This window comes from Microcoleus sp. Pol7_A1 (assembly GCF_036701085.1).
GTDB lineage: Bacteria > Cyanobacteriota > Cyanobacteriia > Cyanobacteriales > Microcoleaceae > Microcoleus > Microcoleus asticus.
Genome location: NZ_JAUBQD010000028.1, coordinates 1 through 57,671, shown reverse-complemented (window position 1 = coordinate 57,671; position 57,671 = coordinate 1). Strand labels below are relative to the sequence as shown.

The following is a 57,671-nucleotide window of genomic DNA, read 5'->3' as shown; positions in this document are numbered from 1 at the left end:
AATCTGATTGCGCTCGCCAAATTTTCACTCTTTATACAGCCTCACCCTTTCAATCATCCGTTTGATGAGCAACAATCAGGCGATCGATTTCTTCGTGGTGGCGATCGTAATAACGCCAAGCATTCTCTCTTCTCGAAATCTGGCACAACAAGCACTAGCTGACAGTGAAGCCGAAGGATTTGGACTATGAAAAGATTGCTGAGAGCCAGGAAGTGCGAGGGATAAACTTTGAATTACTGTTGTGCTGCATTAATCTGGTTAATCATGTTGATGCTATCAAAACTTTTCAGCAAGCACTCAAGAACGATTAAAATAAGTAAGGGTTTTCAACTCACATTGAGTATCAAGCCACATAAAAAATACGCCCCCGACAATAGGTGGGGTTGTGTGTTTTACTATAAAAATTTTGATGCGGATAAAAGGACTTGAACCTTCACTCCTTTCGGAACCAGAACCTAAATCTGGCGCGTCTGCCAATTTCGCCATATCCGCATTTTGAGATTTAAATACTATAGCACACAACCGAGCGAGCGGTCAATCGATTTTAGATTTTAGATTTTAGATTTTAGATAAAATAAAGCGACCTACTGATAAATCCGCAGGCTTATGACCAAATTGCTCGATCGCTCAACATCGAGAAACCCGGTCATTTTTGGACACCGGGTTCAATCATGAGTTATCGCCACAGCAATTTTCCGTATTTTTCACTTGTCACTTACTTTTGGCCCAGCGCTTTCCAGGTTGTTTCGTCCACCATGCCGTTAGCCGTCAAACCCTTAAATTTCTGAAAGTTCTTGACAGCCGAAGTAGTGCGAGCGCCAAAAATGCCGTCGATAGGGCCCGGATCGTAACCCTGTATTTCCAAACGCACCTGTAGCGTCTTCACCTTGGAACCGACAGCGCCTTTATTTAGAAGAGTTGGAGGATTGCCGGGAACAGCAGCATTGCTCAGAATTGGAGCATTGCTCTGCACAGTTTCAGGAGCTGCCGCCGGATCTGCTGCTAAAGCTGTCCAAGTTTCCTTGTCCACAATGCCGTCTGAGTTCAAACCCTTAGACTGCTGAAATGCACGGACCGCCGATGTGGTCCGAGAACCATAGGAACCGTCGATCGTCCCTACCTTGAAACTGTGTACCTGCAAGCGCTGCTGTATGGCCGCAACTTCTGGCCCGTCAGCTCCCGCCGAGATTGTTTTTTCCTTTCTCACTGGCGGCTGCTCGCCCGCGTAAAAAGGCTTATTAAACATATCTGCTTGGGAATTTTCCTCGGGCGATGCTGACGCACCCGGATCGGCGGGAGCCGTAAAGTCTCTGCGGTACTGTTCCTGCACCAAGGGTTGGGAGTCGAAAGCAGCAGTTGCCTTTCGGGTCAAGGCGGGAGCGAGCAGAGCGAGCAAGCTGAAAATCGTAACAGTAGTCACACGCATAAATTTCATCCTGTTAGTGAGGTTTGACAAGGTTTCCCTGTTTTCTAGTTTCTAAATCTAATTGTATTACCCGGACTGCTTTATGAGACATATAGCAGAAGCAAGAAGGAAGAATCCCCTTCGACTTCGCGATCGGGTAACTAGAAGTCCGAAGAAAGGGGCAATCGACCGCATTGGTTTGAACCCTTAAGAAGCTCCTAAGCGTTTGGCGCGGTTGCTATATCTGCCCCGGCCTCTAGAAGAGAAGTTCGGCAATGGAGACACCAGCACTCAGAAGTTGCGAGTTGGAAGTTACGTGTTAGAAGTAGGGGCCGGTTCGCACTATTCCTAATAAACCCGGTTGATTCCGAAATGTTTCGTTACCGAAGCCAATATTGTCGTATAAACCACGTCTTTTAGCCTCAGTCTTAGGGTACAAAACCTGCAGTTATTCACAAATCTTTACAGGCGGATTTTGTACAAAGTTGCTCTATGACAGGCTAAGTTTTTTCCTTCAACCCCCCCGTAATATCAATTCCGCTTGTATCGGAATTATTAAACGGCTCTTGAGGCAGAGGATAAGGAGAAACGGAAGAGAGACATGAATAATTCCGATGCCAACATATTTGATATAAAAAGCAAAACTCGCCACTTATCGGTTTGCGTGTTCGGCCAATAAAGCCTTGGCTCTCGGCTTGTAAATTAGATAAAACAGCGATTCTATGTAGCGGAGCATATCTTCGCGGTTTTCCTTGGACGAGTAGTTCCAGAAACCGTAAGTCCGGGCCAGAGTCAGCAGCCTGGTAGTGTGAATTTTCCAGGTATACGTGCTGTAAACTCGGTCAATTCCTCGCGTGGAAATTTCATACCAATAGTTGGGATTGTGTTCGCATTTCGATAAAAAATCTAGAAGTTTTTGGGCGGTTTCCGGGTGGTTAGTCGGGTTGATATAAAACCCATTTACGCCATCTTGAATAATTTCCAGCGGGCCACCAAACTGTGTCCCGAAAGTGGGAATGCCGGTAATCATTGCTTCGAGAATTGTCAAGCCAAAAGCTTCAAATAATGCTGGCTGAACAAATATACCTTGGGTGTCGGCGATTACCCGGTAGATTTCGCCGGACAGGCTTTTGGAAAGCCTCACTCCCAGCCAACGAATTTTACCGTGAAGGTTGTATTGGTCGATAATTGCGTAGAGCTTTTTAATTTCTTCTGCTTCTTCGTAGTCTTCGGTTTCTTCGACCCGCAGCTTGCCAGCTACTAGAATTAAGTTGCATTTTTCTTGCAATTTCTGGCTTTTTCCAAACAATTCTGCTAAGCCTGTCAGGTTTTTAATGCGATCGAGCCGGGCCATCGAAAATAAAGGGCGCTTTTGCGGGTCGTCGAGTTTTCCAAAGACCTGTTCCGGGTCTTCTAGAGTAAACAGCAGTTCGTTGAGCCGATCGCGATCGCCTTGCACCCGGTCTTCTATCCGCGTGTAGGGAAAGTAGACGCTTTCGTTGACTCCCGGCGGCACAACGTTGAATTTAGGGCTGAACAGTTCAATCCCGTTCACAACGTGGTACAAATCCGGCATGGTGAAACAATTATAAGATTCGTACTGACCTACACTATCGGGTTGACCGACAATCTCTTGATAGGTGCTGCTGACAATACAATTAGCTGCATTCATAGCAATTATATCGGCAGTAAATTGCAGCGAAAAATGGTACTTTTCCTCGGATTCTTGCCAGTAGAGATTGCTAAACGAATATTTAGATTTTTCCAGCGCATGGGCAATATTGCACTGAGTAGTTTTGAGTTTGCGAGACAGCAAAAATGCTACCAAGTTGCCGTCAGAATAGTTGCCGACAATTAAATCTGGCTTGCCCTGAAACTCAGCCAGCAATTCCTTTTCTGCATCGATCGCGTAAGTTTCCAAATAAGGCCAAATCTCGAATCTAGAAATCCAATTTTGAGTCAGTTTGGGATTGAACTCCCGGAAGGGAACCCGCAAAATCCAAGTATTTTCTGTGCCGTGAACTTTTTCCAAACGTTCGTTGCAGCGCCTGCCGTCGCTGTTAGGAATTAACCGGGTGAGAATAATTACTTTAGGTTTGACTCCTAAACTATCGAGACCGGCAAGATGAATGTCTTCTTGCAGTTGTTTCTCTAAACTCTTGGCTTGATCGAGGACATAAACTACCTGACCTCCCGTATCCGGTCGCCCCAAAACTCCTTCTTGGCCGAACCAGCCGTGAGGAGAAACTAGGACGATTTTGAAAATCATCGGGATGCGAGAAATAAATGCTTCTAGGGTTTGTGGATCGGGGGCATCAATTAATTCGTCAAGAATTCCTAGGGTTTCATTCACGCGGGCTGCGGTATTTCCCCAACCTGCCTCGAAACCCATCAATTGCAGAACCAGTCGAAATCTTTCATAGGGTTCTTCTTCAGAAAGATCGCTGACAAAGGTGAGGGCTTTTTTGATTTGTTCTGAAAGTTGTTCTTGGGATTTTATGCGATCGTTAATTAGTAATTGTATGCCGTTGTAGCGGTGAATTCCCAAGAAATTAAATAGAGTGTCCTGCGATTGTGTGGGGTCTTGAAACAGTTTGCTGGACAGGTATCGGTTGAGGAATTGCACTCCTTTGCCGATGTTTTTGGGGTCGCGAATTGTGGGGGAATTATCGTAAAAAGGGCCGAAATCTAGTTCGAGAATGTCGCCTTCTTGGGGGTGAAAGTGGTTGACGAAGCGATCGCGCACGTCGAGCAATTCTTGCACTGTCATCTGCTCAACAGTCAAGTCATCTGCAACTCGCAGTATTTCCATTGTAGCAATTTTTGGTCGCAGCAAGACGCAAAGACTGCCATCTTCGAGAATAATTTCCTGAACGTAGTAAATCAGTTTCCTTAAAAGAGAAGATTGATGGAACTGTTCGGGCTTTTCGTATTTGGTGCAGTAGGCGGCAAAAGCGTTAACTATGTCGTTTCGCAGTAAATATTTGTTTCCCAAAGCGCGTAAATCGCTGACAAACTGACGCAAGTCAGTTTTTTCGTCGCTGGCGATAACAGCCTGAAAGAGTTCAGACATACATACTCCCTTATTTATGATTTTTGATTTTATCTGTAAAAAAGGGCGATACTGTTTGAGTATCGCCCTTTTTTTTTTTTCTACTACTTTTTTTGTCATTTTAAAGTTGGCAATCTGAACTTGCTATCCCTCAAATGACATAAAATTCCCCGTATTTGTGGCGAATGTAACGGACAAAGGGATCGATACTTAAAGGTGAACCGGTAACGCGATCGATCAATTCGACGGCGGTGTATTTGCGGCCGTGCTGGTAGATGTTTTGTTTTAGCCAGTCGTGGAGTACGGTAAAATTGCCCTGTTCTATTTCTACGGGAATTTCAGGATTGATTTTTACTGCTGTTTCGTAGAATTGGGCGCTCATCAAGTTGCCGAGGGTGTAACCTTGGAACATTCCGCCGATCGTACCAACATACCAGTGAACATCTTGCATGGCGCCTTCGCTGTCGGTGGTCGGGACCACTCCCAGGTCGTTTTGATAGCGTTCGTTCCAAGCTTCGGGGAGGTCTCGCACTGCTAATTTTCCTTCTACCATTGCCAATTCTAGATCGAAGCGGATGGCGACGTGGAGGTTGTAGGTTACTTCGTCGGCGTCGGTGCGGATGAGCGATCGCGAGACTTTGTTAATTGCCCGGTAAAATGCGTCAGTGGATACCTGTCCCAACTGTCGCAAAAATACGCCTTGGAGTTGCGGGTAGAAACATTCCCAAAAACCGCGGCTGCGCCCGACCAAATTTTCCCAAAGTCGCGACTGACTTTCGTGCAAGCCGGAGGAAATGCCGCCTGCCAGAAGCGTGCCTTCAAATTCCGGGGAATTTCCGAGTTCGTAAAGAGCGTGTCCGGCTTCGTGGATGCTGCTGAAGAGTGCTTGATCCAGGTGATCTTCGTAGACGCGGGTGGTGATGCGCACGTCGTCTATGGAGAAGTTGGTCATGAATGGATGCAGGGTTGTGTCTTGGCGTCCCCGCTGGAAGTCGTACCCCATGCGTTCTACGATTGTGCGGGTGAATTCTAATTGCTGGGATTCGGGGAAGTGTTGGTGCAAGCAGGAGTCGTCGGCAGGAGGTTGGGAGGTTATGGCTTCGACTATCGGCACTAATTCTTGACGCAATTGGGCGAAAAGCGGGCGCAGCAGGGATACTTTCATGCCGTAGTCGCTACGATCGATCAAAGGATCGGCGATGTGTTCGTATCCGGGGAAAAACTCGGCGTACTGCCTGCTTAATTCTAGGGTTTTTTCGAGATACGGCTCGACGGCTGCGAAGTTGTTGGCTGCTCTGGCCGCGGCCCAAGCTTCGTAGCAGTCGGCTTGGTGGCGGCAGAGTGCTGACATGAAGGTTGCGGGGATTCTGGCGGCGCGATCGTAGTCTCTGCGGGCGATGCGGATCAGGCTGGCTGCGGTGGAGTCGTAGGGGAGGGTTTGTTCGTAGAAACGCAAGTCTTCTAGGAGTTCACCAATTTTGGGATCTGTAAATTTTTCGTGGGATATTTGTTTGAGAGTAGCCAACTGGCGGCCTCTGGCAGTTGCACCTTTGGCGGGCATATAAGTTGATTGATCCCAATGCAGCAACGACGAGGCTGATTCGATGTCCGTAACTTCTCTGAGGTGGGCTGCCAGTTGAGCGAATTTTGCTTGAGTTTTGTCTAGGGTTTGCATGATTGGGGTTTATGGTGCTGTTTTGCCTACAAAGGTTGCAGTGCGGCATCCGTATCCATCAATCATCGCTACCCTGAAATCAAGCTAAAAACCGCACTTCTTCCCGTATTGTACGCAATTTAGAGTCATTTTTGCACAGTTTCCGGTATTTATGGGGATTGAGTTCGATCGCCTCGGATAAGTTTTCGATCGCCAGCCGGATACTGGTGGCTACAAGTTCGGGGCTGTTTGTGAGTTCGCCTGCTGCTTTTTCCAGGGCGTAAACGCAAGCTTTTTGATAGTAAAGGTTTGGATCGTCGGGGTTGAGTGCGATGACTTTATCGTAGGAGGCGATCGCTTCGGTAAATCGTTGAATTGTTTTGAGGGCGACGGCGCGGTTGTACCAGGCTTCGGTGTTGTCTGGCTGCAACTCTACCGTTTTGTCCCACGAGGCCACTGCTTCTTCAAAGCGTTGTAACTTGGCGAAGGCTAAGCCGCGGTTGTACCAGGTTTCGCTGTCGTTTGGCTTGAGTGCGAGGGCTTTGTTCCAGGATGCGATCGCCGCTTCAAATTGTCCCATTTGTGCGATCGCCGTGCCGCGTTTGTTCCAGGCTTCGGCGGAATTCGGCCGCAGTTGCAGGGTTTTGTCGTAGGAGGCGACGGCTTCCGGGTAGAGTTTTTCATCAGCTAGGGCTATGCCGCGGTTGTACCAGGCTTGATGCAAGTCTGGTTTGAGTTCGATCGCTTTGTCGTAGGATGCGATCGCCGCTGTATTTTGGTCGCATTTTCTGAGGGTAAATGCTTTGTTGTACCAAGCTTCGCAGTAGTCTGGTTTGATGGCGATGGCTTTGTCGTAGGAGTTGATCGCTTCTGATAATTTTTCTAAGTTGACGAGGGTGTTGCCGCGGTTCGTCCAAGCTTCGTGGTAGTCTGGCTTGAAATCGATCGCCTTTTCGTAGGATGCGATCGCTTCTGAGAGTCTGTTGAGCTTCCGCAAAACGTTGGCGCAGTTATACCACGCTTCGGGATTGTTTGGTTTGATTTCTAGGGATTTGTTGTAGGCTGCGATCGCTTCTTCTAGCTGACCCAATTTTTTGAGGGCTACGCCTTGGTTGTACCGCGCTTCATAAAACTTTGGTTCGAGTGCGATCGCTTCTTCCCAAGATTCGATCGCAGCTTGGAATCGCCCCATTGCTTCTAGGGCGTTGCCGCGATCGTACAAGGTTTGAGCGTTTTGGGTGTTGACTGCTATGGATTTTTCCCCTGAGTCGATCGGCTTTTCTATGCTGGCTAATTTTTGCAAGGGGTTTCACCTCATTTTCTGTCTAATTGATTCTTTTCTTTTTTATATGCGATCTTTTTCGCCTGTGAGTGCTTTCGATCGATATTATTTGGTTATTTCTGGCAATTTTACAGGATTTTGGGAACTTTTTCAATTTTTTTCAATATAATCCTATCTCGGAGATTTGTAGGTATAGATTAATACTATTTTTTTAGATGACTGCGTAGAAAAGAGGAAAGGGCGATCGTACTGAGGTGTGACAAACCTCACCCAAGATATCATTTTCACGTAACCCTTTTGAGCGATCGGCGGTTGAAACCGCGTCTTGTCAAGCGAAGTCTGCCTTGGTAGACTAATAAATAATAAGAGTCTTTTTGAGGCTGTAAGGGCGGGTTTTACCAACAATAATGGCCTAAAACCGACAATCTCATAAACCCGCCCCGCCCAAGGGCAAATCCCTATTCTTGAATCAAGGCTTGAAACCGAGTATGCGATCGAATGCTGTCAAAATCCGAGTCAGTTTTTGCCATTTCTCGGTATTTGTCAGGGTTCAGATTGATGGCTTGCTGCAAATTCTGAATAGCTTTGTCAATCTGACCGTGTAACGCATAGCAGCAAGCTTTATTATAAAAATCCGATGTCTCATATTGTACCAGGCTTTGTCTTTGTCTAGTTTGAATTCTAAGGCTTTGTCGTAGGAGGCTATCGCTTCTTCCAATCTTCCTAAATTACCCAGTGCAATGCCCCGATTGTTCCAGGCTGCGTCATCATCTGGTTTGAATTCTAAGGCTTTGTCGTAGGAGGCTATCGCTTCTTCCAATCTTCCTAAATTACGCAGTGCAATGCCCCGATTGTACCAGGCTTCGTGGTAATCTGGTTTGAATTCTAAGGCTTTGTCGTAGGAGGCTATCTCTTCTTCCAATCTTCCTAAATTACCCATTGCACAGCCCCGATTGTACCAGGCTTCGTGGTAATCTGGTTTGAATTCTAAGGCTTTGTCGTAGGAGGCTATCGCTTCTTCCAACCTGCCTAAATTACGCAGTGCAACGCCCCGATTGTACCAGACTTCGTGGTAATCTGGTTTGATTTCTAAGGCTTTGTCGCAGGAGGCTATCGCTTCTTCCAACCTGCCTAAATTACCCAGTGCAACGCCCCGATTGTTCCAGGCTTTGTGATAATCTGGTTTGAATTCTAAGGCTTTGTCGCAGGAGGCTATCGCTTCTTCCCACCTGCCTAAATTACGCAGTGCAACGCCCCGATTGTACCAGGCTTCGTGTTTATCTGGTTTGAATTCTAAGGCTTTGTCGCAGGAGGCTATCGCTTCTTCCCACCTGCCTAAATTATCCAGTGCAACGCCCCGATTGTTCCAGGCTTGGTGTTTATCTGGTTTGATTTCTAAGGCTTTGTCGTAGGATGCGATTCCTTCTTCCAACCTGCCTAAATCATCCAGTGCACAGCCCCGATTGTACCAGGCTTCGTGGTAATCTGGTTTGATTTCTAAGGCTTTGTCGCAGGATGCGATCTCTTCTTCCAACCTGCCTAAATTACCCAGTGCAATGCCCCGATTGTTCCAGGCTTCGTGGTAATCTGGTTTGATTTCTAAGGCTTTGTCGTAGGATGCGATCTCTTCTTCCAACCTGCCTAAATTACCCAGTGCAATGCCCCGATTGTTCCAGGCTTCGTGTTTATCTGGTTTGATTTCTAAGGCTTTGTCGTAGGATGCGATCTCTTCTTCCAACCTGCCTAAATTACCCAGTGCACAGCCCCGATTGTACCAGGCTGCGTCATCATCTGGTTTGATTTCTAAGGCTTTGTCGTAGGATGCGATCTCTTCTTCCAACCTGCCTAAATTACCCAGTGCAATGCCCCGATTGTTCCAGGCTTCGTGTTTATCTGGTTTGATTTCTAAGGCTTTGTCGTAGGATGCGATCTCTTCTTCCAACCTGCCTAAATTACCCAGTGCACAGCCCCGATTGTACCAGGCTGCGTCATCATCTGGTTTGATTTCTAAGGCTTTGTCGTAGGATGCGATCGCCTTTGCATATTCTTCAGCATAGCGATACAATAAACCTTGTTCATAAAACAATTCTGCTTGTTGTTCGGGTGTTTGCCCATCCTCATCAATTAAAGATTGAATCCTCACCAATTCCCGTTTTCTTTCTTGGGGAGTCAAAGCTAGATAATCTTCTGAATTCCTTCTTTCGGAACAAGCCTGCCGTGATTCGAGTTGCAGCAGTTCTTTATCCATTGACAACTTAAATAAACTCGATCGCCAATCAAAGAAATCCGGCGCCCGCTGAATAAAATAATCAATAGCAAACTTAGGCAACAGAAAAACAAAACAGATTTTAAAATTATCTCGAAATCGTTCTCGCTGCTGGTTTAAATTAATTAAAACAGGCGGCACACCCCGCCAACTATAAGAGTAAATATCCTTGCTTTCCCAGCCGAGCTCCTTTTTTTCTTGTTCGTATTCATAAAGTGAATATTCTAAACCCTGGACGAATAGGACATTGATGCGATCGCGATTTGGCAACTCTTCAATTAGATTGTAAAAATCATAAACCGACTTTTCCAGCCGCAAAACCTCAATCTTTTGCTGCGAAATATCTGTTTTAACTCTAGCAATCCAGCGTTCTCCCTCCGCCGGCGAACACTCCACAAATAACAAGCTAAAGCCTTTTGTCCGCTTGATAGCGCGTATCAGATCTCGATATTCTTCCTCCGGTTCTGCGGGCGGTAAATCTTCGTCCCAATCAATTGCTTCTGGTTTCATGGCTGAAGTATAGCGACTGCTTCATTAAATTCCGGAATGCCTTTAATTAGCGGGTGAACATCATACCAAGAGTGCATATTTTCTTCTTCATCGAAGTATCTGTATTCCAAAATACAGCGACTAAATAGCAAATTGCGGTGCTGTTCGTCATTAAGTATCCGACGAGAAAGAGATACTTGTGCTAAAATAGACCATTCATTTTGTCCGGCAGTTTTGCGGTAAACATCCCGCAGGTTCGTAATTGCCCTTTTCGCTGCTTTCGCAGTAATGGGCAAATTATCCGTCTTGTTGAGAGCTTCTTGCATCATCAACATCAAATTCCTGACGTGGCCTCCACTCATCAAACACAGCTCTTCTAGAGTTTCTGCGGTATCAAAAACTGTTTCTAAAGATAAATGCGGCTCAACTTGTTTTACTCGCTTCTCAATCAACTCTTTCATTTTAGCAAGTCCCGGCGGGTGAACTTCACCGCTGGGTTTGCGTACCATAATCATTGGTAGCACTTTGGGAGGATTGCTATAATTATTGCTTAAATCGGCAGCGCGGTTAGAATGCACCATCGAAATCGGTACGGTGTAAACTACGTGACATTTTAAAGCTTTGAGTTGTTCGCTGCGGTCTAAGAAAATTTCATCGAGATTGCTGCGTCCCCCTGGGTCTTTGGAAAACGGCACAATCCGATCTAAATTATCGGCTATCACAACCAGTTTTGAATATTTGCTGGGCAATTTCTTTTTAGCATTGACAATAAACTCATTCAACGCATCAATCAGCGTTAATGTGTAGGGATTAACTTTTTCTCTAATTTTTTGGCGCAAACTCGGTTCGTTTCTCACATTCGCCGTCAGCTTGGCAAACTGAGAAATTTGCATCTCTAAGTTTAATGTTTCAAAAGATACTTCTGACAGGGCTAAATCTTTTAAATCGTTCCAGCGGCTTTCCATCCAATCGCGCAAAGGTTTTGGGTCAGCATCTTTAATTGCTTCTAAAAAGTGCCTGGTGCAAGCGAGCAAAATATCTGTATATTCTGTATCTTCGGGATTGATATCTTGTTCGTCAGCAGCGAAATAAACGACAAAATAACCTTGTTTTTTTAGATGATCCTCTAGGCGCAGCAATTCGGTTGACTTTCCCGCCCCCCGGTGTCCGGCGTATAACTGATACTGATAAGTCATCTGTTTGGAACGCTGAATGTTGCGGCCCAAGTCTAGGGTAATATTGTCATCTCCTCGCACTTCTTGACAGTCAACATATTGCGGGTCGCCTGCTGGTAAGGGATAAAATGGGTTAAAGGCATCGGTGAGGTCTGTTAGTAATTGTTCTGTATTTGGATTCATAATTTTTTTTAGTATTTTTGGTTTTTTATAGGCTCAACCGCAGATTTAAGGCAGATGAACACGGATAAACGCAGATAGTTTTAACAAGAGCGATCGAAGCTATGCAAAAGGCTGGGTGCACATGGCGCACCCAACAATCACTACTTTTAGGCTTGATATTTTTTCAGAGTTGCGACTTTTTCGGGGAAGATTTCGATCGCCATTTTGTCATCATCACGAATCGCGAGCGATCGCCTCACCTCGCCCAAAAACAGCGGCTGCGACAGCCCCGGTTCAGGATGTACAACTGTACGAACCCGGATTGTCATGTAGTCTCTGCCCCTTCCAGAGCGCCCTGGAGAGTACAAATCCGCAGCGACTTGGCGCATCGTTGCTTCTAATTCCGATTCGGTGATCGTAGGCGGCACAGTAACTACTGTTTGAGCGCCGCCAGTATCGTAAACTAAAGAATAGCGAACTGCACCGGGAATTTCTGTGCGAGTAAACAGTCCCAAACCCAGACCGAATATACTCGCAGCGACTACGGTCATAAAACTTGTCACTCCTACCAATCGGAAGCGAATACCCCATTTGAAGATAAATGCTATAACAGTTAGAATAGCCAAGGCTGCTGTCAGAATTCCCGCCCATTGGGCGTAGATTAAAAGGTTAGAATTTACGCTCATTTGTCAATTTGGTAATTGGTCGTTTGGTCATTTGTCATATCGTTTCCCGTGGGATGGGCACGATCGAGTCAAAGTCAATAATTACACCTTCCCCCACTCCCCACTCCCCACTCCCCATTATTCCGGTGCAACCGGAATTGATATCATGAGGCGTTTCGGGCCACAAGCAGATAAGTCATCATATCGCCTTTGCCCTTCACCGGAATCACGCCTCGCTCCTCAAAAACATACTTACCCCGCAGGCGCTCGTAGGTAGCAACTGTCACCTGAATGCTGCCGGGGACGCCTTGAGATTCCATCCGGGAAGCTGTATTTACCGTATCTCCCCACAAATCGTAAGTAAATTTTTTAGTACCGATTACCCCAGCTTCCACCGGGCCTGTGTGGATGCCGATGCGGATGCTGAGCGGCTGACCTCCCTTGGTGCGGATCTTAGTCATTGCTGCTTGAATGTCTAACGCCATTTCGGCGATCGACTCGGCGTGGTCGTCGCTGGGCGTCGGCAAACCGCCAACAACCATATAAGCATCGCCGATCGTCTTAATTTTCTCAAGTCCGTAGCGCTCGGCCAACTCGTCAAAAGCCGAAAAAATCTCGTTGAGCAACTCCACCAACTGGGCCGGCGACAAATGAGCCGAAAGCTTAGTAAAACCGACCAAATCGGCAAACATCACTGTTACCTCAGCGAAACTGTCGGCGATCGTACTTTCCCCGTGTTTCAGGCGCTGCGCGATCGCCTTCGGTAAAATATTTAACAGCAAACGCTCGGACTTTTCCTTTTCCAGAGCCAACTCGTGTAAATACGCCTGCTCCTTATCCCGCAGCCGCTTCTTTTCCAGACAAGCGCTAATCCGAGCCTTGAGCAATACCGGATTGAACGGTTTAGAAAGATAATCCTCCGCCCCCAACTCAATACACCGGACGATACTGTCGATATCGTCCACCGCCGAAATCATAATCACCGGGATATAGCGCAACTTTTCGTCCGCTTTCAGATTTTCCAGCACCTGATAGCCGTTCATTTGCGGCATCATAATGTCTAGGAGAACCAAATCAAAAGGATCTCTTCGCAACATTTCCAGAGCTTGGAGACCATCTTCAGCAACAGTGACCAAGTGGCCTTGACGCTGAAGTCGGCGGGCCAGCAAATCGCGGTTTACCTCATTGTCATCAACAACCAGCACGCTGCCCTCGTCACCTTTCATGTCATGGCCTCTTTCAGAAGCGTTTCAATTTTACCCAAAAGTCGGGGAAACTCGACCGGTTTGGTGTCGTAGTCGTCGCAGCCGGCGGCCAGACACTTTTCACGATCGCCCGCCATTGCGTGAGCCGTCAGAGCAATCACCGGAATCGTGCTAGTTTCAGGAGCCGCCTTAATTTGCTGGGTTGCTTGCCACCCGTCGAGCACTGGCAGACTCATATCCATCAGAATCAAATCGGGTACTTTCGCGAGCGCCATCGACACCCCCTCAGCACCGTCAACAGCAATAAAGACCTCGTGTCCCTTGCGGGCCAGACGCCTGGAAAGCATATCCCTATTCATTTCGTTATCTTCGACCAACAGGATTTTAGCCATTGGTGTTCTCCTTGCCTTTCGAGTCGTACCTGCGATCGAACCTGTCATTCACTATAGAGCGAACATCGCGCAACAAAGTATCGCAACTGTAGACTCCTTTTTGTAGCACCCGATCGACACAACCGTTAAGCTGCTGGCTTTCGGCCGGTGTCAGGTCTTTCCCCGCGAGCACAACAATCGGTATTGGATCTCCAGAGTACGATTTGCGAAGTTCGCCGATCAACTCAAAACCATCCATTTCTGGCAACATCCAATCCAGCAGGATCAGATGCGGTCGGGCAATTTCTAGCTGAGAGAGAGCCGCGCGCCCGCTGTCAGCCTCCGTTACTGCCCAGCCTTGTCTTTCTAGTATGCGTCGCAGTATTTCCCGCGTGGCAACGTCGTCTTCCACAATTAGAATCTGACAGGTCAAATTGTTACTTGCAACGCCGTCTTGGTCGCGCCGGTACTTGTTCAACAAGGTAGCCAGCCGTTTGCCGTCCACTGGTTTGGTGAGGTAGTCCGAGGCACCCAATGCAAAGCCGAGGCTTTTGTTGCCCACAAAGGATAGCAGGATTACGGGAATTTCGGCAAGATCTGGATCTGCCTTCAGCGCTGAGAGTACCGCCCAGCCGTCCATTCCGGGCATGATCACGTCGAGGGTAATCGCGTCTGGCCGCAGTTGCTTAGCGAGCCGGAGAGCTTGCTCGCCGCCGCCGGCGACTTCGATGTGCAGCCCTTGGCGGCTGAGGGCGCGCTGGATCAAATCCCGCGATATGGGGTCGTCATCAACTACCAGCACCGTGCCGACAGCGGGGGCGACCGGAGGGCTAGTGCTGTCGCGGACTTTGTTGGCGATTTCCGGCTGTTGGATCGCGCTGGGCAAGAGCACGGTGAAAGTGCTGCCTGCGCCCAGCGTGCTGCTGACCTCAATGCTGCCACCCATCATATGACAGAAGCGCTGGCTGATAGCTAGTCCCAAACCCGTGCCGCCGTACTTGCGGGTAGTCGAGGCGTCAGCTTGGGTGAAAGGTTGGAAAACTCGCTGCAATTGCTCTTTTGTCATGCCGATACCGCTGTCGGCGACGCGGAAACTGAAAAATTCGGAGTTAGAAATTAAAATTTGGGAAGATTCCTCTTGATTGTTCATTTTTAATTGTTCATTTTTAATTCTTTCCACCCCGATCGCAATTTTCCCGTTTTGGGTGAACTTGGCAGCGTTGCTGAGCAGGTTGAGCAGCACTTGCCGGACTTTGGTCATGTCGGCGTGCATGGTGTCGAGGTTGTCTGGACAGTAAACTTCTAGGGTATTACCATTTTTCTCGACCAGCGGCCTGGCCGTGGCGACAGCACTTTCAATTAAGGGATGGATGTCGAAGGTTTCTAAGTAGAGATCCATTCGGCCTGCTTCAATTTTAGAGATATCTAGGATGTCGTCGATCATCGACAGCAGGTGTTTGCCGGCGCTGCGGATTTTTTCGAGGTCGGGGACGAAAGCTTCATCGCCCAATTCTTCAGCTTCTTCTTTAAGCATTTCGCTGTAGCCGACGATCGCATTGAGCGGTGTGCGCAGTTCGTGGCTCATGTTGGCAAGAAATGTGCTTTTTGCCCGGTTGGCTGATTCTGCTGCTTCTAGGGCCGACTGCATGGCGGATTCTGCCTGTTTGCGATCGGTGATGTCTTGGACTGTGCCTTCGTAGTACAAAACGCTGCCGCTTTCGTCGCAGATGCTGCGCGCGTTTTCGGAAATCCAGATCGTGCTGCCGTCTCGGCGGTATATTTGGGATTCAAATTTTGATATTTGACGGCGCACCCCCAATTGGGCAATAAACTCGGCGCGTCGCTTGGGGTCTACGTAAAGTTGGCGGTTGAGGTTTGCGAGTTCGGCGAGCATTTGGGTAGAGGATTCGTAGCCGTAAATCCGGGCTAGTGCGGGATTGGCACTGAGGTAGCGCCCGTTTGGGGTGGTCTGGAATATGCCTTCGACTGCGTTTTCAAAGATGCTGCGGTATTTTGTTTCGGCTTTTCTCAAGGCTGCTTCTGCTCGCTTGCGCTCTAGGGCATTGGCGAGCATTTCTCCTACCATTTTTAGCTGTGTGGATATTTCTGGCGATGGATTTGCTATTTGCTTTAAGGCATCGAATCCGAGAAATCCTACTAGGTTTTTACTGCAAATTAGGGGAATAATTATCAGCGATTGGATATTTTTTAGCTGTTTTTTTGATTCTAAATTATTGAGGGAAGCGCCAATCGAAGGTATTGAGGCGATTGCTGTTTTATTGGCTGTTGTGGATGGGGAGTCTTTCTGGAATTCTGCTGGGTTTTGACCGATAAAATAGGCAATTTCAGTTTTGGCTGGGGGCGCGAGTTCGCCGATTTCTGGAATATAAAGGCATTCGGCGCGATCGAGCTTTTCTGCGATCCAAGGGATTTTTGCGATGTTTATTTGTTTGTCGGTGCTGCCTTTTATTACCGGAATGCCGTCAGCGCACCACTCGTAGGTTTTGTCGGCGCGGGTTTTGTCTTGAGATAACAGGTAGATGTAACTGCGGTCAAACCCGCTCAAAGTGGCGATCGCTTCCAGAGTTCGATCGATGCTTTTGTCTATTCCCGATGCGGTCTGACTGATGAAATGAGTTGACCAACTGGCAATCAACTGATTTAATTCTACTTCATACTGCAAAGATTGTTCTACTTTTTTGCGATCGGTAACGTCTCGAAAGCTCCCGACTCTCCCGACTCTGTTCGCTCCGACTTTTTTTGATGGTAACGAATTTAATTCGATAATTTTTCCGTCTTTATGTTCTAATAATTCGCTAATTTGAGTATCTGGATCTGCCGACACTTCGCTCGCGTTTTGGAGAAATCCTTGGGGGTCTTTTAATTGTTCTCGGGCGAAGGGGAATCCTGTTTCGATGTTTTTTTTAACAGTGCCGAAGGTCGATCGGCTCAAGTTTCCTTGGCTGGCGGATAAACCCCACATCTCGACAAAATTCTGATGAAAATTGCATATATTGCAGTTTCTGTCAACCGCTATAATTCCAGCATCTGTAAATTCTAGAACGGCTTGCAGCATCGAGAGCGATTGCTTGTGTTCTCTAATGTCAAAAAACACCAAGACTGATATTTCGCCGCCCTCAACTGCGGGATTGAAAAAATAGGAAACTGGTAAAATCTTGCCGTCGCGGCACAGAAACTCGTCGTCCCAATTGCTGCAAGGTTGACCGGAGGCGATCGCCTCTTGTAAACCTAGTGTAGGTGCGATCGCTGCATCTTCACTCTTGCTTGGCAACTGTTTCCGAGGCGTCAAAACTTGGGATTTCTTGCTTTGATTTGGGTGACGGGCGATGCGCTTTAGCAGAGAAACGCCTGCAAGTTCCGACTCTCGCCACCCCAGCAAGCGTTCGGCCTCTGGATTCACCGAAATGACAAACCCCTTGGCGTCAAGGATACACAATCCCGCCCCCAAACTGTTGACAGTCGCCCGCAGCCGATCGATTTCTGAAGCTGCTGGAGAGTCTTGAGGCGACTGGGGCGAGGAGATCAAATCCTGTAGCGCCACCGGATCGGAGTTCAAACAAGCCTCCCGCAGCGGTTCCTCCTCACTCCGAGCTCCGTCGTAGCTACAACTTACCTGCTCTAAGAATAGCTGCCACTGCTCGGCATTGGGAGGGGGCGACTCGCTGGCTAAACCGAGCTGTTCGAGTTGGCGCTGGAGGTGAGAATGCATAATTTCTGGCGCTTTGTAGGCAACTTTATACAGTATATCTTTTTAATTAATAGTATATATACCCCGCTATACAGTTACTGGAAAGGTACGGGATCGAACTTTCTCATAGGTTTGAGCGAAAAGCCGATCGAGCATCTCTGCTCTCCAAAATCTTTCCAACTGCGCTAATTATATTTATAGCAGATGTTGAAGACCCTTCGGCTCCCTTCGGCTTCGGGATCGGGCAAGTCGCCCAGGGTAAAAAGAAGGAAGAAGGAAGAAGCAATAAAAGCAAGGGTTTTAGCAATTAAGAACGTCCTTACCCTATGGACGCTTTCTATAATAGTATCAAAAATTTTTCGATTGTCACCAAACCGATGTTCTGAATGTCGGCCGCACACTAAAAAATGGTATTTTATCAAGTTAACTTACACTGAAAAACCCGGTTTCTGCCAAAACTCGCTTTTTTGACGGCCCGACTTAGGTGAAGAAACCGGGTTTCTGGAGGGAGAAATATCAAATCCGGTTAGATAGGAATGATACCGAGCGTGCGAGCACGGCGATCGCACTGCACTCTGATTATTCCGATGGCAGTGGAAACTATATCAGGACTTTCTTACTTACCGCGAAGTTAATTATGGTTAGAGAGCAAAACATGATATTATACCTGCTTTTTTAAGAATAAAAGTAATAAAAATGAGTTGCTCGATGTGATAAATTATAGCAACCGCGACCGACGGTTAGGACATTCTTAATTATTGCTAAAAAATGAACTCTGATATTGCAAATTCAGTCTTTTTTCTTGCTTCTGCTATATGTTCAAAATCTCCATACCTGCTAGCGAAAGAATCAGGCAAGTGCGGAGGCTAATAAATTTAGTAGCAATAGATAATAAGTTTTAAAAAAATATTATTTATCAGAGTTTTCGGTTGATATCGAAAGGTCGGTAAAAATAGCTGGCAGCCGAATTATAAAAGTAGAACCTTTATCCAACTCGCTGAATGCGGTAATGTCTCCGCCCATCATTTCGCAGAATTTCTTAGTAATCGTCAGCCCCAAACCAGTACCGCCGTACTTCTTAGTAGTTGAGGAATCGGCTTGGGTGAAAGGATCGAAGATTTTGGCTAACTGTTCGGGATTCATGCCAATGCCGGTATCTTTGACTGTAAAAACGATCCAATCTTGAGGGGAAGATAAGAGAGATAAGCTATTTTCAGCTTGGCCATCTCCTCTATACGCTCCAAGTTTTTTGCCTTTCTTTGCAGAGTCGGCGGGGGTTTCGACGGATCTGGTAACGGCGAAGGTAATCGCGCCGGAGCGAGTAAATTTCGCGGCATTGCTGAGGAGGTTGAGCAGAGACTGCCGGAGTTTAGTCAAGTCGGTCTGCATCGAGCCAATATCCTCGGGGCATTGTATTTCTAGGATATTGCTATTTTTGTCTGCCATCGGCGCGATCGTGGCAACTACTTCCTCAAGCAGAGTTGAAATGGTGAAGGTTTCGAGGTGGAAGTCGATGCGGCCTGCTTCAATTTTGGTCAAGTCGAGAATATCTTTAATCAGGTCTAGTAGGTGCTTGCCGGCCGTGTTAATTCTCTGGAGGTCGTCGATGAACTCTTCGGCACCGAGGTCTCGGGCGTCTTCTTGCAGGATCTCGCTGTAGCCGATGATAGCGTTGAGGGGGGTTCTGAGTTCGTGACTCATGTTGGCGAGAAAAATGGTTTTCGAGCGATTTGCAGCTTCCGCAGCTAATGCGGCCCGGCGGAAATCTTCGGAACGCAAGCGTTCGGTGATGTCGCTGGTCATGATTAAAACGCACTGAGTGCTGGCGAGGTCGATGAGTTCCACTGACAGCAGCCAGTCGCGCACTTCGCCGGCTTTGGTGCGAATTTTGATTTCTTGGTTGCTGATCGAATTTTGTGCTTGCAAAATCTGGGCTAGCCGCCGCCCGTCTTCTGAATTGACCAAGATTTTTAACTCGCTGGCGGTGCGGCCGATAAATTCGTGCCGCAGCCAGCCTAATGAGCGCAAAAAGCTTTCGTTGGCATCGAGGAAGCATCCGTCTGTGAGGGTGCAGATGCTGATACCGACTGGGGAGGCGTGAAAGGTCTTGGAAAATCTTTCTTCTGAAGAACGCAGCGCGGCTTCTGCCCGCTTTCTGTCTGTGATGTCTTGGACGGTGCTGGTGATGTAGAGGAAGTTGACCGCCGCTTGTTCGTAGACTGTGCGGTTGCTGCCGTCGGGGAGTACGAGCCTGTAGTCGATGCTGTAAGGCTGTTGCTGAAATAAAGCTGCTTCGATCGAGGTTTTGACTAATTCTCTGTCTTCGGGGTGCACGTATTCCAAGAAGGCTTCAAGGCTGGGTTCAAAAGTTCCGGGTCGCTCTCCCAGGATGCGATAAATTTCCTCTGACCACCGCAATTGCTGGGTGTTGCGGTCTAAGTCCCAGTTGCCTAGTTGGGCGATGCGCTGGGCGTTGGCGAGGCTGGCTTCGCTGGCGCGGAGCGAGGCTTCTGCTTGGTTGCGTTCGGCGACTGTGGCGGCTAAGACTAAGCCGGTGACGGCGATGACGGCGATGAAGGCTTGCAGGGATAACAGTGCTTGGGGGATGCTGCTGGCGTGTTTGAAAAAGGGGCCGCTGCTTCGGGCTATGCCCCAGATGGCGAAGCCGCACAGGATGAAGTTGGAGAGGGCCGTGTAGCGCTGGCCGAATCGAAAGGCAGCCCAAACTACGAGGGGAAATGGTAAGTATTCGAGGGGATAGCGGGCGTAGGCGGCGCGGGTGCGCGAGCAGAAGACGAGCCAGCCGACTGCTAGCAGCAGCAGCAGCCAAATCGCTCGTTCAGCTATCTTTTTTTTGCGATGGCTGGAGACTTTGGGGAATTGTTGCCACGCCAGCAGCAGCGGGGCGACGAGCAAAATTCCCATAGCGTCTCCCACCCACCAAGTCGCCCAAATGGTGCCAAAATTGCTGCAGCTAGATAAACTGCTCAGGCATACGACAATGCTGCCAATGGTGGAATTGATCAGGGTAGATCCTAAGGCTGCTAGTCCGACTATTCCTAAAACGTCTTTGAGCCGATCGAGCCGTGCGCTAAAGTTAATGCGCTGCAGTAGATAAGTTCCCGTCCACGCTTGCAGGGTTCTGGCGCCTGCCGAGATCAATGCCGTGCCGATGTTGGCCGACGGTGCGCTCATGCTGAACAGGAAGCCTCCGATCGCGATTCCCGGCCACAGTTGCCGCCCGAACAGCAGCAGGGCGACTTGGGCAATTCCTGCTGCTGGCCACATCGGGTAAATTTCTGAACTGAGGGTGAGGGTGGAAACGGCGAATTGCGACGCCCCATAGTAGGTCAGGGCGATCGCACCTACTGCGAGGAAGTACCGCCAGGAATGTCCTCTGATGGCGTTAAGGAACTTTGTCTGCATGGTCGTTTGGGGAAAAGGTGGACGGTTGTTGGGGTTTCAGTAGGTGGCACGGGACGGGCACAGGGTAGGGAAAATGTTTCTATTAAGTGATGGTAGGTCATGGGTGGTAGGTAGGGGGAGAACCTTTTGAGCTAACTTTTTGTGGCGCCGTTGAAGGTTCGGTTTTTTTTTGCTGTGCGATCGAATCTGCGCATAAATTTCGGGGGTAGCCGTTTTTTGCCAATATATCTGTAATGACTAAGCATTTGGTTTGTAAATTTTGGGTTTTGTTAAAAATTTATTACCGAGGTACAGCCGGCGTCTTTTCGTGTCGGGCGATCGCAACTCGATTTAACCTAACATCTTGCACCCTTGTCAATAATACCCAAGCAACCGATAACAGCGACACAAAATCTCAGCTTTCAGGTAAGCCCAAGGCAAGAAATCCGGTTTCTGACTATAAGTGCAGGCAGAAGTGATTTTAACTGGATTTTCAACCAATTAATTGATGCTTCAAGTCTTTTGATTCAATACAGTGAAAGCAGATAATTTACAGCAAATTTTTTTTTATTCTCTATTTCCCTTTGGCTGTTGCAATATCTAAGGTTAGTGTCAAACGCTCTTGAGATTCTTTAAGGGCGTCTTGGGGGTTGCGGCCGAGAAGGGTTGCCTCTATGGCGCGACCGAGGTTTTCTGACAGGCGGGAGTAACCTGAAATAATGGGTCGCGCTCTGGCTGAGTTCATTTGCTCTAAAAATACTCGCAAAACAGGGTTTTTTTCCACAAAGCTTTGATAAGCTTGGCTCTGTCTCGATTTTAAGTTAATTGGCAAGTAACCTGTTCCCAATGCCCATGCTGTTTGGAATTCTTCACCTAGAACGTATTCTAAGAATTCTAGGGCTGCTCGCTCTCGTTCTGGGGAGGTTTTCATTAAAAATAGGTTTTCACCTCCAACGAGAGCTGCGGGGCGTTTGAGGGCGGGTATCGGCATCACTGCGTAGTCGATCGGGCTTTGCTGCAATTGTGCTAACGTCCACGGCCCGGTGATTTGCATGGCGACTTTACCGGCGATGAAGTTGTCGAGTTCGTAACCGCGTTCTGGTGCTGACAGTATTGCTGAACCTTCTTTTAACAAGTCTCTCCACAATTCTAAGGCCGCGCGAGAACCGGGATTGTCTATTTGGGGTACGGGAGTTTGAGGTGTTGCGGCTTTGAGTTCGCCACCGGCAGTGAACATGAATGGCAGCCAGGTAAATACTGTCCATTCTCCTTTGCCTAGGGGGAGGACTATGCCGTGTTGGTCTGTGCGGCCGTCTCCGTTGGTGTCTCGGGTGAGCGATCGGGCTGCTTGCTTTAATTGCGCCCAATTCTGGGGAACTTTTTTGATTCCTGCTGCTTTAAATAAGCTGGGACGGTAAAATATGGCGGTGTTATTTGTGCCTAGGGGAACTGACCAAGTATGTCCGCCCAGTTCCATTGACTCGAAGAGTGCCGGGTCGATTTCGGCTTTCCGGGGCGATTTGTTAAGCCAGTTTTCTAAGGGTTGAATTGCGTTGAGTTCTGCTAGCTTTCCTGAAATTGTGGCACTATTCCACAGCAAATCCGGCGGTGCATTTCCAACTATTGCTGTTAGTATTTTTGGGAGTTGTTGGTCTGGCTGGCCGATGTAAACTGGTTCGATATGGATGTTGGGATGCGTTTTGTTGAATTTGTCTGTGAGGGTTTGAAATACGTCGCGATTTGGTGGAGGATTGATGCCGTGCCACAGTGTAATTTTAATTTTTTCGCTGTTTTTTTCTGGGCTTTCACAGCCGCTTAATATTAGCAAAGTTAAAATAAGTAAAATGCAAGCAGCTAGTTTTAGTTGCATTTTGATGGCTTGGGATAATTTTGATAAAATCATTTTTTAGTTGTATTCAGGAAAGAAGTTTTTTTAACCGCAGATGAACGCCGATGGACGCGAATAGTTAGAGGTTGGTAAAACGAGTTAAATCTAGAAAATCGGCTGGTAGCTGATTTCTCTCTCCATCCGAGGTGTTTTGAAACAAAACGGTAAAAGCTCCTGCTCCTAGTTTATCTTGCGGCCACATCCGATAGCAAGGAATTTCTGTCAGGTGCGATCGATATTTTTCTAAATGAGGAACAGTGACTGGCTGAAATTCGGGGAATTTGCTTAACAGCCATTCGCTGACTTGTTCGTTTTCTGCGGTTGAATAAGTGCAGGTCATGTATGCAAGATAACCTTGCGGCGCTACAATTTTAGCAGAATTGGCTAAGATTCTTTTTTGGCGGTTGGCATTGCTGTTGATGGTGACATGATGAAAGCATCCGGGTGCTTTGTCTCCTTTTGCTAAGAGTGATTGACCAGTGCAAGGAGCATCTACTATTACTAAATTAGCAGTTTGTGGTATTTTTTCGGCAAGTATTTTTGAATCGACGTTAGCGGCGGCGGACGGTAGGATTTGGCAGCGTCTTAAATTAGATATCAGCATTCCCATGCGTTTGCCTATGACTTCGTTGCACAACAGCAATTCTGGGTTTAATGTTTTCCAGGCAAATATACTTTTACCTCCGGGGGCGGCGCACATATCTAAGATTAGTTTGATGGGCTGCGTTATTGTTAATAAGGTGGAGGCGGCGAAGATTGAGGAAAAGTCGAGACAGTAGTAATGTCCTGCTTGATGTAAGGAATGTTTTCCCGGCTTGGATTCTAAAGCCAGTCTATCTACAAATTCTGGTTGCCAACTAACTGGATGTTCCAGAATAAATGGGTTTTCTGTAGGTTTTGGTTGCAACCAGAAGATGGCAGGATTAAAAGGTTGGGGATTTGTGACGGCGTGAATAAATTTTTCTTGTTCTGCGGTGTCGGCAAATAAGCTGCGGCTGAGTTTCAGCAGGAGATTAGATGGTTTTTCCATGTTCGAGGAGATATGATAAGATTGAGATTAGCAGTAAGCAAGGTAAATCCGATGATAATTCCTAGTGTAGAACAGTTATAGCTAACTTGAGAATAAGGGAGGCAAATGTTGTTGCGTCTATCAAACCAATTGCTTTTGAGCGTTTGAGTCGGGTGGCACCTGAGTATGAATTGAGCTCCTTTTTGCCGATCGCACAAGTCGGAACTCTTCTCGAAGTGTATAATCTAGGAGCTAACTACCATTATTTGAGCTAACCAATAAACATTACATGGGTTCGGCGGGTGAAAACACTCCTAAACTACCTTGTATCATAGCTCCTACGCGCTTAATAGTCTCTACAATATACTATGGTTTTTTGCCATTACCTACTTGATCACTAATGACAGATAACTACTTACTAATAACGAAGAATCTATGAAAATTGTCTTTTTTGGCACTCCCGATTTTGCTGTTCCTACTTTATCTAGTTTGCTAAGTCACCCAGAGTTTGAGGTTGTGGCTGTGGTGACTCAGCCGGACAAACGCCGGGGAAGAGGCAATCAATTAATGCCTTCACCTGTAAAAGATGTGGCTTTAAATCACAGCCTCCCGGTTTGGCAGCCGCAGCGAATCAAGAAAGACGCTGAAACAATTGCCAAATTGCGGGAAGCGGAGGCGGATGTGTTTGTGGTGGTGGCTTACGGTCAAATTCTTTCTCAAGAAATACTCGATATTCCTAGTTTGGCTTGCGTTAACGTTCACGGTTCAATTTTGCCGAAGTATCGCGGTGCAGCACCGATTCAGCGCTGTCTTTTTGACGGGGAAAAGACAACAGGAATTACTACTATGCTGATGGATGCTGGGATGGATAGTGGGGCGATGCTGTTGAAGGCTTTTGCTGGTATTTCGCTGTTGGATAATGCTGATTCTTTGGCGGATAGGTTGGCGGAAGTTGGGGCGGATTTGTTGATAGAAACTTTGGTGAAATTGAGGGACGACCAAATTGAAGCTGTTGTTCAAGATGATGCTGAGGCGACTTACGCGCCGATGATTAAGAGTGCGGATTATGTGTTGGATTGGTCGAAAAGTGCGATCGCCCTTCACAATCAAGTTAGGGGCTTTTTCCCGGATTGCACGACGACTTTTCGCGGCAATTCTTTGAAGGTGATGGCGACAGTACCCGTCGGGCCGGAATATTGGCTGCAATTACCGCCGGAGTTGAGAGTTTTGGAACGCGAATGGCCTGTTTTGGCCGAGTTGTCGGGCGCAAATGGGGAAGTTGTTAAGGTTGTGAAGGGCTTGGGGGCGATCGTCCAAACCGGTGATGGTTTATTATTGTTGCGGGAGGTGCAGTTGGCGGGAAAAAAGGTGCAGTCTGGGGTGGATTTTGCGAACGGAACTCGGTTGGTTGTAGGGGAGATTTTTGGGAATGCTGATTCGTGAATTACAACAATAGATTACTAGATCGGGAGGCAAACTGTGTATATCTTATTTGATGGCAACTGGGACGAACCAGAAATAGAGATATCTGATTCGCCACGAGGTCTGATCGAACTGGGAGAACTTTGCATAAGCATCAGTGAAGATTTGAAGCTTCACGCGGAGAAAATAAAGTCCAAGTTTTATCCTGAAAACCTGGAAGGTATTTCCATGAAGTTGTCTTCGATAAAAAATCCAGAAGGATTAGACTTAATCAAAATTCACCTAAACCAAAGAAATCTGGTATTTGAAGGTTCTAAATCTGCTTTTCATAAGCTGGGTATGTCATTGCTAAACTACTTCCATGAAAATAGTCGACAACCTGAACATTTTCACCTAGACTATGTGGAAGGCGATTGTCTATTAGCACCTACTAACTGTCACGTAATATTTCTGTGTAGAGATCCGCATATAACGTGACAGACAATACCTAAAATTCTACCAAAACTTCCTCGCCACCACCCAACAAACCCTGTGCCGCCTCTAACATACTCTCCGCAACATCTTTCAAATCTTCGCGACTTGCCAGATAAGTTTTCAAAGCGTCTAACGGTTCTATACTATTATTAGCATTCAATTCTGGCAACCGCGGCCTCGCTAGCTGACTGACTAATTCCGGCTGGATTGTGTAGCTGTGCGCTTCGCCCAGAAGTGCGTGCAATTCTGCGTTGTCGATTAAATCTAATTGTTCCGATCGCAATTGGTAGATCAATCTCACAACCGCGTCTTGTATCTCTTTCTTGCCAATAGCTTTAACTAACTCGGCTTGCGGGTTTTCCGATTCGGCAACATTCACTTTAATAGTCTGAAACACCCGCACTGGCAAAGCGCAAAATTCCCACTCTGCTTTTCCCCGTTCCAAATTAACTAACACAAAACCTTTATCTTCTTTCTCTTCGCTAAAATCAACTCGTTCGATACTTCCGGGATAAATTACTGGCGGATTGTTGGAAGCATTGAGATTTTGGTGTTTGTGAACGTGGCCGAGAGCAACGTAATCAAAACAAGGGCGAGTTAGCATCGAAACGGGAATGTTAAAACCTTTTCCAACTGCTAAAAAACGCTCTGCACCCAAGCTTGCTTTATCTGCCATTAAGTGCGCTAAAAGTACGGTTGGTATGTCGGGGTTGAGGCGGCGGATTTCGCCTTCCATTGCGATCGTCAGTTTTTCGGTTAATAATTGGTTAACATCGCCCATAGACAGGCTTTCAGTCTCGGAACGTGTCATTAAGGTCGATCGAGTCAACCAAGGCAATGTTACCACCTGTACGGGCCCGCTGCGGGTTTGAATCAGGTGAGTGTCCAGGCGATCGCCTACAATAAACTTAGGTATTCCCAAAGTCCGATAAATCCCCAAACTCGCGCCGCCTTGTCCCTGAGAATGTTGGTCGTGATTTCCTACTAGCAAAACAGTCGGAATTTGCGCGTCCACCAAACGGCTGAATTGGCGAGCAAAAGCCTCTTTTACAAACGGTGGAGGCGTAGAATCCGGGAAAGCATCGCCGCCGAATATGACTAAATCTACGGGTTCAGAAATTGCTCTATCCATACATTTGCTCAGCGTCGCCGCGAAGTCTTCCAAGCGCGTATTTAAACCAGTTTCTGGATTAATCTGCCCGTGAGAAAAGCCGCTTCCCATGTGAATGTCTGAAAGGTGTAAGATTTTAATCATTGTTTTTTATTTGTAAATTATCTTTTTGGTTCGCAGTGAGGACTTCAGCCCTCCTTTAGCTTCGGCAGAAAAACTCAAGTCTTTACTAAGAAGTAGGTTTAAGGTTTTTGTCAAAGTAAAGACGAGAAAAATTTCCTACTAAAAATCTGGTTTCATACATCACAATACCATGCCTGGGACTTTTTGATAAACTTGTGCGATCGGGCAGCGAAAATCTATACTCATTAACTCTAACTCATCTCCTTGTCGGTAAGTCTGAGAAACCCAATTTTCCTCAGCATTGAGTCGAAAACACTCAATTTTCATCTCAGATTGAGTGATGAGTACGTATTCTTGCAAACTCGGAGAAGTTTGGTAATCTGCAAATTTATCGCCTCTGTCAAAAGCTGCCGTTGAGGGCGACAATACCTCAACTACTAAAGATGGATAGAAAATGAAATCTTCAGTAGTTGAGGTATCTCTTTCGTCGCAAGTCACAGCTACGTCAGGATAGTAATAGCAATTTGCCTCTTCCAGTCGGACTTTTATATCTGATGATAAAACGATGCAGTCGGTGTCATCAAGATGATTTCCCAGCCGCCTTACTAAGTTACTAGCAATAATGATATGGGGCTTTTTTGCCCCTGTCATTGCATAAACGTGTCCGCGTCTGTACTCATGTTTGATTGGGCTTACTCGCTCGCCCTCTAGGTAGTCTTCTGGAGAAATGTAGAAAGTGTTTTTGCTGATAACCATTGATTTTTACTCCGCTGATTTTATCTGATACTATGTGTTGGAACTCAGATATTCGGGGAAGGAAACGGCGCTGCCGTTTCCCTACTGATTTAACAAAACTCCAGAAATCGTGCGTGCCATAATTTGCCACTTTCCGTCAAACCCTGCGATCGCACTTTAATTTTGACACTTTTGGGGTTAGCCTCGTAGAGTCGGGCAATTTCCTGCATTTCTCCGGCGCTAAAACCCGTTCCCACTGTTCCTACTGGCACTAATTTGCCATCGATTTCTTGCGCTACTTTGATGGCGCTAAACGGCCGCCCCGCAACTTTTGTATTTGTCAATCCGACAATAAAAAGGTCTAATTCTAGACAGTATTTAGTCCTCACCATCGGATATTTCTTAACATCTTTGCCGCCCACATAGCGGCAGTTGTGCAATAGCCAAACTTCGCCTTCTCTATTTTCATATTCCTGCTGATTTGCCAGCAAGAGTTTTTCGGCTGCGGTGCGAAATGTCGGTACAATTTCAAATGCTGGGGATAAATTCGCCACCATTTCGCCAACTTCAACTCCCGCTGCAATTCGTTCGGATTCGGCCACGGTAGTTAAATCATTGCCTTTGAAAAACAAACTTTTAAAAATGGCATAAATTGCGCTGGGCTGGATTGTCGGAAAACCGCTTTCAATATTAACTGTAGCAGCTTGCGCCCCCGTGCGGTGTTCGCTGCCGGTACAGCTTTTGTAATACAGTTCGCCGTCTAAAACAAAGGTGCCAATTTTAGCGGCTGTGTCGATTAATGTGCGATCGATCTCAATTGATGCTTGCTGTCGCAGGTTAGTCGATCGCGATTGGTAGTATACTTTATCTGGCGTCGCGATGACAACTACTCGATTGCCGTCGCGCTTTGGCTGTCCCCAATAATCGGGATTTTCGATATAATAAGAACGATCGCTCGGTGCGTCAACTGGCTGCATCGTCACAATTCTTCCCGGTTGCAAGTGCGGTGGCAATTCGGGAACAATGGGATTGTTGGCAGTTTCTATTTTTGGGGCGGGAGTTGATTGTTTAGCAGGAGCGAAATCGGCGGTAGAATTGTTTGGAGTATTGAGGGCGATCGGCTTTTCTCCTGTTTCCAATTCAAAAGCTCTTTTCCAAAAGCCAAAAGCCATTTCCTGATATCCTTCCGACTCCGCGCACAGTGCAAAACCAATAACTTTTGCCGTACCAATTCCGCGCCCGTAATCAGCTAAATACTGCACGGCCCCCGCTTCACCCATCAAGTGCAATCCTCGCGTGACGATGCGATTGTTCCAGCGTTCTCGAATGTCGGCGCTAATTTTTTTAGCTGCTTTTCGCTTGGCTTCTGCGTATTCGGTGCAGTCCATACTGCCTCCTTTCTGTAGGGCTATTTATATACTATACTAAAGATTGATTTATTAGTCAAGATGAAGTTTACAATTAGGTGTTGTGAATAAATTTAAGTCTTTGATTTGTGAACTAGATTTATTTTTTCACCGCAGAGGCGCAGAGGGCACAGAGGAAGAGAAGAAAGAGAGGGATGGGGTTGGAGTGTTTTGATTGTCAAGCGCGGTAATCTGTTCGCAGCCAATGCTAAGATAACTTCGATCGCGCATTGCGACCAATAAAGCCGTGAGTTGCGTCTTACTCGCGTTGGGTTCGCCAACTTGCGATCGCACGTTCGAGAATTTAATATCAAGTCTAATTGTAGTCTTATGATGCGATTAATTTTGTACAGCAAACCCGGCTGCCACTTGTGCGAAGGGTTGCAAGAAAAACTCGAACAGATTGAAAGCCTCAAGTTTCAACTCGAAGTCAGAGATATTACTGAACGCAACGATTGGTTTGAAGCTTATCAGTACGAAGTTCCAGTTTTGTTTAAAGTGCAGCCCCAGCCAAAAAATTCTGTTGGCGAGGCTGGATTCTCCGCTGAAGAACTGTTACCCCGTCCTTCTCCCCGCTGTAGTGTCGCCCAATTGGAGCAAATGTTACAGAAATATTTGCAAATCGATCCGTCACAATAATACGATTTACGCAAAAACTCACGTCTTAATCCGGGCCTCGGGGTTCGCGGTACGCACTTTACTGTAAACCTGTATGGTGCGCACAGCAAAAGCCTGTAGATAGCGGCTCAAAAAATGTGTTGCGCAAGTCATATTCAAGACATCCAAGTAAGGAGTTTTTCAGATGAAATTGAGAGAATTATTAGCAGCAGTTCCCAGCATTTCCTTTGACGCCAAACATCCTGCCCTCGATGCCGAAGTCAAGGGTTTATCCACTAATTCCCACGCTTGTCAGGCGGGAGATTTATTTTTGGGAATGCCGGGAACTCGGGTAGATGGGGGAGATTTTTGGCAAAGTGCGATCGAATCTGGTGCAGTTGCCGCCATAATTTCCACCCAAGCAGCCGAGAAGACACCCCCCCAACCCCCCCTTGCTAAGGGGGGGCTAGAAGAGGTTCCTTCCCCCCTTAGCAAGGGGCTAGAAGAGGTTCCCTGCGTCATCGCAGCAGCGGATATGGCTCAAGTTTGCGGTCAAATAGCAACTGCTTTTTACGGCAATCCAGCTAGCAAATTAAAACTTGTCGGCGTTACCGGGACTAACGGCAAAACTACAACAACTCATTTAATCGAATTTTTGCTCAATGAAATGCAGTTGCCGACGGCGATTTTTGGCACGCTTTACACTCGCTGGCCGGGCTTCCAACAAACTGCACTTTACACCACACCTTTTGCAGTTGACCTGCAAAAGCAATTAGCAGAAGCTGTAGCAGCCGGATGCAAACATGGCGTGATGGAAGTCAGTTCGCACGCTTTAGCGCAGCAGCGAGTTTTAGGGTGTAGTTTTGAAGTTGCTGTCTTTACAAATTTGACTCAAGATCATCTCGATTATCACCGTGATATGGAAGATTATTTTGAGGCAAAATCGCTTTTGTTTGGGCAGGATTACCTCAAAAAACGCGCTGTAATTAATATTGATGACCCCTACGGGCAGCGGATAGTTGAAACCCTGAAATCTGACAAGGTTTGGAGTTACAGCACTGTTCTGAAAACCGCAGATTTGTATGCTTTTGATTTGGAGTATCAGCCCAATGGAGTTAAGGGAATGCTGCATACTCCGAAGGGCGAAACGGCTTTTGTTTTGCCTTTAGTCGGTCAGTTCAATTTATCAAATATGTTGGCTGCTGTCGGTGCTGTTTTAGAATTGGGTTTAGATTTGTCCGCAATTGTGGAGAAATTATCTCAGTTTTCGGGAGTTCCGGGACGGATGGAACGGGTGCAAATTAGTCCCGACCAAGATATTAGCGTTATTGTGGATTACGCGCACACTCCCGACAGTTTGGAGAACTTGTTGAAGGCGTCGCGGCCGTTTATTCCGGGTCAGATGATTTGCGTGTTTGGCTGCGGTGGCGATCGCGATCGCACTAAGCGGCCGATCATGGGTAAAATTGTTGCAGAATTAGCCGATTTAACGGTTGTTACTTCCGACAATCCGCGCACGGAAAATCCCGATCGCATTTTGGAGGATATTTTAGCCGGAATTCCCGCCGCAGTAAAGCCGATGGTGATGTGCGATCGAGCCGCTGCAATTCGCACTGCTATTATGGAGGCTAAACCGGGAGATGGCGTGCTGATTGCAGGAAAGGGACACGAAGATTATCAGATTTTGGGCACCGAAAAAGTCCATTTTGACGATCGAGAACAAGCGCGAGATGCCTTGAAAGCCAGAATTAATTCGGTTAACTGAATTTGGTTAACTGTTAACGGTTAACTGAATTCGGTTAACTGTTAACGGTTAGCTGTTCGCGGCCTGGGAAATTAGTTGTATTTTTTAGTATTGATACCAGAGTGAAATCTGATTGGCACTAGATTATACTTGTAAGACCAAATATTGTACTAAAAAAATAATTATTGCTATGATAGAACTAGCTGGTTATCAAATTGTCGATCGAATTTATTCAGGCACTCGTACCCTAGTTTATCGCGGAATTCGCCTCTGCGACCAAAAACCGGTCGCCATCAAAGTCTTGCGGAACGAGTATCCCAGCTTCAGCGAACTCTTGAATTTTCGCAATCAATACACGATCGCCAAAAACCTCAACTTGCCTGGAATTATTCAAACCTACAGCCTGGAAACGTACCAGAATGGCTATGCGTTGATCGTGGAAGACTTTGGGGGAATTTCCCTGAAGGAATGGACGGGGAAAGGGAAAACTGTTCCGTCTCTCGTTGAATTTTTCCCAATAGCGATCGACCTCTGCAATACATTAGATATACTTTGCCGCCAGCGCATTATTCACAAAGATATTAAACCCGCCAATATTCTAATTAATCCAGAGACTAAACAAGTCAAACTCATTGATTTTAGTATTGCATCTTTGCTGCCAAGGGAAACTCAAACCCTGATGAGTCCCAACGTGCTCGAAGGAACACTCAGCTATTTATCTCCCGAACAAACAGGAAGAATGAATCGCGGGCTTGACTACCGCACAGACTTTTATTCATTAGGTGTAACTTTTTATGAATTGCTGACAGGAAAATTGCCATTTCAATCCAGCGATCCGATGGAATTGCTCCACTGTCATATTGCCAAGCAACCGCCCTCTGTACGTGAAATTAATCCCAAAATTCCCCTTGTGCTCTCGGAGATTGTCAGCAAATTGATGGCTAAAAATGCTGAAAATCGTTATCAGAGTGCATTAGGGCCCAAAGCCGATTTAGAAACTTGTTTGCAGCAACTCAATGAGACAGGTAAAATTGAGAATTTTGCCATTGGGCGGCGCGATGTGTGCGATCGGTTCATCATACCAGAGAAACTCTACGGCCGAGAAACCGAAGTTGCCCAATTATTAGCAGCATTCGATCGAGTAGCAAACCCCTCTAAATTTCGTTTTCCAGAACAGCCTGGAAACGAGAGAAACGAGGGAAAAGAAGACTCACCTCTTACTAAGAACGGCTGGGGGGAATCGAATTTATCCCGCAGGGAAATGATGCTAGTTGCAGGATTTTCCGGCATTGGTAAAACCGTTGTAGTCAACGAAGTTCACAAACCCATAGTTCGCCAACGCGGTTATTTCATCAAAGGCAAATACGACCAATTTAAACGCAACATTCCCTTTAGTGCTTTTGTGCAAGCCTTCCGAGAATTGATGGAGCAATTACTCTCAGAAAGCGACACTCAGCTACAGCAATGGCAAATAAAAATTCAGGAGGCTGTTGCCGACAACGGTCAAGTTATTGTAGAAGTAATTCCCGAACTGGAACGAATTATTGGCCAACAACAGCCTGTCTCTGAACTTTTGGGAAGTGCCGCCGAAAACCGCTTCAATTTAGTGTTCCAAAAATTCATCTCTGTGTTTGCTACAAAAGAACATCCCTTAGTGATTTTTTTGGATGATTTGCAGTGGTCAGATTCAGCATCCCTGAAGCTTTTGCAAGTGTTGATGAGCGAAAAAGATAGTCAGAATTTGCTGGTAATTGGGGCATATCGGGATAACGAAGTATCTCCGGCTCATCCATTTATGTTGGCAGTAGCAGAAATGGAAAAATCCCAAGTAACGGTAAATACTATTACCTTGGAACCTCTGAGTCAAGCCGATATTAACGATTTGATAGCAGATACGCTCTCGTGCGATCGCCCTTTGGCTCAGCCGTTAACCGACTTAGTTTATCAAAAAACCAAAGGCAATCCATTTTTTGCCACGCAATTTCTCAAATCGCTACAGGAAGATGGGCTGATTGCATTTAACTCCACCCCCCTTTCATCCCCCCTTACTAAGGGGGGACAGAGGGGGGTAACAGGGGGGTGGCAGTGCGATATTGCCAAAGTCAAAGCCCTAACTATCAGCGATGATGTGGTGGAGTTTATGGCGGTGCAATTGCAGAAGTTGCCGCCAGAAACTCAGGATGTGCTGAAGTTGGCTGCGTGCATTGGAGCGCAGTTTGATTTGAATACATTGGCGGTAGTCAGCGAGAAGTCGCCAGAAGAAACTGCGGCGGATTTGTGGAAATCATTGCAAGAAGGATTCATCTTACCAACCAGTGAAATTTACAAGTTTTATCAAGGAAAAGAACCTCGGGAAAAAACCGACCTATTGCCAACTACCGCCAATCAATTACCTAACTACAAATTTCTACACGATCGCATTCAACAAGCGGCTTATTCTCTAATTCCAGAAGATCGAAAACAAGCCACTCACCTGAAAATAGGGCAACTGTTACTGCAAAAAAGTAGTCAAACTCAACGTCAGGAAAGAATTTTTGATATTGTCGGTCATTTCAACTTTGCCCGCGGGCTGATTTGCGAACGAACAGCACGTTATGAATTAGCCTCGCTCAACTTGCAGGCTGGGAAAACTGCAAAAGCTGCCGCAGCCTTTGACGCGGCATTGATATTTGTCAATACAGGTATTAGCAGCTTACCAGCCGATAGCTGGCAGGAACAATATACTCTGACGCTGGCGCTGCACAATTTGGCAGCCGAAGCAGCGTATTTGTGCAGCCAATTTGAACAGATGGAACAGCTAATTACTGCGATTTTGCAACAAGCAAACCAACTGATCGACAAAGTTAGCGCTTACGAGATTCAAATCCTCGCTTACCTTGCCCAAGGCCAGCCCCAGGATGGCGTTTACACAGCAATTGATGTGCTCGGGCAGTTTGGGATTCGGCTTCCCAAAAACCCGACTCAGCCTCAAGTATTGCTGGGTTTAGCCAAAACAAAGTTGATTCTCGGTAACAAGAAACCGGAACAGCTTGTGAATCTGCCAAAGATGACAGATGCTAACAAATTGGCAGCGATGCGAATTCTTTCTAGTGCTGCTTCTGCTGCCTATCTTTGTGCTCCGAAGTTGATGCCGCTACTGGTATTTGAGCGGGTTAACTTGTCTGTACGGCACGGCAATACCGCCCTATCAGCTTTTGGCTATGCTTGGTATGGACTGATCCTCTGCGGCATACTCATGGATATCGAAGGAGGCTATCAGTTTGGACAACTTTCTCTGCAATTACTAGAGCGTTTTAACGCGACGGATTTGAAAGCGAAAGTGCTATTTATGACTTATACATTTATTAGCCATTGGCGCGATCGCATCGCAGATACAATGCCAGCGCTGTTAACAGCTTACCAGAGCGGTTTAGAAACGGGAGATGTAGAATATGCTGCTTGGGCAGCTTTGGTTCATTCTTACAATCGCTACTGGACAGGGGAGAACTTAACGGAAGCAGAAGCAGCAATTCGTTCTTTCATAACGGCGATCGCTCCTTTCAACCAAAAAAACGGCTCTCTTTACATCCAGATATACCATCAAGCGACCTTAAATCTTCTGGGTAATTCTAGCGATCCGAGTTGCTTGTCCGGCGAAAGCTATCGGGTGGCTGAAGATATTCCCGCACAGGTGGCTGCGAGCGATCGTACAGGGTTATTTTTTAGTTACGTTTGCCAGCAGCATCTTCATTATTTGTTCGGGCAGTATGACGCAGCAATTGAGAAGTCAAACGCTGCTAAACCCTACTTTGAAAACTGTGTTTCCTCGCTCCCAACGGTGCTGCACTTCTTTTACGATTCTCTGGCACAACTGGCAATTTACGCGACTGCAACCTCTTCACAACGCCAGCAAATTCTCAAGTGCATTAACGCGAATCAGAAAAAGCTGAAGAAATGGGGGCACTATGCCCCAATGAATTACCAACTTAAGTTTCTTTTGGTAGAAGCAGAACGCTATCGGGTACAGGGGCAAAAACTAGAAGCGATCGACTATTACGATCGCGCCATTCAACTCGCTAAAGAAAACCAATTCCTCAACGAAGAAGCCTTAGCCAACGAACTCGCCGCCAAATTCTACCTCGACTGGGGCAAAGAAAAAGTCGCTCAGGTTTATATGCAGCAAGCTTACTACTGCTACGCCCGCTGGGAAGCCAAAGCCAAAACAGATGATTTAGAAAAACATTATCCCGATCTGCTGCGCCCTATCTTACAAGAGTCCGCCCAACCCCTCACTATTTTAGAAACTGTATCCACGCTCAGCAATCCTACTTACTCCATTCATTCGAGCACCCACCAGAGTACCTCCAACACCTCCATCAACCATGCTCTAGATTTTTCGACCCTGCTGCAAATCTCCCAAGTCATCTCCCGCACGATCGACCTGGATGAGTTGCTGCAAATTGTGACCCAAACCATGCTACAAAACTCTGGAGCCGATCGCTGTGCACTGATGCTCTGCCAAGATCAACAATGGCAAGTGCGTGCGATCGCTACCTTGGAACACATTAGCCTGCAAACGGAACCCCTAGAGAACAATCCCACCGTTCCCGTTAAATTAATCCAGTATGTTAAAAACACCCTAGCAGCAGTTGTCATCGATCGACTCAAAACAGATATGCCTGTAATTGACGATTATTTAGAGTACCACCAACCCGAGAGTTTGCTGGTTTTGCCAATTCTAAATCAGGGGAATTTGGTCGGCATTTTGTATCTAGAAAATCGGATAACCAGTGGGGTGTTTAGTCCCGAGCGCCTCCTAGTGCTGAATTTTCTCTCTAGTCAAGCGGCGATCGCTCTAGAGAATGCCCGCCTCTATCACCAAGTACAGCAGACTTTGAATGAACTTCAGCAAGCTCAGATGCAAATGATCCAAAGTGAAAAGATGTCAGCATTAGGTAATCTAGTTGCAGGGGTCGCCCATGAAATCAACAACCCCGTTGGTTTTATTGCCGGGAACCTTAATGAAGCTAATGCTGGAGTCCAAGATTTAATTGATTATTTGCACCTCTATCAAGAAAAGTTTCCTCAACCGGGAGCAGAATTGATTGAGAAAGCAGAGGAAATAGATTTAGATTATCTAGTAGAAGATTTACCCAAGATGTTGACCTCTATGAAAATAGGGTGCGATCGCATCAAAAACATCAGCACCTCCCTCCGCACTTTCTCTCGCGCCGATACGGCCCATAAAGTTGAGGCTAATATCCACGAAGGACTCAATAGCACTTTGATGATTTTACGCCATCGCCTGAAAGCGAACGAAAAGCATCCTGAAATTCAAATCATTAAAGAGTACGGCAAGATTCCCAAAGTAAAATGTTATTTGGGACAATTAAACCAGGTATTTATGAATCTGCTGGCCAATGCGATCGATGCCTTAGAAGAATCCAATCAAGGAAAGAATTTTGCAGAAATTGAAGCCCATCCCAATCAAATCACTATTCGGACAAAAGTAGAAGGTGAACAGGTAAAAATTGCCATCGCCGATAACGGCAATGGAATGTCGGAAGAGGTAAAAAATCGTATCTTCGACCATCTATTTACCACTAAAGACGTGGGCAAAGGAACTGGGTTGGGACTGGCGATCGCGCGTCAAATTGTAGAAGAAAAACACGGCGGAAAATTAAGTTGTATTTCTGCACTGGGAGAAGGAACCGAGTTTGTCATTGAAATTTTAATTGATTGAATATTATTTGTTATTTGTTATTTGTTAACCATTTTTTGGACGGTAGGGGCGAGTTTTACGAACCATATTTGATGCTCAAAAACAATCTATATAAACCCGCCCTCACCCAACCAATAACCAAAATTAACCTGATGTTCGAGCACATTCAAAAAATGTATGGGGCGGGTTTGTCGTTGGGCTGAGGCGGGTTTATTATATTATTGGTTTTAGACATAAATGGTTGGTAAAACCCGCTCCTACACTGATTTATCCAATCACAGATAACCAATCACAACTAACAACTAACCAATGATATCAAATCAGGTAGCATCGGAATTACTGTTACTTACAGTCAGGACACGGCAGTGCTCTTGGACTACCCGATTAATTGTAGTCCAATGGCACTGCCGTGTCCGACCTATCATGTCGCTCGTGCAACCGGAATTGATTGATATAATGACTAATGACTAATCACTATTGCAGCGGCAAAAATACCGTCATCACCTCACCCTTTTCAGGCCGCTGGCGAATTACCAACTTCCCACCAGCAGCCCGAAATAAATTCTTAGTCACGCTCAAATTTAAACTCAAACTTCCCGTCTCCGGCTGCACCATCAACAAAGGCCCGATCGATCGCAAAGGAGCATTCGCCTTAGCCGCGAAAGTCGATGCGCCATTACCTTCAGGTAGGTGTTCCGATTCCAACTGCAACTTTAACTGATCGCCCGCCAATGTCACCTCCACCTGAATGCGACTCCCCGATGGCAAAGTTCGAGTAAAATTCTCAATTAAATTAGTTAAAACCTGATCCAACATCGTCGGATCGCTGACTACCGCCGGCAACTTTTTCGGCACAATAACTTCCAAAGTGTGGTTGCGCACAGCCGCCTGTTTTTGCCAGCGGGGAATGCTATTTTGCAGCACTTCACCCAGGGACATTGCTGTTAGCTGCACGCCCGAATTTTTGGCTTGCGACATTTCCAATTCCACGGCGCGGAAAATTAAACCGAAGCGATCGATCTGAGCGGTGCACTCAGCATCAATCATTTCCAAACGCTTGACCACCACTGGCTCAAGTTTAGGACGTTTCAGCAGCAATCGAGTCAGCGTGCGAATAGTAGCCAAAGGAGTGCGGACTTCGTGGGCGATCGCCTGTAGCAATTCCACCTCTTTACTAGCCAGAGGAATTGGAGATTTGCAGTTGATATCTGTAGCCGATAACTTTTGACGCCTCGGACTCAAACCATCATCAATTCTTTCATCCTTTACCCGGCCTGCTTCCTCTTTTCCAACCGGCAAATTATGCAACAGCAAGCGGCTGAACTGCATCACTGTTTGATAATTTGGAGCCATCGGCAAAAACTGCTCGAACAGCGCGTCTAATTTAGTAGAATTATTAGTTACTTGGCTAACTGGTAAATTGAAGCTGCCATCAGAATTGGCAAGCAAACTGTCGCTTTCAGTCACCCTGCGCCGCAAAACTTCCCAAGCTTTGGCGACTACTTGCGGGTCGAAAGAAAATAGAAAAGCCGGAATTCCCGCAGAATTTTCACCCAAAACCATCACCAGGCTAAAACTAGCAGTTAAAACCAAACAAAACTGCTCGTGCGCCAAAGGATCGCCGATCGCCAAAGCCAAAGCCGGGGCAGCCGCAGGCACAGATATTTGCTCATCAGCCGCCGGCAGTAGAGCTAAAGTTTGTCTAGCACGAAAAGACCACAAAGCAGCATCGTTGTCGGGAATACTGGTAAAAATCCAATTGGCAAAGCCGTTGGCCCTCTCAGGGTCAGTCAAAACCGAAGACGGGCCCGACAACACCAATCCCTGACAGGAATTGGGGATTGTCGACCGACAATTTGCTCGATCGGCATCTGTTTTTTGTCCGGGTTTTTGCCGGTCGAGCATTTGATTCAAAGCTGCGATCGCCCCGTACCATTCCTGTTGAGCTTTCAGCCGAGAAGCCCCACGGCTGGCAGGACACCGATGGCGGTTGTTTTCTCCCGCCAACTTAGCATCAAAGAGACTGAGGTCATTTTCTTGGCCTTCGGAGGCTAAAATTTCGCTTATTGTCGGTAAAAAGTAAGTATTCACAGTTATAAACCCACCTTCGGAGGCATGAAGGGTGAAGTATTTATGTATAGGAAAGTTCAGGAGTTAAGACTCAAGCACCAGCACGAGCGAAAAATCCCGCATAGTTTCTTGCGCCTTCCTCCTAACCCACAGGATATCCACATTTGTCAACTAACGACATTGGCAGAACCGTACCAATAAGTCGCAATCTCCGCGCTTGGGGCGATATTTTGCACGATCGCCCTGACAAAAGTGCAAAATGAAGTCAGTTAAACACCGTGCTTTCCTTATGCCCACCTCGATCGCCGACTCGAAAAATCTGCTGTCAGACTTAATGGCACGCTACCGCAACCAAGTGGATTATCTGGCAATTCGACTCGAAGAAGCCGAAGGCACCGACATCTTGCTGCGAGGCGAAAAAATTGAAACCCTCAGCGAAGGAGTCTCAATTGGCGGCCAAGTCCGAGCTTGTCACAAAGGCGGCTGGGGCTTTGCCAGTTTTAACCGACTTTCCACCCTCGCCGAAAGAATCGAAGAAGCCATCGCCGCGGCTAAACTGATCGGCGAAGAAGAAACGGTTCTGGCACCAGTTACCCCAGTACAAGATATTTGCTTGCTGCCGCTGACAGGAACAGACCCCCGTCTGGTTCCCCTAATTGACAAAAAGCAATTGTGCGATCGCTACGCGGCGATTCTGCGCAGCATTGACCCCCGTATCGCCACCATCTCCGTGCGCTACGGCGACAGCACCCAGCGCATCATCCTCGCCACCTCCGAAGGCACCATGCTCGAACAAGGTTGGGCAGACATGGAAATGCGCTTTGCCGCCACGGCCCGCAGCGGGGAAACCGTACAAACAGGCCGCGAAACCACCGGTTCGCGCAAAGCCTACGAAGACTTAACCGATCTCGATGTTCAAGTTCGCAGCGCCGCCCAGAGAGCGGTTGATTCCCTAGCCTTACCCCCCGTCCAAGGCAACACCTACACCGTCGTCATCGACCCGATTCTGACCGGATTATTTGTCCACGAAGCCTTCGGGCACCTTTCCGAAGCCGACATGGCCTACGAAAATCCCGACATTTTGGAAATTATGACCCTCGGCCGCCAGTTCGGCCCAGAAAACTTGCAAATTTTCGACGGTGCAGCGCCAGAGGGACACCGGGGCAGCTATTTCTACGACGACGAAGGTACTCCCGCGACTACTACTCAGTTAATTAAAGACGGCGCTTTAGTCGGGCGGCTGCACTCGCGGGAAACTGCGGGGAAATTGGGAGAAACGCCTACTGGCAATGCTCGCTGTTTGAATTATCATTATCCGCCGATCGTCCGCATGACGAATACTTGGATCGAACGGGGTGATACACCGGTTGCTGACTTATTTTCTGGTATCAAAGAAGGAGTTTATGCGCGCAATTGGCAAGGCGGCATGACTAACGGCGAAATGTTTACTTTCAGTGCCGGCGAAGCTTGGATGATCCGCGACGGCAAACTCGACAATCCGGTGCGGGATGTTACTCTTTCGGGTAATGTTTTCAGCACTTTAGCCGATATTGAGGCGATCGGCGACGATTTCTACTGGGATGAATCCGGCGGCTGCGGCAAGGCAGGACAAAGCGGTTTGCCGGTAGGCTGCGGCGGCCCGAGTTTGCGGATTCGCGATGTCGTGGTTGGTGGCGAAGCTGCGGAAGAAGATTAAAGTTTCAAAAGTTTAAAAAATAAAGGTAAAGCGCAAGATTCCTACTCGCGCTTTACCTTTATTTTTTGAGTGCAACATTTCGCGCCTGTTTGTGGCATCTGATATCTTGAGTACGCTTGGCCAAAAAACCGGAATAGCCAAAAATTATGTTTTGAGTCCTCAAATACCGCTAAAAAATAGGTTTTTTGGTACGCAGTACCTAAGTCCTGAATTAATGGATGGAAATCTTCAATTTTTCTCTTCTTATCCCAATTTTCGATTCTCCCCGTAATTACCTAATTCCCAACAGACAATTATCGCTTTTTTCGCCTTTATCTCCCGCTTCCTCGTTCTGGCGGCGTATCTTTATCGTTATCTGCGTAAAAAGTCTGAGTGTCGGCGAGAGCGGTTAAAATGTCTGGAGCAAAGTTGTCTTGAGCAAAAAAGGTCGATCGAGTTTCTAAGCTTTGAGCGCTAACTGCGGTGCTGCTCAGTAACAGGCTTGACATCAGGATGGAAGAGTAAACGCCGATCATAATAAATTTTGGTATTTGTATTTTCCCCTTCTTGATACGCAGTCTGTACTCGGCTATCAGGATAAAAAAAAATTAATGGCAGCGAAACCATCAATTAGTAATTGACGGCACCTGCACTTTTTTTTATTTTTCGTTGAAAGCAGGTGAAAGCCCTTATCTAGCTCGCTTGTTTGCTCGCAAGTTCGAGCTGTCTGCTACTTGCGGCCAACCAGCACAATTTAATACCATCTAAAAAAAAAGAAGGCCTCTCTATGCCGGTGATCCAAAACCTGGTAGTTATAAATCATTTCCAATTTTAAAATTTCAAATCTCAAATGGTATACACCCTGGAAGCCACTTGAAACACTCTGCAAATAAGGAAACGAAAACCGCAAACTATAATTTTTTAATAGTCTTCAGATTAATTTCATAATTTATTGATCTTAGGAAGCAACCCTCGAATTAAAGACAAAATAGCAGATTACAGAGGTGCGTCATCAGCACCCTACATATAAATATTTTTGTGCACGATATTCCTGAAATAAAGGAATGTCTAATACTTCAGATTAACTTCATAAATGGTTGTTATGATATTTTCAAATGAATTGTGAACCTTTTTTCTTTTTCTGTCTCTCTTGCTTTGTGTCAAGATGGCTGGCGCGCCGCTCCGAAGGACGAGTCGAAAGCGGTTCTGAAAAAAAAAGCCCGTTCACAAAATCGTGGAGTCAATCTTACATCTCAAAACTCAAATCTCACATCGACTGACTTGCGCATCTACCTGTAAGAACACCGAGTCGAGGGTTGACGAGTTGTCCAAAACAACATCAGCTTGTTGACACTTTTGAGCTAGCGGTAACTGGGCGTTAATGCGGGCATTAGCTCGCTCGTAACTCAAGCCGTCTCGCTGCATTAGTCGTTCTAACTGCACTTCCGGCGAACAGTACACCACCCAAATTTCGGTACACAAATCAGTCATGTTAGCTTCAAACAGCAGCGGCACTACCAAAACCAAAGTCAACGTGTCAGTCGGGGCGCAGAAACCGGAGTTTTTTTTAACAATACTTCGTTCTAGCTCGCGATCGCGGTGAACAAACCCGGTTTCTTGAGTTTTTGTACTTAAGTGATGTGTGCCTTGCGATACCGGAGTCAATGCAGCAATGCAGCTTTGAGTTTCCTCAACAAATCGGCGGCGGACATAAGGGTGAATCTGTTGTTCCAACCACTCCCGCTCGGCTGCGTTACAAAAAATAATATTTCCCAACTCGCGCCGATTTAAATTGCCGTCGGGGAGCAAAATAAGGGCGCCGTATCGCTCTACAATAGAGTCCAGTATTGGCGAACCTGGGTTCACAGCTTCGCGGGCGTAAATATCGGCATCTAAAATCGGAAATCCCCAGGCATCTCTCAGATAATTAGATATAGCGGTTTTACCGGTGGCGATGCCCCCAGTTAAACCGATCAGACGCACAATTCCATCGCTCATAATTTTCGCTGTTTAAATTTCCTGGGTTTCGACACTTACTATCTGTCTTTGCTATGTTGGTGACACAATTAAATTTAGACTGAAAATTTAAGATTTGCGATCGAGAACTAGCGTTAGGAAGTGTCAGCATTGGGGTGCGATCGACTCTTTTTTACCTAAAATCTCAATTTTAAACTCGAATCAAGGTCTAGACCGAGGCAAACTTATGAATGCTCAACGTGCTGTGCGGTCGATTCTGGCAGCAATTCCCATTGCCGGATTTTGGATATTAGATTTTTCCCCCAACCTGCTGTTTTTAAAAGAAAACAGCAGCGGATGCGTATTCGTGGCAATTTATCCCCAATCTCAAATTGCTGCAGCACAATCTATTACTCCAGCCCCAGACGGCACCGGAACCACTGTCACCGCCCCAGGTACAGGGTCGCCCCCTCGCTACGACATTCAAGGCGGCACTCGCTCCAGAGACGGAGCAAATCTATTCCACAGTTTTACTCGGTTCGGTCTGAATTCAGGCGAAACTGCCAATTTCATCTCCAACCCAACCATAAAAAATATCCTCGGCCGCGTTGTCGGCGGGGATGCTTCCTTAATTAACGGTCTAATTCAAGTTAGCGGCGGCAATTCTAACTTGTTGCTGATGAATCCCGCAGGCATCATCTTCGGAGCAAATGCCCGACTCGATGTGTCCGGGTCTTTTTTTGCTACCACCGCTAGCGGTATCGGTTTTGACGACCGTTGGTTCAACAGTACAGGGGCGAACGACTACGCAGCCCTAGTTGGAACGCCGAATGCTTTTGTTTTTGGCTCACAGCCGGGGAGTATTGTCAATGCCGGTAACTTGGCTGTCGGAACCGGGCAAAATTTGACTTTGCTGGGGGGTACGGTCATCAGTACGGGCAAACTTTCAGCCCCGGGCGGTCAAATTACTGTGGCGGCTGTCCCGGGCGGAAATCTGGTGCGGTTGAGTCAAAACGGACTTTTGCTGAGTTTAGAAGTTTCTCCGGCTGGGGGAGTGTCGGGTTCGGAAGCTCTTCCCTTCTCTCCCCAGAATTTACCTCGGCTGCTCTCTGGTCCCGGCGTGGCTAACGCTACAGGTATAACTACCAACGCTCAAGGTGAAGTCGTGCTGACAGGCGGCCCAACTGTGCCTGCAGGTGCTGGAACTGCGCTGGTAGCGGGTGATGCGGACGTGTCTGCCAGGGGGGGCGCGGGAGGAAGCGTCAACGTGTTGGGCGACAAGGTAGGGCTGTTGGGAGCGAAGATTGAGGCTTCGGGGCCGGACGGCGGCGGAACGGTGCGGATCGGTGGAGATTACCGAGGCGAGGGAACTGTGCCGAATGCAACAATGACTTACGTGGATGGCAAAAGTTCGATCGCTGCCAACGCAACTGAATCAGGCAACGGCGGCAGAGTGTTTGTCTGGGCTGACAACACGACAGCATTTTTAGGCAGCATCAGCGCGAATGGCGTTTCTGCAACGGGAACCGCAGGTGTTGGCGGGTTTGTGGAAGTTTCGGGTAAGCAAAGATTGATTTTTAACGGTACTGTCGATACTTCCGGGACAAACGGTTTGGGGACTTTGCTGTTAGATCCAGAAAATATCTTAATTACAGATTCCCCAGAAGGTACCGGCGATGCGGCAATAATTGCCAACAATAATATTTTGTCAACAGGAATCTCATCACCACCGCCAAACAATTCTGAGCCTTCGCTGACAATTTCGGCTAGAGCTTTGGAAAGTATGTCGGCTACGTCAAATGTGGTTCTCGAAGCGCTAAACGATATTACAATTGCTGATTTGGCGGACAATCAGTTGAGCTTTCAAGCAACTACTGGTTCGGTGACATTGAGAGCAGATGCCGATCGCAGCGGTGCGGGTGTTTTTTCGATGAATTCGGGAGATACAATTAGCACTCAAGGCGGTGCGATCGCCATTTCGGGAAATCAAATTACTGCGGGCAATTTGTCAAGCAACGGCGGAAATATTAGTTTAATTAGTCCGGGAACAACCGTTGCCGCCAATATTTCTTCATCGAATCCCAGCACCGGAACCAGCGGGAATATTTTACTCGAAGGCCTGAACGTAACGGCCCAAAAACTTGATGCCAGCGGCCCGGAAGCGACGGGAAATGTAACATTGACAGCTCAGAATGTTCTGGGAGTTAGCTCCATCGCAGGGGGTTCGGGAAACATTACTTTGACTGGTAATGAAATTAATTTTAAAGGCGACAAAAATTCAGTCAGCGGCACTGGCTTTTTGGTACTGCAACCTTGGAACCCAGGTCAAAATATTGCGATCGGCGGTTCTGGAGATGTCGGCACTAATATTTATTTGAATCTGACGGCAAGCGACCTCGGAAGTTTGCAAAATGGATTTGCTGGAATTACGATCGGCCGCAGTAACGGTATCGGTTCGATTCTGATTGCTAACGATTTTACATTTTATGACCCGCTAATTATTCAATCGCCGGCGGGTTTGGGAACAATCACTACCACAAATTCCTTGACAGGGGCCGACAATGCCTCAATTACTCTCAAAGCTGACGGCAATATCAGAACCGGAAATATCACTACCAACAATCAGGAAATTCGCATCGCCAGCACAGCGGGCAATGTCACAACCAGTCAGCTACGTACTGGAACTGCCCCCACCATCAACACTTCTGTCAATTCTTCCAAAGTGCCACGCTCGGAGGCGGGAGATGTTAGCGTTACCGCACAGGGAACGGTGACGGCTGGGGCGATCGACACGAGGGGCGATCGCGCGGGGAATGTGACGCTGACGGGGCCCAATGGAGTCACTGCGGGTGCGATCCAAGCTGGCGGCTCGAAAACACCGGGAAATATTACTTTAACCGGCAACGATATTGACTTGACGGGTGGCAACAATTCGATCGCCAGCAACGGCAATTTGGTGCTGCAACCGGCCGATCCCAGTCAAAATATTATAATTGAAGGTTCTGGCGATACCGAAGCTCTGAACTTGACTGCTGCGGAATTGAACTCGCTGCGGAATGGGTTTGCTTCGATCGCGATCGGGCGTTCTGACGGTAGCGGTGCGATCTCGATTGCTTCTGGAACGCCAGATTCAACACCAGTGACGGTGACATTTCAAGACCCGACGACGATTCAATCGCCCAATGGCACTGGCGCGATCGTGGGAACGGGTGCGATCGTCGGAACTGATAACGCCACGATCTCTCTGATGGGCGGTACTGTAGCCGTCGGAGACGTTACCTCGACTGCGGGGATTAACATCACTAGCACTCAAGGCAACTTGACTGCTGGTACGCTTTCATCTCGATCGGCTTCGGCTGCGGGCGATATCAACATCGACAGCGCCGCTGCGGTAGAAACCGGCAACATTGATGCTTTTGGTTCCAGAAGCGGGGGAGATATCTCGATTGCAGCGCCGGGGCGGATCGTTACAGGGGTGATCAATTCCAGTTCGCAGTCGGGAAGTGCCGGTTCGAGCAAGATTACCGGGCAGAAAGATGTTGAAGTTGTTTCGATCAAAGCTCGCGGCAATACGGGCGGCGATGTGGAAATCGATGCTGGGGGAGCGTTTCGGGCTGCGGGAACGGGAACGGCTGCCGATCGCGCCGAGGTCAGCATTTCTACAGACGGGCTGGCTCGATCGGGTTCGCTGACGCTCTCTCAAAGCGCTTGCCCGTCGAGAACTTGCACGGTGGCGACTGTTGGGACGGGAAACTCGAAGTCGAACACTGCCACCTCCTCAACTACTATCGGGCCGCTGGCGATCGAGTCGAGTCCGGCACCAACTACCAGCGTGGAACTGAAAACTACAAACAATTCTCAACAAATTGTGACTGAGGTGAGTATCCCCTCCGCAGCGTCTGCGCCAAAGAGCAGTAACACAAATGTCTCGCCAGAACCTGCTGCTGCCTCTGTTGAGGCGGGGTCGAACGAGACTGCGACAGGCTCGGTATTGCTGTCGCAGTCGGTGTTAACAGACAATCAGGGTGCGCCGGCGGCGACAGAAAACGGCAGCGGGGGGGCAACTGCACAGAAGCCGGCGAGTGGGGCGAGTGCAGGAAGTATCGGGAATGTCAGGGTTCCTGAGATTTCTCGATCGAACTCGATCGGGCAAATAAATCCGATCGGCGCAGTGCAGCAAAGGGATAGAACTCAGGGCCGGGAATTTGAACGTTACTTTGGGGGCAATTTCGGTCAAAAGTCGGTCACGCAGCAAAGTATTCGAGATACTCTCAGCAGCGTCAATCGCTTGACGGGAGTTAAACCCGCCATCGTTTACGTGTGGGCGAAAGAGAAACATTTAGAACTTGTGTTGTTATTGCCAGACGGCAAAAGTGTTTTTAAAAGCGTGCCTGCAAGCCGCGAGACAGTGCTGCAAGTTGCTAAAGAATTCACTAATGCTATCAGAACTCCCAGGAGATTGAATGCTGCTGATTACAAGGAACCTGCCGAGGAACTTTACCAGTGGTTAATTGCACCGCTGCAACCGGAATTAGATGCTAACAAGATTGACACTTTGGTGTTTTCGATGGATGCGGGTTTGCGGACTTTGCCTTTAGCTGCTCTTTACGACGGCAAGCAGTTTTTGGTAGAAAAGTACAGTTTGGGGCTGATTCCAAGTTTGAGTTTAACTGATACTCGCTATGCAGATGTTAAGAGTTCTGAAGTTTTGGCGATGGGTGCGTCGAATTTTCCTGCCAAATACGATCAAAATCCTTTGCCGGCAGTGCCGCTGGAAATATCGACAATTGTGGGCAAGATTTGGCCCGGTTCGTCTTTTCTCAATGAAGCTTTTACTTTGGCAAATTTGAAGGATAAGCGCAATCAATCGCAATACAAAATTATTCATTTAGCTACTCACGGCGATTTTCAGCCAGGGGGGGCAGAAAATTCTTACATTCAGTTTTGGGATACTAAGTTGCGGTTGAATCAGTTGGATCAGTTGAAGTTATCTAACCCGCAGGTGGAGTTGTTGGTTTTGAGTGCGTGTACTACGGCGGTGGGAGACGAACAAGCTGAGTTGGGGTTTGCGGGGTTGGCGGTGCACGCGGGGGTAAAATCGGCTTTGGCAAGTTTGTGGTATGTCAGCGATGTCGGTACTTTGGGGCTGATGACTGAGTTTTACCAGCAGTTGCGCACGGCGCCGATTAAGGCTGAGGCTTTGCGGCAAGCGCAGTTGGCGATGCTGCGGGGTGAAGTGCGGTTGCAAGATGGTTATTTGAGGCGATCGGGCAACAATCAAGCTCTGCCTTTACCGTCGGAGTTGACCGCTAGGGGCGATCGAAATTTGTCGCATCCTTATTATTGGGCTGCTTTTACTATGATCGGTTCGCCGTGGTAATTGTGAAGGAAAAGGGCATGGGTTCTCCCTGATTTGTTCTACGGTTTCGCGATCGCTCGTACCTAATTTCTCTTTAATGATTAATGCCCCCAATGCCATCCTAAATGACTTGGCCGGCGGCCCCATAGAGCTGGTAAAGTTTTGAGCATATTCTGCTTCAAATTCATCCCACGGGATGAGTTTTGCCATCATTACCCAACGGTTATCTAAGGCTAATTTTCCTCCTTGGGGGAATTCAAAGCTTTCTGGTGTGGTGCCGAGGCGGTCAACTTTTCGGTAAACGAGCGTCAACGGTAGTGCAAGGGTTTTGAGCTATTTTACCAGCTTATCTTGCACTCGACTCTCGATCGCGCGATCGTCAAAGACAGAAGGTCTCGGCTTTTTGCACTTTATTCAGCAAACCCTAATTAGGTTCGCACTAATCCGTTGTCAAAATTGAACGGCAGGGTGATGGGTCAAATGGCAGTTCATTGCTGTAGGTTGATTGACCGATAAAGTATTGCAGATAGGGGTTTTCGCGGATTTGTTCGACTGTTGGACGATCGCTAATTCCCAGTTTTTATTTGATAATTAATGCCCCCAATGCCATCCGAAAGGATTTGGCTACTGCGCCCATAACTGTCGGGAAGTTTTCAGCATCTTCTGATTCAACCTCTGACCACGGGATTAGTTGGGCCATCTTTACCCAACGGTTGAAGGCTGACAACTTCCCTCCGAAGGGGAGTTCAAAGTCGGATGGGGGACTTGGGGCAAGCTCAAATTTTCGGTACAAGCTCGCAGATGGTGATGCATGGGTTTTGACCTATTTTAGCTGTTTTTCTGGCACTACTCTACTTTTTTCCGTCAGACAAGCCATAAAGTGTATACTTTTCCAATTTATTCAGCAAGCCCTAATTATGCCGGATAAAATATTTGATTATTTGGAAAAACATATTACTTGCAATTTCTCATAAAGAGGCGAATTCCAGTTAACATCGTGTTTGGATTAATTGCGACAGTTCTAGGAAATTGCTGGTTATGTTGTGCAAGGGCGGTGTTTTGACACGGGATTGCCGGAGGTTCGCCGGCAAACACTAATTGATTTCGCCATATCTGGTGGGTCGATCGGCTAATCACCCTTAAATTTGAGCCTGACACCTCACAACTATCAAAAATGCCCATCTAACCTTAATTTGGTGGCGCCGCGCGCCCCGACACCGGATTTGTATCGGCAATGTCCTCACAAAAGTCTAACCGTAGGGTGCTTATCGCCAGACTGGGCTGGGTGGTTATTGCCAGCCCGCTCAGGAGTCCAATCAACCTGTTTGCGTCATGGTAGCCGTTGGGTATTGGCAATAGATATTATTTATTGCGAGTAGTCTATCTTATGAAGAAGATTTATCTATCGCCCGCTATGACATTTCAAGCGTTTGGGGGACTTCTTCACCACTCATGAGCGGGCTGGGTGTTTATGGCGCACCTTACCCCAGATGGCGGCTCAAAGGATTTGTTTGCCTTAGTCCTATATATGTATTGTTCATATTTATAGTTGGTCGATCGTCCTTGACGCTACCCATACCTGCCGCTGCACCTCTGCCTCATCAGCTACACTCCTCAGTTTTCCGTTGTTAACTGACCCAGAGTCACGTCAAATGTAACGAGATATTACAAGATGACGCTAAAGCAGCATAGAGGCTTGACAGCAAAGAATGAAGCGGCTAATCTGATATACATACCCGGGTAAGTCAATTCACTGTCATATGCAAGAAAAGCAAAAAGTTACATTGTATCTTCCACCTGAACTGCATCGCCAGCTCAAAATCAGAGCCGCAGTCGAAACTGAACCGATGTCATCAATTGCAGAAAGGGCAATTGTCTTCTACCTAGGAAACCCCGAACTGGTTGACGAAGTGGAAGCCTCCTACGGACAAACCCATCGGGTATACAACTGTCCAGAATGCACGGGTTCAGTAGTAATGCGAGATGGAGAACTGGCATCCGTAACAAGTCAGCCGAGCGTATTGGCTGAGCAGGATCTTCCAGTAAAGCAGGTGTCCGGCGTCAGCGCCAGCACGGCTAAACCGGGAGAGGAAGAATTGGTTCCCTGCTAAGAATGCCTTGCTTCCCCAAAAAGCTAGAACTGAAATTTTCAGTAACAGAGCCAAGGGCAGCATTGAGATTCAGCAAAGATAGCACCGTCTCTAGTGGGTCGAGGACTATGCAAGAAGAGATCAGTATTCTAATCCAAGCTCAATATCCTCTGATCTACCTCGTGACATCCGAGGAAGAGCGGTGTGAGCAAGCAATTTCGACAATAGCTCAAGCCAAACCACAGCGACGAGTATTTATCTGGACTGTAACTCACGGCATTGTGGAGTACGGTCAACCCCGCACCACCACCCAGCACAACACCGTCTCGCCAGAGGCAGCAATTGAATGGGTGATCAGGCAGCGAGAACCCAACAGTAACGCTAGCATCTACATTTTCAAAGATCTCCATCCTTTTATAGATTCTCCTCCGGTAACGAGGTGGTTGCGCGATGCGATCGCCAACTTCAAAGGAACGCAAAAGACAATTATACTGATGTCTCCTTTGCAGCAAATTCCGATCGAGCTAGAAAAGGAAGTAGTGGTATTAGACTTCGCGCTCCCAGACATGAAGGAACTCAACCAAGTATTGTCTGGCCAGTTGGAGCAAACGAAATCGCGACGCATTACCACAGAAGCGCGAGAAAAACTTTTAAAAGCAGCCTTGGGATTGACCAAGGACGAAGCTGAAAAGGTTTATCGCAAAGCCCAAGTTTCTACTGGGCGCCTAACAGAAGAAGAAGTAGACATCGTTCTGTCGGAGAAAAAGCAATTAATTCGCCGCAACGGTATTCTAGAGTTCATTGAAGAAGACGAAACCCTGGATGCAGTCGGAGGTTTAGAAGAGCTAAAAAGGTGGCTCAGGCAGCGTTCCAACGCTTTTACAGAAAGGGCGAGAGAATACGGTCTGCCTCAACCAAAAGGGATGTTAATTCTCGGCGTACCGGGATGCGGAAAATCGCTGATTGCCAAGACCACCTCCCGCCTCTGGGGACTGCCCCTGCTGAGGCTAGATATGGGTAGAGTCTACGACGGCTCGATGGTGGGTCGATCGGAAGCCAACCTCCGCAACGCCCTGAAAACCGCAGAATCCATCTCTCCAGCCATCCTCTTCATTGACGAACTAGACAAAGCCTTTGCAGGAGGCACTGGTTCGGCAGACTCAGACGGAGGCACCTCCAGCCGGATTTTCGGTTCTTTCCTCACTTGGATGCAAGAAAAGACTTCCCCAGTCTTCGTAATGGCAACAGCCAACCGAATCGAGCGGTTGCCGGGAGAATTCTTGAGGAAAGGCCGATTCGACGAACTCTTCTTTGTTGACCTGCCTACCAAAGAAGAACGCCAAGATATATTTAAGATTCACCTGTCAAAGCGGCGTCGGGAAATTACTCGCTTCGATTTAGAGCAACTTTCCAACGTTTCCGACGGCTTTTCAGGTGCAGAGATTGAGCAAGCGCTAGTAGCAGCCATGTACGAAGCCTTCGCTCAAGATCGAGAGTTTACGCAGCTAGACATCATCGCGGCCATTAAATCCACAATGCCACTGTCTAAAACAATGACCGAACAGGTCACCGCCCTGCGAGATTGGGCTAGACAGCGTGCACGGCCCGCTGCGTCTTCCGTCGCTGAATACCAGCGAATGGAATTCTAAAAGCTTTCTCCTGGTCCAAACAGGAGCAAAGGCTAGCAACAGCTAGCAGTTCGATTGAAGAGCCGCCCAGCGGCACCGTTAAATCCAGACCGTTGTTGTTTCTCTCTCAGTTTTATTAGGAGGAAATCCAATGTCTCACTTTAGCACTCTGCGTACCAAAATCACCGATGCCGAAATCCTGAAAGCTTCCCTGCGCGACTTGGGCATTTCAGTCAAGTCAGAAGCTGATGTTCGTGGCTATAATGGTCAGCGCGTTCGCTCCGACATCGTGGCGATTCTGGAAGGCGAATATGACCTGGGTTGGTCTCGCAATAGCGATGGTTCCTTTGACCTGATTGCTGACCTCTGGGGCGTCGCCAAAAAGCACAATCAAACTGAGTTAATCAACTCCATCAACCAGAAGTACGCAGTTAACAAGACCTTGGCAGCAGTCAAGCAGCGCGGTTTGCAAAATGCCAACGTCAAGCTGGTAGTGCAAAATTAATCGCTGTGCGCGTTCCCAAGCTCGCGGGTTAACCAAACAAACGGGTTAACCCGTTTTTAACTAGCTAGGATGTAGAGTGTGGTTTTTGGGCCGCCACATACTTTTTTAGCACACCCAAGCAGCAGCTCTCAACGTGAGAGCTGCTGCTTTAATGGTCGGCTACCTAATGCTTCGGGCAAGGGTCGATCGTTTGTTGATAAATTTCAAGTATTCGATCGACTTTCCGTTCCCAATCAAAATGCTGCAGGACGCGCTCCCGTCCCGCACAACCCATACTCTGTCGCAATTCGGGTGAATGAGCGAGCTTCAGCATCGCATCTGCCAGTCCCTGGACAAAGCCTTCTTTAGAAGCTGGTTCTACTAAAATACCGCAAGTGGAATCCATATAATCCGCTGGGCCGCCCCAGTTCGTCGCTATGACCGGCAGCCCCACGGCCATTGCTTCCAAAACCACGGCTCCCCCCGGCTCTCGCAAACTCGGCATCACCATTGCATCAGCTTGTTGCAGTTTGATAGCGCACTGTTCCTGAGACAGCCAGCCACTAAAGATGACGCTATCATCGATCGCCAAACGAGCTGTTTGAGCTTCTAGTTCCTCTCGCATCTTCCCATCACCGATGATTTCCAAAACTGCATTGGTTTGAGCAACAACGGGTGCAAAGGCTTCTAGCAGTAAGTCTACACCCTTCCAGTCTACCAGCCTCCCCAAGAACACAAAATGAACTTGCGGGTTGGGTTCCTTATATACGGTAGATTCCGATCGCCACACCGAGAAATCTACACCGTTTTCCACAAGTTCAATAATTTTACCCTGCACCCCAGCCGGAAGTGCCTGCTTCGTGCGATCGTTTGCCACTAAGACCGTCTCCGCTTTGATTTTACCAGGAAAAAGACGATTGAAGTAATCGACGCACTGGTAACCTATCGCGATTAAAAGATCGATGATCCGATTTTGGCGCGATCGAAAAGCCAGAGGAAATTTAACCGACGTGTTCATCGGCCCGATAACTACCGGCACTCCCAATCCGAACATCAACGAAGGAACTGTTGCCGAGACTGGTGTCGGTTCGTGTACAACATCAATCTGGTGTTCGCTCACCAGCCGCCGGACAATGCGACGCTGTAGGACTTGGGTGTAGAGGTGACTGAGCAGCCCAAAAGTAAATTCATTCACTCTTGCAGGGATAAATAGCCCGCAATTGTTAAGCAGCCGGTGCAGCCAAGTGTCGGGTACAAAGTGCATTCGATCGCGGGCTTCTGGAAACAGCGCTGTGAGTTCTGCTTGGGTGCGGGCGTGGACTACTAACCAGATCTCTTTTTGGCGCGATCGAAGTATCCTGAAGTAGTTCAGCGGCAGCAATGCCTCGCCGCCGAATTGAGTTGAGGCATTTTGACCAACAATTACAATTCGCATAAGTGGTTTTGAACTCAACTGCATTCACAGACACTTTAAACGAAAAACCTGTTTTTTCGCCAATCATTGATTTAATTCTGCATAAACTGGATAGCTTAAAACCTTAGCTAAAAAGCCATTACTTTTGCCTTTAATTGCCAGCAGCATTTCCACTAAGTAAAGTATTTATTTTGTTCGCTTTGAACTTTACAAATAATGTTTTTGTGTTCTTTTAACTTTGACAGGGCGTTTTATTTTTTTCCTGGGTAACAAGAGTTGCATCTACGAGTTTGCTAATTGCTTGGAAAAATTTGTAACATACCGTACAGATGCCGCCTCGGGGTTGCACTGCTCTATAATTAATAAAACTTTTAATTGTGCGTTGTTTATTCGTTGGAAGCCTTTGTTTATAAATCGATATTTGTAAGTTGAGTTTTGCAGAAATTACTCGATCGGCTGCGTTTTTTTTGAGGTGCGGGCGTCGGCTGTAGAGGTTGGGAAGAAAACCCGCCTCTACAGCCGACGCCGGATTCGGGAGTACAGGGGAGAAGTTGCAGAAAAAAACAAGTTAAGTTGAGGATTGCTGACCTACTTAGTAGACTTAGCACTAATTCTAACTTGCTCAATTGATGGGTTTGATGTCTTGTATTCGATCAAGTTGCTGCGCTGTCCGAGCAAGCGGCGCTGGTGAAACTGAATCTGACCCTGCAACTGAGGAAATCTCCCGATCGCGCAAGACATAGCATAAAGCGCAGCATCCTTGGCTGGCAAATTCCGTTGCTGCTGCATCTGGCGGTAAATTCGGTAAGTAAGTACCGGGTAGCCGGCCAGCAACCACAAGCTCCACCCGTGGGTGAACCAGGCTGTACCCAATGCTAGCGCTGGCAAAACGAATCCCCAGAACCAGATGCGGAGCGTGTCTTTGACCCAGTGGCGTTCCGGGGTGTTGCCGTGCAGCCAGGAACCTTCGGCGTAGGCGTGACCTGCTCTTTGAGAGCGCTTCCACCACTGGTCAAAACCTGTCATTTGGGCGTCGTGCAGGGTCATTTCTGCATCTAAACGCTCGATTTTCCAGCCGTTTTGTCGCAGCCGCACGCAGAGTTCCGGTTCTTCGCCGGCAATGAGGGCGGGGTTGAAACCACCGACTTGCTCGAATGCTTTGACTCGCATCATGGAGTCGCCGCCGCAGGCTTTGGCTTCGCCGACAGGCGTGTCCCACTCGATGTCGCACAGTCGGTTGTATGGTGTGGCGTTGGGAAATCTTTCGCGTCGGCGCCCGCACACTACGGCTACGTCGGGTTTGGCGGCGAGTTCTTGTTGGGCTCGATCGAGCCAGCCGTCAACTATTTCGCAGTCGCCGTCTACAAATTGGACAAATTCAATGTCGGGAGCTAATTGTAGCAAGCGGGCAAAGCCTTCATTTCTGGCGCGTGCTGCGGTAAAAGGTGTAGATAGGTCGAGTTCTACTGTATCTGCTCCGATCGATCCGGCTAATTCCAAGCTACCGTCTGTTGAGCCAGAATCGACATAAACCACCAGAGCTGCTTGGACTCTCGCTGATTGCAAACACGCTCGGAGGCGATCGCCTTCATTGCGTCCGATCGCCACCAATCCAACTTTGTGCAATTGAGACATAATCAATGCTATCTAATAATTTAAGTATTTTTGTCTGGAATTTTTTTTGTTGCAATCATCTTCGCCGGAATGCCAACGGCAGTTTGACCTGCAGGAATGTCTGATAAAACTACGGCGTTTGCTCCGATATTTACGTCGTCTCCCAGGTTTACTTTTCCGAGGATTTTTGCACCAGCGCCGACGTTAACCCGATCGCCCAATTGAGGAGATTCTAGCGGCTTGTCCAAGTAGCGATTTCCCAGGGTTACGCCTTGGCGGATAATGCAGTCATCGCCGATCGTGCAATATCCGTGAATAATAATTGCGCCTTGATGTTCGATCACCACGCGGCGACCGAGCTTTACAGTGTAAGGCAAATCTATACCGTAGGTGTTGCGAACTTTTCGGTATAGCGATCGGTAAAGAATGCTCAAAGGAGCGCGAAGTAATTTCGGTTCAACTTGCATTCTCCAAGCACCAAAGCGCTGAACAGCTACGGCCCTAAATCCCGGCTTCGTCCAATCGCGACCGTGAGCGATCCAATCTTCTTGAATCTGTTGCCACAATCCTAGTGCAGGAGCTTCTACTTGATTTTCACTTATTAAGTCCGTCTGCGTTACCATAAGCTTTTCTCAACACTCTGTCTGGTGGTTTTAGCTGTTTCTTGATACCGACAATAATCGGCTGTTTTTGAGATTTTTAATGTCGGATGCACGAGTTTATTTTATGAGGAATACCAAGCTTTTTGCTCTCTCCGGGAATGATTTACAGGCCATATTTAACACTGTCGATCGAGCTGAGACTTGTTTGCAAAAATCCTTTAAAAAATTTTCGATTCTTCTATCGAACCTCCTTTGAAAAATACACTATTGAGCAAGAAATCCTGGAGGTAGTTTGGCGGGTCGTTGTCTGGCTTGTTTTGTACGGCGCGGCGCACCCGGAACGCAGCAAAACCCGAAGCCCAGCAGATATCAGTTAAGGCGGCGTAGAGAAAGCCATAGTTTTTGATAAAGTAGCGCCGCCGGGAATCAAACCAATACTGGGGCATTCGCTTGCGGGCGGCTTTGGTGTCGGTGACGCCCGAGCTTTGACCGACTAAGTGGACAACGCGACTTTCAGGTACATACCAGCAACTCCAGCCAGCTTTGTTTGCTTGCAGGCAAAAGTCCATTTCTTCGCAGTACATGAAATAAGCTTCATCGATCAAGCCAACCTGTTCAAATACTTCGCGGCGGACGATCATGCTGGCTCCAGCCACCCAATCAGTTTGGCAGATTTCTTGAGAAATCGGAGGGACGGCGACCCTGTTTTTCAATAACTTCGACACAGGGCCAAGACGCCAGCCGAAATCGAGTTCGGTCAAAATGTTGTGAAACCGAAAAGCTGACTCTTGGGGCGTGCCGTCGGGGTTCTCTAAGCGGCTGCCGGCGATTCCTGCTTCGGGATGAGTATCCATGAAATCGACGAGAGCTTTCAATGCGCCGGGACGAACTACAGTGTCTGGGTTGAGCAGCAGGAAGTAAGGGGGGGGATTGGCCGATTGCAGTACGGGACGGATCAAGGCATTGTTGCCGAAGGCGAAGCCGCCGTTGCGGTCTAGGGGCACGAAGGATGCCCATTCGCTCCAGCCTTCTGTGGCGATGGCTGCGGCAATTTCTGCGACTGAGGTATCGCCTGAAGCGTTGTCGGCAATTGCAACGCGGGTATTTGGGAGCGATCTAATTTCGTCTACTAGAGAGTGCAAGCAGTCGATTGTCAGGCGGGGCGTCCTGTAATTAACAATGACTACGAGTAAGGAGTACGGCTGACTAGACGCACTTGCATTCGACATAAGGGCAATACTCTTTATGAACTTTTTTAGCTCAGCTTGTGGTTTTTGACAAGTCTAGGGCGATCGCTATTTTTATCTCCGCCTCCTACTTTAGCACCAGTCAAGGGACGTGCAGTAGATTTTGCAGTGGGGCATCAAAATTTTCGGCACGGACTGGAACACCCTGCCACCAACCGAACCCTCAACAAGATACAAAAACTAAAATTGAAAGTTGCACTCCCTAAAATCACGAGCTAAATTCAAACTTTGGATGACTGCAACATCCTCAATAAAAGCTGCCACCGCGAACGGTGCATTTATTGGTGCGTCATGCTGTGAGCCTGCTGGAGAGATGCCTTGCCCATACTTTGAAGCTGAGGCAAGTTTTGCCCCGACCATTCGATCGAATCTGCTAAGGCTACAGGGTCGTTAGAATTACAGCACTTCCGGATGTTATGAGGTACAATAGAATTGACTAAAAATAATATACCAATGAAAGCATACTCAGTAGATTTGCGAGC

Annotated in this window: 35 protein-coding genes, 1 tRNA gene and 2 pseudogenes; 10 read left to right on the top strand and 28 right to left on the bottom strand. The window is 47.5% G+C overall.

The features are described 5' to 3' along the window. Positions 1–64 precede the first annotated feature (64 nt). Positions 65–190, top strand: a complete 126-nt coding sequence (locus QUA20_RS16970; protein WP_333190096.1) for a hypothetical protein — start codon at positions 65–67, stop codon at positions 188–190. Between the two features lie 220 nt (positions 191–410). Here the strand turns inward: QUA20_RS16970 and QUA20_RS16965 are convergent. The 15 genes from QUA20_RS16965 to QUA20_RS16895 form a co-directional block, all read right to left on the bottom strand. After that, positions 411–492: transfer RNA gene (locus tag QUA20_RS16965), tRNA-Leu, on the bottom strand. Between the two features lie 223 nt (positions 493–715). Then, complete coding sequence (locus QUA20_RS16960) at positions 716–1,426, bottom strand: peptidoglycan-binding protein (RefSeq protein WP_333190095.1); 711 nt, start codon at positions 1,424–1,426, stop codon at positions 716–718. A 631-nt stretch (positions 1,427–2,057) separates the two neighbouring features. Further along, positions 2,058–4,478, bottom strand: a complete 2,421-nt coding sequence (locus tag QUA20_RS16955) for a sucrose synthase (protein WP_333190094.1) — start codon at positions 4,476–4,478, stop codon at positions 2,058–2,060. 130 nt (positions 4,479–4,608) lie between these two features. Beyond that, positions 4,609–6,132: a carboxypeptidase M32 gene (locus QUA20_RS16950; RefSeq protein WP_333190092.1), complete on the bottom strand. Its 1,524-nt coding sequence runs from the start codon at positions 6,130–6,132 to the stop codon at positions 4,609–4,611. A 79-nt stretch (positions 6,133–6,211) separates the two neighbouring features. Further along, entirely contained in the window at positions 6,212–7,414 is a 1,203-nt protein-coding gene (locus tag QUA20_RS16945) for a tetratricopeptide repeat protein (RefSeq protein WP_333190091.1), read from the bottom strand. Positions 7,415–7,851: 437 nt separating this feature from the next. Next, a complete protein-coding gene (locus QUA20_RS16940; protein ID WP_333190160.1) occupies positions 7,852–7,986 on the bottom strand; it encodes a TPR end-of-group domain-containing protein in 135 nt (44 codons plus the stop codon). Beyond that, positions 7,944–10,169: a tetratricopeptide repeat protein gene (locus QUA20_RS16935; RefSeq protein WP_333190089.1), complete on the bottom strand. Its 2,226-nt coding sequence runs from the start codon at positions 10,167–10,169 to the stop codon at positions 7,944–7,946. The genes QUA20_RS16940 and QUA20_RS16935 overlap by 43 nt, the downstream gene beginning before the upstream one ends. After that, a complete protein-coding gene (locus QUA20_RS16930) occupies positions 10,166–11,506 on the bottom strand; it encodes an ATP-binding protein (protein ID WP_333190087.1) in 1,341 nt (446 codons plus the stop codon). The genes QUA20_RS16935 and QUA20_RS16930 overlap by 4 nt, the downstream gene beginning before the upstream one ends. A 146-nt stretch (positions 11,507–11,652) precedes the next feature. Further along, positions 11,653–12,171 (bottom strand): Ycf51 family protein, encoded by a 519-nt coding sequence (locus QUA20_RS16925; protein ID WP_333190086.1) that lies wholly within the window; start codon positions 12,169–12,171, stop codon positions 11,653–11,655. Positions 12,172–12,314: 143 nt separating this feature from the next. Then, complete coding sequence (locus tag QUA20_RS16920) at positions 12,315–13,376, bottom strand: adenylate/guanylate cyclase domain-containing protein (RefSeq protein WP_333190085.1); 1,062 nt, start codon at positions 13,374–13,376, stop codon at positions 12,315–12,317. Continuing rightward, positions 13,373–13,747: a response regulator gene (locus QUA20_RS16915; protein WP_172190694.1), complete on the bottom strand. Its 375-nt coding sequence runs from the start codon at positions 13,745–13,747 to the stop codon at positions 13,373–13,375. Before QUA20_RS16915 ends, QUA20_RS16920 begins: the two co-directional genes overlap by 4 nt. Then, positions 13,740–17,456: a response regulator gene (locus QUA20_RS16910; RefSeq protein WP_333190082.1), complete on the bottom strand. Its 3,717-nt coding sequence runs from the start codon at positions 17,454–17,456 to the stop codon at positions 13,740–13,742. The genes QUA20_RS16915 and QUA20_RS16910 overlap by 8 nt, the downstream gene beginning before the upstream one ends. Before the next feature lie 888 nt (positions 17,457–18,344). Then, a complete protein-coding gene (locus QUA20_RS16905; protein WP_333190080.1) occupies positions 18,345–20,861 on the bottom strand; it encodes an MASE1 domain-containing protein in 2,517 nt (838 codons plus the stop codon). 553 nt (positions 20,862–21,414) lie between these two features. After that, the gene (locus QUA20_RS16900; RefSeq protein ID WP_333190079.1) at positions 21,415–22,743 is read right to left on the bottom strand and encodes an ABC transporter substrate-binding protein; all 1,329 of its coding nucleotides are present in this window, start codon (positions 22,741–22,743) and stop codon (positions 21,415–21,417) included. A 64-nt stretch (positions 22,744–22,807) separates the two neighbouring features. Then, a complete protein-coding gene (locus QUA20_RS16895; RefSeq protein ID WP_333190077.1) occupies positions 22,808–23,758 on the bottom strand; it encodes an RsmB/NOP family class I SAM-dependent RNA methyltransferase in 951 nt (316 codons plus the stop codon). A 414-nt stretch (positions 23,759–24,172) separates the two neighbouring features. On the opposite strand from QUA20_RS16895, the gene fmt reads away from it, so the two are divergent. After that, positions 24,173–25,180 carry a methionyl-tRNA formyltransferase gene (gene fmt / locus QUA20_RS16890; protein ID WP_333190076.1) on the top strand — a complete coding sequence of 336 codons (1,008 nt, stop codon included), beginning with the start codon at positions 24,173–24,175 and terminating at the stop codon, positions 25,178–25,180. A gap of 466 nt (positions 25,181–25,646) precedes the next feature. Here fmt and QUA20_RS16885 read toward each other — a convergent pair whose 3' ends face one another. The 3 genes from QUA20_RS16885 to QUA20_RS16875 all read right to left on the bottom strand — a co-directional run bounded on the left by QUA20_RS16885 (position 25,647) and on the right by QUA20_RS16875 (position 28,990). Further along, positions 25,647–26,888, bottom strand: coding sequence for an exonuclease SbcCD subunit D (locus QUA20_RS16885; RefSeq protein ID WP_333190074.1), 1,242 nt, complete (start codon positions 26,886–26,888; stop codon positions 25,647–25,649). Between the two features lie 159 nt (positions 26,889–27,047). Next, the gene (locus QUA20_RS16880; RefSeq protein ID WP_333190072.1) at positions 27,048–27,623 is read right to left on the bottom strand and encodes a Uma2 family endonuclease; all 576 of its coding nucleotides are present in this window, start codon (positions 27,621–27,623) and stop codon (positions 27,048–27,050) included. A gap of 89 nt (positions 27,624–27,712) precedes the next feature. Then, entirely contained in the window at positions 27,713–28,990 is a 1,278-nt protein-coding gene (locus QUA20_RS16875; RefSeq protein WP_333190071.1) for an ATP-dependent DNA ligase, read from the bottom strand. A gap of 351 nt (positions 28,991–29,341) precedes the next feature. Here QUA20_RS16875 and QUA20_RS16870 point away from each other — a divergent pair, with 351 nt between their 5' ends. The 3 genes from QUA20_RS16870 (at position 29,342) to QUA20_RS16860 (ending at position 37,071) form a co-directional block, all read left to right on the top strand. After that, on the top strand, positions 29,342–29,647 hold the full coding sequence (locus QUA20_RS16870; RefSeq protein WP_333190158.1) for a glutaredoxin family protein: 306 nt from the start codon (positions 29,342–29,344) through the stop codon (positions 29,645–29,647). Between the two features lie 163 nt (positions 29,648–29,810). Continuing rightward, positions 29,811–31,370: a UDP-N-acetylmuramoyl-L-alanyl-D-glutamate--2,6-diaminopimelate ligase gene (locus QUA20_RS16865; protein WP_333190069.1), complete on the top strand. Its 1,560-nt coding sequence runs from the start codon at positions 29,811–29,813 to the stop codon at positions 31,368–31,370. A gap of 169 nt (positions 31,371–31,539) precedes the next feature. Then, complete coding sequence (locus tag QUA20_RS16860) at positions 31,540–37,071, top strand: AAA family ATPase (RefSeq protein ID WP_333190067.1); 5,532 nt, start codon at positions 31,540–31,542, stop codon at positions 37,069–37,071. Positions 37,072–37,524: 453 nt separating this feature from the next. Here QUA20_RS16860 and QUA20_RS16855 read toward each other — a convergent pair whose 3' ends face one another. Beyond that, a complete protein-coding gene (locus QUA20_RS16855; RefSeq protein WP_333190066.1) occupies positions 37,525–39,141 on the bottom strand; it encodes a HAMP domain-containing sensor histidine kinase in 1,617 nt (538 codons plus the stop codon). Between the two features lie 268 nt (positions 39,142–39,409). Between QUA20_RS16855 and QUA20_RS16850 the strand changes: the two genes are divergently transcribed. Continuing rightward, entirely contained in the window at positions 39,410–40,816 is a 1,407-nt protein-coding gene (locus QUA20_RS16850) for a TldD/PmbA family protein (protein ID WP_333190156.1), read from the top strand. 311 nt (positions 40,817–41,127) lie between these two features. Here the strand turns inward: QUA20_RS16850 and patX are convergent, their stop codons facing one another. Both patX and coaE read right to left on the bottom strand, forming a co-directional pair. After that, a complete protein-coding gene (gene patX, locus QUA20_RS16845) occupies positions 41,128–41,331 on the bottom strand; it encodes a heterocyst-inhibiting protein PatX (RefSeq protein WP_445304682.1) in 204 nt (67 codons plus the stop codon). Between the two features lie 724 nt (positions 41,332–42,055). Next, a complete protein-coding gene (gene coaE, locus QUA20_RS16840) occupies positions 42,056–42,793 on the bottom strand; it encodes a dephospho-CoA kinase (RefSeq protein ID WP_333190064.1) in 738 nt (245 codons plus the stop codon). Positions 42,794–42,998: 205 nt separating this feature from the next. Here coaE and QUA20_RS16835 point away from each other — a divergent pair, with 205 nt between their 5' ends. After that, entirely contained in the window at positions 42,999–48,131 is a 5,133-nt protein-coding gene (locus QUA20_RS16835; RefSeq protein WP_333190063.1) for a CHAT domain-containing protein, read from the top strand. A gap of 18 nt (positions 48,132–48,149) precedes the next feature. Here QUA20_RS16835 and QUA20_RS16830 read toward each other — a convergent pair. Together QUA20_RS16830 and QUA20_RS16825 are read right to left on the bottom strand one after the other, a co-directional pair. After that, positions 48,150–48,422, bottom strand: a pseudogene (locus tag QUA20_RS16830) (transposase); the annotation flags it as partial. 157 nt (positions 48,423–48,579) lie between these two features. After that, a pseudogene (locus QUA20_RS16825) lies at positions 48,580–48,903 on the bottom strand (transposase); the annotation flags it as partial. A gap of 967 nt (positions 48,904–49,870) precedes the next feature. Here QUA20_RS16825 and QUA20_RS16820 point away from each other — a divergent pair. The 3 genes from QUA20_RS16820 to QUA20_RS16810 all read left to right on the top strand — a co-directional run bounded on the left by QUA20_RS16820 (position 49,871) and on the right by QUA20_RS16810 (position 52,333). After that, complete coding sequence (locus QUA20_RS16820) at positions 49,871–50,221, top strand: hypothetical protein (RefSeq protein WP_006635783.1); 351 nt, start codon at positions 49,871–49,873, stop codon at positions 50,219–50,221. Positions 50,222–50,328: 107 nt separating this feature from the next. Further along, a complete protein-coding gene (ycf46, locus tag QUA20_RS16815; protein WP_172188738.1) occupies positions 50,329–51,849 on the top strand; it encodes a stress-responsive protein Ycf46 in 1,521 nt (506 codons plus the stop codon). Between the two features lie 130 nt (positions 51,850–51,979). After that, positions 51,980–52,333, top strand: coding sequence for a DUF1257 domain-containing protein (locus QUA20_RS16810; RefSeq protein WP_006635781.1), 354 nt, complete (start codon positions 51,980–51,982; stop codon positions 52,331–52,333). 163 nt (positions 52,334–52,496) lie between these two features. Here QUA20_RS16810 and QUA20_RS16805 read toward each other — a convergent pair whose 3' ends face one another. The 5 genes from QUA20_RS16805 to QUA20_RS16785 form a co-directional block, all read right to left on the bottom strand. Then, positions 52,497–53,747 (bottom strand): glycosyltransferase family 4 protein, encoded by a 1,251-nt coding sequence (locus tag QUA20_RS16805; RefSeq protein WP_333190061.1) that lies wholly within the window; start codon positions 53,745–53,747, stop codon positions 52,497–52,499. Positions 53,748–54,314: 567 nt separating this feature from the next. Then, positions 54,315–55,352: a glycosyltransferase gene (locus QUA20_RS16800; protein ID WP_333190154.1), complete on the bottom strand. Its 1,038-nt coding sequence runs from the start codon at positions 55,350–55,352 to the stop codon at positions 54,315–54,317. A gap of 29 nt (positions 55,353–55,381) precedes the next feature. Further along, a complete protein-coding gene (locus tag QUA20_RS16795; protein WP_333190060.1) occupies positions 55,382–55,963 on the bottom strand; it encodes a serine acetyltransferase in 582 nt (193 codons plus the stop codon). Positions 55,964–56,160: 197 nt separating this feature from the next. Further along, on the bottom strand, positions 56,161–57,171 hold the full coding sequence (locus tag QUA20_RS16790) for a glycosyltransferase family 2 protein (RefSeq protein WP_333190058.1): 1,011 nt from the start codon (positions 57,169–57,171) through the stop codon (positions 56,161–56,163). Between the two features lie 296 nt (positions 57,172–57,467). Continuing rightward, positions 57,468–57,671 (bottom strand): hypothetical protein (locus QUA20_RS16785; protein WP_333190056.1); only part of this gene is annotated, 204 nt, incomplete at its 5' end.

What these genes read in the sequence shown, in the direction of transcription:
- QUA20_RS16970 (WP_333190096.1), top strand. Translation starts at nt 65, where the DNA reads ATGAGCAACAATCAGGCGATCGATTTCTTCGTGGTGGCGATCGTAATA.
- QUA20_RS16960 (WP_333190095.1), bottom strand. Translation starts at nt 1,426, where the DNA reads ATGCGTGTGACTACTGTTACGATTTTCAGCTTGCTCGCTCTGCTCGCT.
- QUA20_RS16955 (WP_333190094.1), bottom strand. Translation starts at nt 4,478, where the DNA reads ATGTCTGAACTCTTTCAGGCTGTTATCGCCAGCGACGAAAAAACTGAC.
- QUA20_RS16950 (WP_333190092.1), bottom strand. Translation starts at nt 6,132, where the DNA reads ATGCAAACCCTAGACAAAACTCAAGCAAAATTCGCTCAACTGGCAGCC.
- QUA20_RS16935 (WP_333190089.1), bottom strand. Translation starts at nt 10,169, where the DNA reads ATGAAACCAGAAGCAATTGATTGGGACGAAGATTTACCGCCCGCAGAA.
- QUA20_RS16930 (WP_333190087.1), bottom strand. Translation starts at nt 11,506, where the DNA reads ATGAATCCAAATACAGAACAATTACTAACAGACCTCACCGATGCCTTT.
- QUA20_RS16925 (WP_333190086.1), bottom strand. Translation starts at nt 12,171, where the DNA reads ATGAGCGTAAATTCTAACCTTTTAATCTACGCCCAATGGGCGGGAATT.
- QUA20_RS16920 (WP_333190085.1), bottom strand. Translation starts at nt 13,376, where the DNA reads ATGAAAGGTGACGAGGGCAGCGTGCTGGTTGTTGATGACAATGAGGTA.
- QUA20_RS16915 (WP_172190694.1), bottom strand. Translation starts at nt 13,747, where the DNA reads ATGGCTAAAATCCTGTTGGTCGAAGATAACGAAATGAATAGGGATATG.
- QUA20_RS16910 (WP_333190082.1), bottom strand. Translation starts at nt 17,456, where the DNA reads ATGCATTCTCACCTCCAGCGCCAACTCGAACAGCTCGGTTTAGCCAGC.
- QUA20_RS16905 (WP_333190080.1), bottom strand. Translation starts at nt 20,861, where the DNA reads ATGCAGACAAAGTTCCTTAACGCCATCAGAGGACATTCCTGGCGGTAC.
- QUA20_RS16900 (WP_333190079.1), bottom strand. Translation starts at nt 22,743, where the DNA reads ATGATTTTATCAAAATTATCCCAAGCCATCAAAATGCAACTAAAACTA.
- QUA20_RS16895 (WP_333190077.1), bottom strand. Translation starts at nt 23,758, where the DNA reads ATGGAAAAACCATCTAATCTCCTGCTGAAACTCAGCCGCAGCTTATTT.
- fmt (WP_333190076.1), top strand. Translation starts at nt 24,173, where the DNA reads ATGAAAATTGTCTTTTTTGGCACTCCCGATTTTGCTGTTCCTACTTTA.
- QUA20_RS16885 (WP_333190074.1), bottom strand. Translation starts at nt 26,888, where the DNA reads ATGATTAAAATCTTACACCTTTCAGACATTCACATGGGAAGCGGCTTT.
- QUA20_RS16880 (WP_333190072.1), bottom strand. Translation starts at nt 27,623, where the DNA reads ATGGTTATCAGCAAAAACACTTTCTACATTTCTCCAGAAGACTACCTA.
- QUA20_RS16875 (WP_333190071.1), bottom strand. Translation starts at nt 28,990, where the DNA reads ATGGACTGCACCGAATACGCAGAAGCCAAGCGAAAAGCAGCTAAAAAA.
- QUA20_RS16870 (WP_333190158.1), top strand. Translation starts at nt 29,342, where the DNA reads ATGCGATTAATTTTGTACAGCAAACCCGGCTGCCACTTGTGCGAAGGG.
- QUA20_RS16865 (WP_333190069.1), top strand. Translation starts at nt 29,811, where the DNA reads ATGAAATTGAGAGAATTATTAGCAGCAGTTCCCAGCATTTCCTTTGAC.
- QUA20_RS16860 (WP_333190067.1), top strand. Translation starts at nt 31,540, where the DNA reads ATGATAGAACTAGCTGGTTATCAAATTGTCGATCGAATTTATTCAGGC.
- QUA20_RS16850 (WP_333190156.1), top strand. Translation starts at nt 39,410, where the DNA reads ATGCCCACCTCGATCGCCGACTCGAAAAATCTGCTGTCAGACTTAATG.
- patX (WP_445304682.1), bottom strand. Translation starts at nt 41,331, where the DNA reads ATGATCGGCGTTTACTCTTCCATCCTGATGTCAAGCCTGTTACTGAGC.
- coaE (WP_333190064.1), bottom strand. Translation starts at nt 42,793, where the DNA reads ATGAGCGATGGAATTGTGCGTCTGATCGGTTTAACTGGGGGCATCGCC.
- QUA20_RS16835 (WP_333190063.1), top strand. Translation starts at nt 42,999, where the DNA reads ATGAATGCTCAACGTGCTGTGCGGTCGATTCTGGCAGCAATTCCCATT.
- QUA20_RS16820 (WP_006635783.1), top strand. Translation starts at nt 49,871, where the DNA reads ATGCAAGAAAAGCAAAAAGTTACATTGTATCTTCCACCTGAACTGCAT.
- ycf46 (WP_172188738.1), top strand. Translation starts at nt 50,329, where the DNA reads ATGCAAGAAGAGATCAGTATTCTAATCCAAGCTCAATATCCTCTGATC.
- QUA20_RS16810 (WP_006635781.1), top strand. Translation starts at nt 51,980, where the DNA reads ATGTCTCACTTTAGCACTCTGCGTACCAAAATCACCGATGCCGAAATC.
- QUA20_RS16805 (WP_333190061.1), bottom strand. Translation starts at nt 53,747, where the DNA reads ATGCGAATTGTAATTGTTGGTCAAAATGCCTCAACTCAATTCGGCGGC.
- QUA20_RS16795 (WP_333190060.1), bottom strand. Translation starts at nt 55,963, where the DNA reads ATGGTAACGCAGACGGACTTAATAAGTGAAAATCAAGTAGAAGCTCCT.
- QUA20_RS16790 (WP_333190058.1), bottom strand. Translation starts at nt 57,171, where the DNA reads ATGTCGAATGCAAGTGCGTCTAGTCAGCCGTACTCCTTACTCGTAGTC.